This is a genomic window from Streptomyces flaveolus, assembly GCF_044765825.1.
Lineage (GTDB): Bacteria > Actinomycetota > Actinomycetes > Streptomycetales > Streptomycetaceae > Streptomyces > Streptomyces flaveolus.
The window spans coordinates 511713-568206 of the sequence record NZ_JBIWKU010000003.1 but is presented as its reverse complement, the minus strand read 5'-3'; the positions used below and the strand labels follow the sequence as shown (position 1 = coordinate 568206).

At 72.5% G+C, this 56494-nt stretch carries 56 protein-coding genes (1 of these 56 running past the window's edge); 31 read left to right on the top strand and 25 right to left on the bottom strand.

Annotated features, from left to right (window positions below):
• The 4 genes from sdhA to ACIRG6_RS12110 all read right to left on the bottom strand — a co-directional run.
• On the bottom strand, positions 1-263 hold the start of the coding sequence (gene sdhA / locus ACIRG6_RS12125; protein ID WP_364818760.1) for a succinate dehydrogenase flavoprotein subunit. It extends 1492 nt beyond the left edge of the window; the window shows 263 of its 1755 coding nt (coding positions 1-263); the start codon lies at positions 261-263; its stop codon lies off the left edge, out of view.
• A 19-nt stretch (positions 264-282) separates the two neighbouring features.
• A complete protein-coding gene (locus ACIRG6_RS12120; RefSeq protein ID WP_189229021.1) occupies positions 283-765 on the bottom strand; it encodes a succinate dehydrogenase hydrophobic membrane anchor subunit in 483 nt (160 codons plus the stop codon).
• A 5-nt stretch (positions 766-770) separates the two neighbouring features.
• A complete protein-coding gene (sdhC, locus tag ACIRG6_RS12115) occupies positions 771-1151 on the bottom strand; it encodes a succinate dehydrogenase, cytochrome b556 subunit (RefSeq protein WP_189229020.1) in 381 nt (126 codons plus the stop codon).
• Positions 1152-1373: 222 nt separating this feature from the next.
• Positions 1374-1913, bottom strand: coding sequence for a 2-oxo-4-hydroxy-4-carboxy-5-ureidoimidazoline decarboxylase (locus tag ACIRG6_RS12110; protein ID WP_403322303.1), 540 nt, complete (start codon positions 1911-1913; stop codon positions 1374-1376).
• A gap of 224 nt (positions 1914-2137) precedes the next feature.
• Here ACIRG6_RS12110 and ACIRG6_RS12105 point away from each other — a divergent pair, with 224 nt between their 5' ends.
• From ACIRG6_RS12105 to ACIRG6_RS12070, 8 genes are all read left to right on the top strand, one after another.
• Positions 2138-3766, top strand: a complete 1629-nt coding sequence (locus tag ACIRG6_RS12105; RefSeq protein WP_403322302.1) for a beta-N-acetylhexosaminidase — start codon at positions 2138-2140, stop codon at positions 3764-3766.
• A gap of 119 nt (positions 3767-3885) precedes the next feature.
• Positions 3886-4431, top strand: coding sequence for a hypothetical protein (locus ACIRG6_RS12100; protein ID WP_350714111.1), 546 nt, complete (start codon positions 3886-3888; stop codon positions 4429-4431).
• Between the two features lie 87 nt (positions 4432-4518).
• Positions 4519-5088: a hypothetical protein gene (locus ACIRG6_RS12095; RefSeq protein ID WP_350714113.1), complete on the top strand. Its 570-nt coding sequence runs from the start codon at positions 4519-4521 to the stop codon at positions 5086-5088.
• Between the two features lie 152 nt (positions 5089-5240).
• Positions 5241-5696, top strand: a complete 456-nt coding sequence (locus tag ACIRG6_RS12090) for a hypothetical protein (protein WP_403322300.1) — start codon at positions 5241-5243, stop codon at positions 5694-5696.
• A 103-nt stretch (positions 5697-5799) separates the two neighbouring features.
• Positions 5800-6417, top strand: coding sequence for an RNA polymerase sigma factor (locus ACIRG6_RS12085; protein ID WP_364676608.1), 618 nt, complete (start codon positions 5800-5802; stop codon positions 6415-6417).
• Positions 6418-6719: 302 nt separating this feature from the next.
• Positions 6720-7559, top strand: a complete 840-nt coding sequence (locus ACIRG6_RS12080) for a hypothetical protein (RefSeq protein ID WP_364676610.1) — start codon at positions 6720-6722, stop codon at positions 7557-7559.
• Positions 7560-7922: 363 nt separating this feature from the next.
• Positions 7923-8585, top strand: a complete 663-nt coding sequence (locus ACIRG6_RS12075; protein WP_364676612.1) for an RNA polymerase sigma factor — start codon at positions 7923-7925, stop codon at positions 8583-8585.
• The gene (locus ACIRG6_RS12070) at positions 8585-9793 is read left to right on the top strand and encodes a hypothetical protein (protein WP_403322296.1); all 1209 of its coding nucleotides are present in this window, start codon (positions 8585-8587) and stop codon (positions 9791-9793) included. Before ACIRG6_RS12075 ends, ACIRG6_RS12070 begins: the two co-directional genes overlap by 1 nt.
• Positions 9794-9997: 204 nt before the next feature.
• Here the strand turns inward: ACIRG6_RS12070 and ACIRG6_RS12065 are convergent, their stop codons facing one another.
• Entirely contained in the window at positions 9998-10942 is a 945-nt protein-coding gene (locus ACIRG6_RS12065) for a L,D-transpeptidase family protein (RefSeq protein WP_403322294.1), read from the bottom strand.
• Between the two features lie 252 nt (positions 10943-11194).
• Here ACIRG6_RS12065 and ACIRG6_RS12060 point away from each other — a divergent pair, with 252 nt between their 5' ends.
• Both ACIRG6_RS12060 and leuE read left to right on the top strand, forming a co-directional pair.
• Positions 11195-12775, top strand: a complete 1581-nt coding sequence (locus ACIRG6_RS12060; protein WP_318214155.1) for an acyl-CoA mutase large subunit family protein — start codon at positions 11195-11197, stop codon at positions 12773-12775.
• A gap of 99 nt (positions 12776-12874) precedes the next feature.
• Positions 12875-13525 carry a leucine efflux protein LeuE gene (leuE, locus tag ACIRG6_RS12055; RefSeq protein ID WP_350714127.1) on the top strand — a complete coding sequence of 217 codons (651 nt, stop codon included), beginning with the start codon at positions 12875-12877 and terminating at the stop codon, positions 13523-13525.
• Between the two features lie 10 nt (positions 13526-13535).
• Here the strand turns inward: leuE and ACIRG6_RS12050 are convergent, their stop codons facing one another.
• Positions 13536-14936, bottom strand: a complete 1401-nt coding sequence (locus ACIRG6_RS12050; RefSeq protein WP_403322290.1) for an FAD-dependent oxidoreductase — start codon at positions 14934-14936, stop codon at positions 13536-13538.
• 79 nt (positions 14937-15015) lie between these two features.
• Between ACIRG6_RS12050 and ACIRG6_RS12045 the strand changes: the two genes are divergently transcribed.
• Positions 15016-15666, top strand: coding sequence for a TetR/AcrR family transcriptional regulator (locus ACIRG6_RS12045; RefSeq protein WP_364676623.1), 651 nt, complete (start codon positions 15016-15018; stop codon positions 15664-15666).
• Here ACIRG6_RS12045 and ACIRG6_RS12040 read toward each other — a convergent pair.
• From ACIRG6_RS12040 to ACIRG6_RS12025, 4 genes are all read right to left on the bottom strand, one after another.
• On the bottom strand, positions 15651-16646 hold the full coding sequence (locus ACIRG6_RS12040) for a class I SAM-dependent methyltransferase (protein ID WP_403322288.1): 996 nt from the start codon (positions 16644-16646) through the stop codon (positions 15651-15653). The genes ACIRG6_RS12045 and ACIRG6_RS12040 overlap by 16 nt on opposite strands.
• A gap of 77 nt (positions 16647-16723) precedes the next feature.
• Positions 16724-17878, bottom strand: a complete 1155-nt coding sequence (locus ACIRG6_RS12035; protein WP_403322286.1) for an acyltransferase family protein — start codon at positions 17876-17878, stop codon at positions 16724-16726.
• A 244-nt stretch (positions 17879-18122) separates the two neighbouring features.
• Positions 18123-19457 (bottom strand): polysialyltransferase family glycosyltransferase, encoded by a 1335-nt coding sequence (locus ACIRG6_RS12030; RefSeq protein ID WP_403322283.1) that lies wholly within the window; start codon positions 19455-19457, stop codon positions 18123-18125.
• Complete coding sequence (locus ACIRG6_RS12025; RefSeq protein WP_350714137.1) at positions 19454-20434, bottom strand: glycosyltransferase family 2 protein; 981 nt, start codon at positions 20432-20434, stop codon at positions 19454-19456. The genes ACIRG6_RS12030 and ACIRG6_RS12025 overlap by 4 nt, the downstream gene beginning before the upstream one ends.
• Positions 20435-20632: 198 nt before the next feature.
• On the opposite strand from ACIRG6_RS12025, the gene ACIRG6_RS12020 reads away from it, so the two are divergent.
• The 13 genes from ACIRG6_RS12020 to ACIRG6_RS11960 all read left to right on the top strand — a co-directional run bounded on the left by ACIRG6_RS12020 (position 20633) and on the right by ACIRG6_RS11960 (position 36092).
• Positions 20633-21949, top strand: coding sequence for a DUF6716 putative glycosyltransferase (locus tag ACIRG6_RS12020; RefSeq protein ID WP_364676630.1), 1317 nt, complete (start codon positions 20633-20635; stop codon positions 21947-21949).
• 65 nt (positions 21950-22014) lie between these two features.
• On the top strand, positions 22015-23277 hold the full coding sequence (locus tag ACIRG6_RS12015; RefSeq protein ID WP_403322279.1) for a cytidylyltransferase domain-containing protein: 1263 nt from the start codon (positions 22015-22017) through the stop codon (positions 23275-23277).
• Between the two features lie 14 nt (positions 23278-23291).
• The gene (locus ACIRG6_RS12010) at positions 23292-24230 is read left to right on the top strand and encodes an N-acetylneuraminate synthase family protein (protein ID WP_403322278.1); all 939 of its coding nucleotides are present in this window, start codon (positions 23292-23294) and stop codon (positions 24228-24230) included.
• A 47-nt stretch (positions 24231-24277) separates the two neighbouring features.
• Entirely contained in the window at positions 24278-25345 is a 1068-nt protein-coding gene (locus ACIRG6_RS12005) for a hypothetical protein (RefSeq protein WP_403322276.1), read from the top strand.
• Between the two features lie 242 nt (positions 25346-25587).
• Complete coding sequence (locus ACIRG6_RS12000) at positions 25588-26820, top strand: M20 family metallopeptidase (protein WP_239765696.1); 1233 nt, start codon at positions 25588-25590, stop codon at positions 26818-26820.
• 174 nt (positions 26821-26994) lie between these two features.
• Positions 26995-28047 (top strand): BMP family lipoprotein, encoded by a 1053-nt coding sequence (locus tag ACIRG6_RS11995; protein WP_364676637.1) that lies wholly within the window; start codon positions 26995-26997, stop codon positions 28045-28047.
• A gap of 451 nt (positions 28048-28498) precedes the next feature.
• On the top strand, positions 28499-29548 hold the full coding sequence (locus tag ACIRG6_RS11990; protein ID WP_189229000.1) for a BMP family lipoprotein: 1050 nt from the start codon (positions 28499-28501) through the stop codon (positions 29546-29548).
• A gap of 226 nt (positions 29549-29774) precedes the next feature.
• Positions 29775-31340 carry an ABC transporter ATP-binding protein gene (locus ACIRG6_RS11985; RefSeq protein ID WP_239765592.1) on the top strand — a complete coding sequence of 522 codons (1566 nt, stop codon included), beginning with the start codon at positions 29775-29777 and terminating at the stop codon, positions 31338-31340.
• A complete protein-coding gene (locus ACIRG6_RS11980) occupies positions 31340-32464 on the top strand; it encodes an ABC transporter permease (RefSeq protein ID WP_364676639.1) in 1125 nt (374 codons plus the stop codon). Before ACIRG6_RS11985 ends, ACIRG6_RS11980 begins: the two co-directional genes overlap by 1 nt.
• Entirely contained in the window at positions 32461-33726 is a 1266-nt protein-coding gene (locus ACIRG6_RS11975) for an ABC transporter permease (protein WP_364676641.1), read from the top strand. Before ACIRG6_RS11980 ends, ACIRG6_RS11975 begins: the two co-directional genes overlap by 4 nt.
• Positions 33723-34115 carry a cytidine deaminase gene (locus ACIRG6_RS11970; RefSeq protein WP_350714163.1) on the top strand — a complete coding sequence of 131 codons (393 nt, stop codon included), beginning with the start codon at positions 33723-33725 and terminating at the stop codon, positions 34113-34115. The genes ACIRG6_RS11975 and ACIRG6_RS11970 overlap by 4 nt, the downstream gene beginning before the upstream one ends.
• A gap of 18 nt (positions 34116-34133) precedes the next feature.
• A complete protein-coding gene (locus ACIRG6_RS11965; RefSeq protein WP_403322498.1) occupies positions 34134-35411 on the top strand; it encodes a thymidine phosphorylase in 1278 nt (425 codons plus the stop codon).
• Between the two features lie 96 nt (positions 35412-35507).
• Complete coding sequence (locus ACIRG6_RS11960) at positions 35508-36092, top strand: Uma2 family endonuclease (protein WP_403322272.1); 585 nt, start codon at positions 35508-35510, stop codon at positions 36090-36092.
• A 1-nt stretch (position 36093) separates the two neighbouring features.
• Here ACIRG6_RS11960 and ACIRG6_RS11955 read toward each other — a convergent pair whose 3' ends face one another.
• Positions 36094-37014 (bottom strand): AEC family transporter, encoded by a 921-nt coding sequence (locus tag ACIRG6_RS11955; protein ID WP_403322269.1) that lies wholly within the window; start codon positions 37012-37014, stop codon positions 36094-36096.
• A gap of 132 nt (positions 37015-37146) precedes the next feature.
• Here ACIRG6_RS11955 and ACIRG6_RS11950 point away from each other — a divergent pair, with 132 nt between their 5' ends.
• The gene (locus ACIRG6_RS11950) at positions 37147-37533 is read left to right on the top strand and encodes an STAS domain-containing protein (protein WP_318216333.1); all 387 of its coding nucleotides are present in this window, start codon (positions 37147-37149) and stop codon (positions 37531-37533) included.
• Here the strand turns inward: ACIRG6_RS11950 and ACIRG6_RS11945 are convergent.
• Positions 37426-38430 (bottom strand): sigma-70 family RNA polymerase sigma factor, encoded by a 1005-nt coding sequence (locus ACIRG6_RS11945; RefSeq protein ID WP_350714170.1) that lies wholly within the window; start codon positions 38428-38430, stop codon positions 37426-37428. The two genes, ACIRG6_RS11950 and ACIRG6_RS11945, sit on opposite strands and share 108 nt — an antisense overlap.
• 111 nt (positions 38431-38541) lie before the next feature.
• Positions 38542-39849: an MFS transporter gene (locus ACIRG6_RS11940; protein ID WP_403322267.1), complete on the bottom strand. Its 1308-nt coding sequence runs from the start codon at positions 39847-39849 to the stop codon at positions 38542-38544.
• 63 nt (positions 39850-39912) lie between these two features.
• Here ACIRG6_RS11940 and ACIRG6_RS11935 point away from each other — a divergent pair, with 63 nt between their 5' ends.
• On the top strand, positions 39913-40866 hold the full coding sequence (locus ACIRG6_RS11935; protein WP_403322265.1) for a LysR family transcriptional regulator: 954 nt from the start codon (positions 39913-39915) through the stop codon (positions 40864-40866).
• 16 nt (positions 40867-40882) lie between these two features.
• On the opposite strand, the gene ACIRG6_RS11930 is transcribed toward ACIRG6_RS11935, so the two are convergent.
• Complete coding sequence (locus ACIRG6_RS11930; protein ID WP_364676648.1) at positions 40883-41644, bottom strand: alpha/beta hydrolase; 762 nt, start codon at positions 41642-41644, stop codon at positions 40883-40885.
• Positions 41645-41813: 169 nt separating this feature from the next.
• Here ACIRG6_RS11930 and ACIRG6_RS11925 point away from each other — a divergent pair, with 169 nt between their 5' ends.
• On the top strand, positions 41814-42989 hold the full coding sequence (locus ACIRG6_RS11925; RefSeq protein WP_364676650.1) for an adenosine deaminase: 1176 nt from the start codon (positions 41814-41816) through the stop codon (positions 42987-42989).
• A gap of 144 nt (positions 42990-43133) precedes the next feature.
• Positions 43134-43421 (top strand): ATP-binding protein, encoded by a 288-nt coding sequence (locus tag ACIRG6_RS11920; protein ID WP_364676652.1) that lies wholly within the window; start codon positions 43134-43136, stop codon positions 43419-43421.
• A 67-nt stretch (positions 43422-43488) separates the two neighbouring features.
• Here the strand turns inward: ACIRG6_RS11920 and ACIRG6_RS11915 are convergent, their stop codons facing one another.
• The 5 genes from ACIRG6_RS11915 to afsQ1 form a co-directional block, all read right to left on the bottom strand.
• Positions 43489-43692: a PspC domain-containing protein gene (locus ACIRG6_RS11915; protein WP_189228987.1), complete on the bottom strand. Its 204-nt coding sequence runs from the start codon at positions 43690-43692 to the stop codon at positions 43489-43491.
• 94 nt (positions 43693-43786) lie between these two features.
• On the bottom strand, positions 43787-44338 hold the full coding sequence (locus ACIRG6_RS11910) for a VanZ family protein (RefSeq protein ID WP_364676653.1): 552 nt from the start codon (positions 44336-44338) through the stop codon (positions 43787-43789).
• Positions 44339-44427: 89 nt separating this feature from the next.
• Complete coding sequence (locus tag ACIRG6_RS11905; protein WP_403322260.1) at positions 44428-45036, bottom strand: hypothetical protein; 609 nt, start codon at positions 45034-45036, stop codon at positions 44428-44430.
• Positions 45036-46646 carry a HAMP domain-containing sensor histidine kinase gene (locus ACIRG6_RS11900; RefSeq protein WP_364676656.1) on the bottom strand — a complete coding sequence of 537 codons (1611 nt, stop codon included), beginning with the start codon at positions 46644-46646 and terminating at the stop codon, positions 45036-45038. The genes ACIRG6_RS11905 and ACIRG6_RS11900 overlap by 1 nt, the downstream gene beginning before the upstream one ends.
• Entirely contained in the window at positions 46643-47320 is a 678-nt protein-coding gene (afsQ1, locus tag ACIRG6_RS11895) for a two-component system response regulator AfsQ1 (RefSeq protein ID WP_029394402.1), read from the bottom strand. The genes ACIRG6_RS11900 and afsQ1 overlap by 4 nt, the downstream gene beginning before the upstream one ends.
• A gap of 224 nt (positions 47321-47544) precedes the next feature.
• On the opposite strand from afsQ1, the gene ACIRG6_RS11890 reads away from it, so the two are divergent.
• A complete protein-coding gene (locus ACIRG6_RS11890) occupies positions 47545-48288 on the top strand; it encodes a SigE family RNA polymerase sigma factor (RefSeq protein WP_239765604.1) in 744 nt (247 codons plus the stop codon).
• A gap of 227 nt (positions 48289-48515) precedes the next feature.
• On the opposite strand, the gene ACIRG6_RS11885 is transcribed toward ACIRG6_RS11890, so the two are convergent.
• A complete protein-coding gene (locus ACIRG6_RS11885; RefSeq protein ID WP_364676658.1) occupies positions 48516-49229 on the bottom strand; it encodes a uridine kinase in 714 nt (237 codons plus the stop codon).
• Between the two features lie 103 nt (positions 49230-49332).
• Between ACIRG6_RS11885 and ACIRG6_RS11880 the strand changes: the two genes are divergently transcribed.
• Complete coding sequence (locus ACIRG6_RS11880) at positions 49333-49737, top strand: hypothetical protein (RefSeq protein WP_364676660.1); 405 nt, start codon at positions 49333-49335, stop codon at positions 49735-49737.
• A gap of 88 nt (positions 49738-49825) precedes the next feature.
• On the opposite strand, the gene ACIRG6_RS11875 is transcribed toward ACIRG6_RS11880, so the two are convergent.
• The 3 genes from ACIRG6_RS11875 to deoC are packed head-to-tail and all read right to left on the bottom strand — an operon-like array spanning position 49826 to position 53153.
• Entirely contained in the window at positions 49826-50719 is an 894-nt protein-coding gene (locus ACIRG6_RS11875) for an aldehyde dehydrogenase family protein (RefSeq protein WP_364818790.1), read from the bottom strand.
• On the bottom strand, positions 50712-52157 hold the full coding sequence (locus ACIRG6_RS11870) for an aldehyde dehydrogenase family protein (protein WP_351142165.1): 1446 nt from the start codon (positions 52155-52157) through the stop codon (positions 50712-50714). Before ACIRG6_RS11870 ends, ACIRG6_RS11875 begins: the two co-directional genes overlap by 8 nt.
• A 12-nt stretch (positions 52158-52169) precedes the next feature.
• A complete protein-coding gene (deoC, locus tag ACIRG6_RS11865; protein WP_239765607.1) occupies positions 52170-53153 on the bottom strand; it encodes a deoxyribose-phosphate aldolase in 984 nt (327 codons plus the stop codon).
• A gap of 113 nt (positions 53154-53266) precedes the next feature.
• Here deoC and ACIRG6_RS11860 point away from each other — a divergent pair, with 113 nt between their 5' ends.
• Positions 53267-53956, top strand: a complete 690-nt coding sequence (locus tag ACIRG6_RS11860) for a PH domain-containing protein (RefSeq protein WP_403322258.1) — start codon at positions 53267-53269, stop codon at positions 53954-53956.
• On the opposite strand, the gene ACIRG6_RS11855 is transcribed toward ACIRG6_RS11860, so the two are convergent.
• Together ACIRG6_RS11855 and ACIRG6_RS11850 are read right to left on the bottom strand one after the other, a co-directional pair.
• Positions 53874-54572, bottom strand: coding sequence for a hypothetical protein (locus ACIRG6_RS11855; RefSeq protein ID WP_403322256.1), 699 nt, complete (start codon positions 54570-54572; stop codon positions 53874-53876). The two genes, ACIRG6_RS11860 and ACIRG6_RS11855, sit on opposite strands and share 83 nt — an antisense overlap.
• A gap of 61 nt (positions 54573-54633) precedes the next feature.
• A complete protein-coding gene (locus ACIRG6_RS11850; protein WP_403322254.1) occupies positions 54634-56280 on the bottom strand; it encodes a phospho-sugar mutase in 1647 nt (548 codons plus the stop codon).
• Between the last annotated feature and the right edge of the window lie 214 nt (positions 56281-56494).

Genomic DNA, 56494 nt, shown 5'->3' with positions numbered 1-56494 from the left:
TCCTTCGCCAGGATCTCGGCGGCGTCCTGGTCGACCAGGTAGTCACCGCCCTTGACCGTGTCGAAGGTGTGCCACTCCCAGTTGTCCTCCTCCACGTTGGCCAGCGCGGCGGCCATGCCGCCCTGCGCGGCGCCCGTGTGGGAGCGGGTGGGGTAGAGCTTCGTCAGGACGGCGGTGCGGCTGCGCTTGGTCGACTCGATGGCCGCGCGCATGCCGGCGCCACCGGCGCCGACGATGACGGTGTCGTACTTGTGGATCTTCATGATTCTCGCAGCCCCGTGCCTAGCGGATGTTCGGGTCGAAGGTGAAGATCACCAGCGTGCCCAGCAGGATGGTGAACACCGTGGCGGTGTAGAGCAGGCCCTTGAGCCACAGTCGGGTGTTCGCGCGCTCCGCGTAGTCGTTGATGACCGTGCGCAGGCCGTTCGCGCCGTGCAGCATGGCGAGCCAGAGCATCAGCAGGTCCCAGACCTGCCAGAACGGCGAGGCCCAGCGGCCGGCCACGAAGGCGAAGCCGATCTTCGAGACGCCGCCGTCCAGCACCAGCTGGATGAGCAGGTGCCCGATGACCAGGACGACCAGCACCACGCCGGACAGGCGCATGAACAGCCAGCCGTACAGCTCGAAGTTGCCGCGCGTGGACTTCGGGGTCTTCTTGGTGCGCTGACGAGGGGCTTCGATCAGCGGCGCCGGGTTGTCGACCGTGTAGACGGAGGCACCCTCGACGGGGCCGATGCCGGAAGCGGACTTCTCAGTAGTAGACATGCGCGTCAGCTCCCGAACAGTTCACGAGCGGCGTGGCCGAGGACGGGGTAGATCGCCCCGAGCATCAGCAGGACCCAGACGGCGACGACGGTCCAGAGCATCTGCTTCTGGTAGCGGGCGCCCTTGATCCAGAAGTCGACGGCGATGACACGCAGGCCGTTGAGCGCGTGGAAGAGGATGGCGGCGACGAGGCCGTACTCCAGCAGCGCGACGATCGGCGTCTTGTACGTGGCCACGACGGTGTCGTAGGCCTCGGGGGACACGCGGACGAGAGCGGTGTCCAGCACGTGAACGAACAGGAAGAAGAAAATGAGGACGCCGGTGACTCGGTGAGCCACCCAGGACCACATTCCTTCCCGGCCGCGGTACAGCGTTCCAGCCGGCACGGAAGTTTCCTCCGGGAGCGGGGATTGGGGCCGCGCCGGCTTTCCTTGTCGGTCGGGCCCGGCCGGGTACGGTCCACCGGCCCCCAGCATCGTAGCGACGGTTGCCTGTGGTGCTTACGGGGGGCCTGCCTATGTGATCAAAGTTGCACTCAAAGGAGCAGTCCGTCGGCGGCGGGGCGGGCTGCTGGGGTGGGGTTTGTCCTGAATGCCGGGTGCGGGCCCTCAGTGGCCGGTCGCGCCCCGCGGCGGAGCCGCTGATGTGACGGCCCCGCGCCCCTGGAAGGCGTCGGTCAGTCTGCCTCTCGCGAGGCGCCGGAGCTCTTCCGCTGCCACCAGGCGTTCCTCGTCGGGATCGTTCGTCAATCGTGACCGGATGGCCGCCAGGACGTGGTCCAGTGCCTCGTCGGCGCTCAGGCCGTCCACGCAGATGACGAACACGTGTCCGAAGCGGGCCTCGTACGCCGCGGTCGCCGCGCTCAGGGCCGTGTGGGCCGCCGCGTACGTGTCCTCCGGCAGGGCGGGCAGGGTCTCCGCCGCCAGGGCCTCCGCCAGGTCCTGCGCGGTCAGGTCGTACGCCGCCTCGTCGGCCGCCGCCAGCAGGGACGGGAGGTCCGGGTAGGGGCGGTGGGCGGTCAGGCGGTGGGCCCAGTCACGGCTGTTCAGGCAGGCGAGGAGGGTCCGGGCGGCCTCGTCGGTGGGGGCCGCGTTGAAGCGCTCCAGCGAGGAATGCGTGACCTGTGGGGCGCGTGTTTGCACCGGCACGGGTATGGCGACTCGGCCGGAGAGGTCTGGGAGACGGTGCGCAGGCAGCGTGGGTCCTTGTGGGCGTCACGTGTGTGTCGGCAGGGGATTGTGCGAAATATGTGGCGACACGTTATCGAGAGAGGGCATCACATGTCCGTACGCTGCCCGAATTTCACCCGAACGGGAGAGTTTCAGAACATGTGGTGGACGCATGGTGGAGCCGGCGGCCTTAGGTTGGCGATGTGAGCCAGCACGGACGCCGGACACCGGCGCACAAGGTGAGGCAGCGGGCAGTGATCGCCGGCGCGGCGGTCGCGGCGCTCGGCGTGGGAGTCGGCCTGTGGGCCACCGACGGCGACGGGAACGACGGGCCCGCGGGCTCCACGGCGCGGTCCTCCGGCGAGGCGGCCGCCCCCTCCGTCCCGCCCAGTCCCAGTCGCTCCTACGCCCTGTCGAAGGAGCCGCGGACCGTACCGGCCGTACGGCAGCACACCCCGGCCCGCGGCCCCGGCTGGCAGCCCGGCCCCGGTCACCGGGTCCTCGTCACCGACCCGTCCCTCGCCGACGAGGGGCGCCTGGTGGCCGGCGAGCTGGGGATGACGTACGCCGGTGAGCAGGGCGACGCGCGCGCCGGGGACCTGCGGCTGGAGGTCAAGGCCGACAAGGGCGCGAACCCCGAGTCGTACTCCATGACCGTGCGCGACGGCCGCGTCACCGTCAGCGGGCCGGCCGAGGCGGGCGTCTTCTACGGCACCCGCACCCTGAAGCAGGCGGTGGACGGCGGCGGCACCGCGCCGGAAGGCGTCGTGAAGGACGAGCCGGCCAAGCCCAAGCGCGGCTTCATGCTGGACATCGCCCGCAAGCACTACGACGCCGACTGGATCAAGGACCGGGTCCGCGAGCTGGGCGATCTGAAGTACAACGAGCTGGGCCTGCACTTCTCCGACGACCAGGCCTTCCGCATCGAGTCCGACTCGCACCCGGAGATCGTCTCCCAGGACCACCTGAGCAAGGCCGAGGTCAAGGAGATCACCGACCTCGCCGCCTCCCGGCACATCACCGTCGTCCCCGAGATCGACTCGCCGGGCCACCTCGGCGCGGTGATCGCCGCGCACCCCGACCTCCAGCTGCGCAACGCCGCGGGCAGGGCCACGCGCGGCGCGATCGACATCTCCAAGCCGGAGGCCGCCGAGATCGTCGACGACCTGCTGAACGAGTACGCCGATCTCTTCCCCGGCTCCCAGTTCCATCTCGGCGCCGACGAGTACCAGGCGCTCGTGGTGCCGGACCCCGAGGCGTCCTACCCGACGCTGGCCGCCGCCGCCCGCAAGGCCTACGGCTCCGGCGGCACCGTCGCCGACCTGACCACCGGCTGGCTGAACGGCCGCGCCAAGACCGTCCTGGCCCACGACCGCACCCCGCGCGCCTGGAACGACGGCTTCTTCAAGGACACGTCCGTCACGCCCCTGAAGGACCTCAAGGTCGCCTACTGGACCGGCAAGGAGATCGGCGCCCGCCCGCCGGCGGAGTACCTGAGCGCGGGCCGCGACGTCCTCAACTACAACGACGAGTTCCTCTATTACGTGCTCGGCGAGCCGCAGACCTTCGTCTACCCGACCGGTGAGCGCATCTACGAGCAGTGGACCCCGCGCGTCCTGCGGGGCACCACGGCCGTCGACGCGAAGTACGACGACCAGATCCTCGGCGGCAGCTTCGCGGTCTGGGGCGACATCCCGAACGCCCAGACGCAGGCACAGGTCGCCGCCGGCATCCGGCTGCCGCTGGCGGCGACGGTCCAGAAGCTGTGGGACCCGGGCAAGCCCGAGCTGTCCTGGGCGGAGTTCAAAGCGCTGGCCGACCGGCTCGACTGACCACCGCCTGAGCGCCGCCCGACCGGGCGGCGCCGGATTGTCCGATACGGCTGCGAACTCCCGTACGGCTGTGGTGATGTTTGGGCGAGCCGAACCGACACGCCGGGGGGAGCCGGGACATGGGCTACTGGGGGTATTTCGTCGTGGGCCGCGCCGAGCGGCCGCTCGCGGAGCTGGACGCGCTGTCGGGCGCCGCGGACATGACCCTGCGGCTGTCCGCGCCGGACGGCTGGCAGGTGTGGGAGTACCCGGGCGGCGACGGAGACGTCGGGAACATGAACGACCTGGCCGCGCAGACCGGCGCACCCGCGCTGTTCGGGTACGTCATGGACAGCGACTGCGTGGTCGTCGAGGCGGCGGCGCCCGGGAGCGGGGCGTGGACCACCTGTCTGGTGCGGGCCGCGATGGCCGGGTACCTCGGCGCCGAGAACGAGGGGCTCACGCTGGAGGACTACTTCCTCGAGCCGCGCGACGCCGCCGAGCGCGCCGTGGCCTGGGCCGCCGAGGCCGGGCGCACCGCGGACGCCGGGGAACTGGCCGACGTGCTGACGGCCGATCCGGGGGACGACGCCGCTCCCGGCCCGGGCTCCGCGTCCGGGGCGGCCCCGACGGCCGAGGACCTCTTCTTCCGCTTCCTCGACCGGCTCGGCGTGGTGCCGCTGTGACACTCGCGGGCCGTCGCACGCAGTAGGGGGAAGTGCGGGTTCCGTGGCGGAGCGCGGGCCGGGGCGGTAGGGACGAGGAGGCACCGGATGAGTCTGGTGGAACTGATCGCGCAGGCCGACGCACGCGGGCTCGCCGCGAGCGGACTGGCCTGCCTGGACCGCTGCCTGCCTCTGCTGGACGGCGACGACGACGTGCTGCGGCCGTTGTGGGCGACCCTCGCCGACGGGGACGTGAGCGGCGACGGGCCCGCCTGGGCGCCGGCGTGGGAGCAGGTTCGCGGCAAGCTCACCGGGCCCGACGCGGCCGACGAGGACGAGGCCGTGCTGCTGGCCAGGCGGATGCTGGCCGCCGCCCCGGCCGGGTGCTCGGCCGCCGAGGTGCGGGTCTGGGCCGACGCCTGCTCCGTGGCCTCGCTGCGGATCCACCGGCTCCTCGACCCCGCGACGCAGACCACCGGTGGTGCCGGCGCCGGCCGCGAGGAGCCCGCACGGGGCACGTCGCCGCTGGTCGCCGCTGAACTGCGCCGCCAGGTCACCGTCCTGGAACTGCTCGCGGGCCACGGTCCGGCCGGGCTGCGGGGTGCCCTGGACGTGTCCACGGAGGGGCGCCGGGTGCTGCGCGCGGTGGTCTCCCGCAGGGCGCGCGGGCGGGGCTGACGCCGGCCGGGCTGTGACCGTCCTGCGGGGACGGCGCGGCGGTGGTGCGGTGGACGTGGGGGAGGTGGGGCGGTCCTGCGCCGGTTGCGGAACCACGGGCGAAACGGTGTGACGAAACGCCGCCGGGCGACGCTCTTGCGGATGTGACGACTGTGACCAGCGAAGCGACGGTGACCAGCGGAACCACTACCCCGACCGCCCCGGCGGCCGGGACCACGAGTGCCGGTCCGACGGTGGCGGAGCGGCCCCGGGCCGCCACCAGGCCGGTGCGATGGGCGGCCGACACGGTGGCCGTGATGCGCGAGGGCGCGCGGCTGCGCCTGGACTACTCACCCCAGAGCCTGTGGCGCGTCGACCGCATGATCGACGGCATCCGGGGCGAGGGAGCGCCCTACGCCGCGGTGGAGACCGTCCTGCGCGGGCTCGGCGCCTACGCCGGTGAGGTGATCGCGCGGGAGAGCGACGCCGAGTGGTGGGCGACCGGCGGCGACCACTGGATCCGCACCCGCGACGGCCGCCTCTGGGACCCGATCGACGAGGCCCGCCGCTGCTTCGCCGGCGACGGGTCGCTGCGCCTGCTGTGCCGGGAGGCGACGGCGGGCCGGTGACGCCCGGGCGCTCGCTGTGACACTTCCGTGCGGCCCGACGCTGATGACCTTGGGGGCGGGCTCGACGAGCGCGCCGGCAATCCGGTACGGACGAGGACGCTTCTTGGGCCGAGGAGGGGAACCCCGCCGCGTACAGGCGTACGACGGGGAACTGGGCGCGGCCGTCGCGCTGGCCCAGGAGGGTGACGAGGCCGCCTTCGCGGTCGCCTACCGGCTCGTGCAGCCCGGCCTGCTCGGCTATCTGCGCGGGCTGGTCGGGGATGACGCCGAGGACGTGGCGTCCGACGCCTGGCTGGAGATCGCCCGCGACCTGGGGCGCTTCCGCGGCGACGGGGCCGGTTTCCGGGGCTGGACGGCGACCATCGCCCGGCACCGGGCGCTGGACCACCTGCGCCGCCAGAAGGTGCGGCCCCGGGCGTCGGCGCTGGAGCAGGACGTGCTGGACCTGCCCGGCCCGCACTCCACCCACGACCAGGCGCTGGAGACGCTGTCCACCCGGGCCGCCTTGGACCTGGTGCGGGGGCTGCCGCGCGATCAGGCGGAGGCCGTGCTGCTGCGCGTCGTCGTCGGTCTCGACGGCCCCGCCGCCGCGCGCGTCCTCGGCAAGCGGCCGGGCGCGGTGCGCACGGCGACGTACCGGGGACTGAAGCGGCTCGCCCGGCACCTGGGTACCGACGGTGTGACGGATGAGGGGCCCAGGACGCTGGGGGAGTCGACATGAGGGACGCCGACGGCGGCGGCCCGGCGGACCGAGCGGGGACGGAAGCGGACATGGGTGCACAGCGGAGCGACGGCGGCCACGGCCACCGGCCTGCCCACCCAGACGCCCGGGACGCCCGGGACGCTTCCGGGGTCTCGCGGGCCGGCGGCGGCCGTTCCGGGGGCCACCGGTCTGCCGAGCCTGATGCCGGGGACGCCCGGGACGCTTCTGGGGTCTCGCGGGCCGGCGGCGGTGGTTTCCGGGCCCACCGGTCTGCTCGGCCCGATACCCAAGACGCCCGGCGTGCCGGGGGCGCCCGTGATGTGGCGGCGGTCGAGGGGCTGCTCGTCGCCGCCCTGCGCGGTGGCGGTGCCGAGGGTGAGCGCCGGGCGGTGGATGCCTTCCGGGCCGCCCGGGACGCGGGGGTCCACCGCGCGGCACGCACCGCGCGGGTCCGCCGCCGCGACGACTGGCGGCCCCGGGAACGGCGGCGCGCTCGGCGCTCGCTGAGGACCACCCTCTCCGTCGTGCTGGCGAGCCTCACGCTCGGCGGCGTCGCGTACGCGGCGATCGGGGCGGGTGACGCGGGCGGTTCCCCGGCCGAGGGCACCCCCTCCACCGGGAACCGCGGCCCGGCATCCGTCGCCGCCCCCGCCGCCCCCGCCGGCACGGACAGCACCGGCCGCCCCGCCGGGCCGGGATCCTCCGCCCCGTCCTCCGGCGCCACCGCCGTGTCCGGCGTCCCGGCCGCCGCAGGCCGGGACGTCGAGGCCCACTGCCGTGCCTACGAGCGGGTCGAGGGGCGCGGCCGCGCGTTGGACGCCACGGCCTGGCAGCGGCTCGTCGCGGCGGCGGGCGGTGAGCGCCACGTCGCGGCGTACTGCGCCCGGCAGCACACACGGCAGACGGAACCCGTCATCGGGAACGAGGGGACCACCGGGAACACCGGGACTTCCGGGAGCAACGGGACTTCCGGGAGCGGGGCGACCGGGAACAACGGGACCTCAGGGACGGCCGGGAACGCCGGAACCACCGGGAGTCGGCCGGGCGGGCAGGCCCAGGCGACCGGTAACCCCGGCAACGGCACCGAGGGCGGCGACACCGCCGACGGGAACGCCGAGGGCGGCCGGAAGACGGGCCAGGGCCGCGGCGAGGGCGAGTAGACCCGCGCCGGAGGAAAAGGCGGTGGCCAAGGCAACGGCCGGGGCCGCCACCCCCCACAGGAGAGGCCCCGGCCGTCGCGCGGCACGGGCCGCGCGGCGACCCGTACTCCCTACAGCGCCGCCGATGCGTTTTCTGTCACACCTCACTGCGTCACGGGTTAGTTGCGTCTTGTACGGCAATGCGATGAGGTCATGGACGAGCGACGGTTTCAAGACGTAACGTGCCTTTCGCGCCGACCAGCGGGGCCCTTTCCCGCATCGCAGCAGCGGTGGACCACCGCACCCACTCATTGAGGAACCACGACGGCGAGCACCCGGTCCGCGAGAGCGGCGCCGGCTTAGGCGCAAAGAGAGGCGCGTTCGGTGCTGGGGGACGACGCGGAGCTGACCGCCGCGGTGCGTGCGGCACAGGACGGGGACGAGACCGCGTTCCGGACTGTGTACCGCACTGTGCACCCGCGCTTGCTCACCTACGTGCGGACGCTGGTCGGTGACCCGGACGCCGAGGACGTGGCGTCCGAGGCGTGGCTGCAGATCGCCCGTGACCTGGAACGTTTCGACGGTGACGCGGACCGGTTCCGCGGCTGGGCCGCCCGGATCGCCCGCAACCGCGCGCTGGACCACATCCGCATGCGCGGACGCCGGCCGGCGATCGGCGGCGACGAGACCGAGCTGACCGGCAAGCCCGCCGAGTCCGACACCGCCGGCGAGGCCATCGAGGCCCTGGCCACCGACAGCACCCTCTCCCTCATCGCGCGACTGCCCCAGGACCAGGCCGAGGCGGTCGTCCTGCGCGTGGTCGTCGGCCTCGACGCCAAGAGCGCGGCCGAGACGCTGGGCAAGCGCCCCGGCGCCGTCCGCACGGCGGCGCACCGGGGTCTGAAGCGCCTGGCCGAACTGCTCGGCGGCGATGCGGAATCCACCGGCGTGCTCGACGCCCTGCCGCCCCAGCGAGAACCGCGCCGCCGTGCGGTGACGTCCGCGACTGTGACGCATACGCGTGCGCGGACGCAGAAGGACATGTGATGGCCGACGAGCAGGACGGGTGGCTGGACCGCGAAACGGCGGAGATCTTGCTGCGCGGAGAGTCGCTGAAAGCTGTCGACCCCGCGGTCCGGGACCGGGCCGAACGGCTCGCCGAAACCCTGGACGCGCTGGCGGCGTACCCCGCGCCGACCAGCGGAGAACTGCCCGGTGAGGCCGCCGCGCTGGCCGCCTTCCGCAAGGCGCGCGCCGACGACGCGGCGGAGTGGGCCGGCGCGCCGGCCGCCCTCGGTCACGGCACCGCGGCGCAGCCGTCCGATGCCGGGCTGGTCCGCATCGGCCCGCACCGCGACGGTGCCGGGCGCTCCCGCTGGAGCCGTCCCCTGCGCCTCGGACTGGCCGCCGCGCTGACCGCCGGCATGGTCGGCGGGGTCGCGGTCGCGGCCGGAACCGGAGTCCTGCCGACCCCGTTCGGCGGTACCGGTCCGGACCCCGCCGCCACCGTCTCGTCGGTGGCGACCCCCGGCCGCCCGCTCGGCTCACCCACCCCACTGGACGGCCTGCGGGGCGGGTCCACGCCCGACGGCGCCACGCCCGGCCCCTCCGGCAGCGGGACCACGCGCGACGAGGCGGGCGGCACGGCCGGCGACCGCGCCCCGGACGCCGACGACCGGGCGTCGGACGGCGCGGACGGCCATCGGCGGGACCTCGCCACGTCCTGCCGTGACGTGAGCGCCGGCAAGGCGCTCGACGGCGCCCGCAGGCGCGCGCTGACGGAGGCGGCCGGCGGCACCGCACGGGTGGGCACGTACTGCCGGAGCGTCCTCGCCGGCACCGGTGCCACGACCCGGGACCGGACCGGGGGCAGCGCCGGGGAGGCCGCGGAGGGCGCCCCGGGCGGGACGGCCGGCGACGTCGAGCCCCGCAAGGACACCGGCGGCACGAGCGGCAGCGACGACAAGAACGGCCAGGGCGGCAAGAGCGACAAGGGCGACAAGAACGGCCAGGGTGAGAACGGCCAGGGTGAGAACGGCGGCAACGGCAAGCAGAGTGGGGGAAAGCAGGGCGATGAGGGCGGCGACGGCGGCGACGAAGGCGACGAAGGCGCCCACATAGCCCCCCGCGTCCACGGGGCCCCGGCACTGCGGCCCGCCCACGCCACAGGTGCGCCCGCGGCCCTGCTGCCCCTGCCGGACCTGCGGCCGAAGGACGCTCCGCGGGAGCTGCCGTTCCTTGGCAAGACCTCCTGACCTGCGCTTTTGTGAGCGGACGGAATTTTTTCCGCCGTAGGTGTGACACTTTTGGCCACCGGGGCGCAGTACTGAGTGAGCCGACTGGTCATCGGCTTCCTGCACTGAGCCGGGGTTCCCCCCGTACCTGCGGCTCGTGCACCTCGGCGCGGGCGGGACACGTTCCCCCGGTCCCGCCCGCGCCCCATCCGCCACCGCGCCGTCTCACCGGTACACGACGACCTTGTCGCCGTTGCGCACCCGGGCGTACAGGGCCGCGATCGCCCCCTCGTCCCGCACGTTGACGCACCCGTGCGAGGCCCCCGCGTAACCGCGGGCGGCGAAGTCGTAGGAGTAGTGCACGGCCTGGCCGCCGCTGAAGAACATCGCGTACGGCATCGGTGCGCGGTAGAGCGTCGACCAGTGGTGGCGGGACTTCCAGTAGACGTGGAAGACACCCTCCCGGGTCGGCGTGTACTGGGAGCCGAACCGCACCGCCATCGTCGACACCGTCCGCCCGTCGACCATCCAGCGCAGTGTCCGGCTCGACTTGCTGATGCACAGCACCCGCCCGGTCAGGCAGCGCGGGTCGGGTGCGGCGGCCGGCTGGCCGCCCATCGCGTAGAGCTGCCACGTGCCCGGTTCGCGCGTCATCGCCACCAGCCGCTGCCAGGTGACGGTGTCCGTCCGGCCCGTCCGGGGCAGCCCGCGCTTGCGCTGGAAGCCGCTCACCGCGCGCTCGGTCCGGTCGTCGTACGTCCCCGTCGGCCCGCCGGCGAGCCAGCCGATCTGGCGCAGCCGCGCCTGGAGTTCGCGGACGTCGCGGCCCGTGTCGCCCCGCTTCCACAGCACCCGTGGCGCGGGGCGGGCGGGCGGAGCGGCGGCCGGCCGGCGGGCCGACGGGGCGCGCTCGGGCGGCACGGCGGGGGCGGCCCCGGGCGCGGCCGGGCGCCCCCCTGCGCCGTTGGCCCCGGCCGCCGGAGAGCGCGCCGTGCCGCTGACGCCGGGCGCCGGGCTGCCTCCAGGACCGTTGACGCCGGGCGCCGGCCGGCCCGTGCCGTCGATGCCGGGGCCCGTCACCGTGCAGCCGCCCGCCGCCAGCACCGCGCCCAGGGCGCACGCGACCGCGCCCGACCTGTACCGCGCACTCCTCGTGCCCCTCATACGCATCACTGTCCCCGTCGTCTCAGGGTTCCGCACGGATGTCCCCCAGAGATGCTCCCCGCGGATGACGCGCGGCGAACGGCGCGGCATCGTTGTGACCGGGACCGCAACACGCCTGTGAGCAAGGTCCCAGCGTGTGCCTCTCCACCCGGGCGCACGCCCGCCGATACAGTCCGTCGGAGGGTCGGTCTGTACTGGCGAGTAACTGACGGGTAGTTCGAGCAGCTCGAACACATGCTCAGCGGGAGGCAACACACCATGACGCGCGAGTCGGAGTCCGGACTGCCCATCGAACCGGTCTACGGGCCCGACACCCAGGCGGGCTGGGACCCGGCCGAGAAGCTGGGCGAACCGGGGCAGTACCCCTTCACCCGCGGCGTGTACCCGACGATGTACACCGGCCGCCCCTGGACGATGCGCCAGTACGCCGGCTTCGGCACGGCGACGGAGTCCAACGCCCGCTACAAGCAGCTGATCGCCAACGGCACGATGGGCCTGTCCGTCGCCTTCGACCTGCCCACCCAGATGGGCCACGACTCCGACGCCCCGATCGCCTCGGGCGAGGTCGGCAAGGTCGGCGTGGCGATCGACTCGATCGACGACATGCGGGTGCTGTTCGGCGGGATCCCGCTGGACAAGGTCTCCACGTCCATGACGATCAACGCGCCCGCCTCGCTGCTGCTCCTGCTCTACCAACTCGTCGCGGAGGAGCAGGGCGTCGGCGCGGACCAGCTGACCGGCACGATCCAGAACGACGTGCTGAAGGAGTACATCGCGCGCGGGACGTACATCTTCCCGCCCAAGCCCTCGCTCCGGCTGATCGCGGACATCTTCAAGTACTGCAGGGCCGAGATCCCGAAGTGGAACACCATCTCGATCTCCGGCTACCACATGGCCGAGGCGGGCGCGTCCCCCGCGCAGGAGATCGCGTTCACCCTCGCGGACGGCATCGAGTACGTGCGCACGGCCGTCGCGGCCGGCATGGACGTCGACGACTTCGCGCCCCGCCTCTCCTTCTTCTTCGTGGCCCGCACGACGATCCTGGAGGAGGTCGCCAAGTTCCGCGCGGCCCGCCGGATCTGGGCGCGGGTGATGAAGGAGGAGTTCGGCGCGAAGAACCCCAAGTCGCTGATGCTCCGCTTCCACACCCAGACGGCCGGCGTCCAGCTGACGGCCCAGCAGCCCGAGGTGAACCTGGTCCGCGTCGCCGTCCAGGGCCTGGCGGCCGTCCTCGGCGGCACCCAGTCGCTGCACACCAACTCCTTCGACGAGGCCATCGCGCTGCCGACCGACAAGTCCGCCCGCCTCGCGCTGCGTACGCAGCAGGTCCTCGCCTACGAGACGGACGTGACGGCGACGGTCGACCCGTTCGCCGGGTCCTACGTCATCGAGAAGATGACCGACGACGTCGAGGCCGCCGCCCTGGAGCTGATGCGGAAGGTCGAGGACCTCGGCGGCGCGGTCAGCGCCATCGAGCACGGCTTCCAGAAGAACGAGATCGAGCGCAGCGCCTACCGCATCGCCCAGGAGACCGACTCGGGCGAGCGGGTCGTCGTCGGCGTCAACCGCTACCAGCTCGACGAGGAGGAGCCGTACGAGCCCCTCCGCGTCGACCCGGCCATCGAGGCCCAGCAGGCCGAACGCCTCGCCAGGCTGCGCGCCGAGCGCGACCAGCCGGCGGTGGACACGGCCCTGGCCGCCCTGAAGAAGGCCGCCGAGGGCGAGGACAACGTCCTGTACCCGATGAAGGACGCGCTGCGGGCCCGGGCGACGGTGGGCGAGGTGTGCAACGCGCTGCGCGAGGTGTGGGGGACGTACGTGCCCTCGGACGCCTTCTGAGCGCGTTTCTGATCACCCGTCGGACGCGCTGCGTGCGCGTGCGTACCGACGGCTGAAACACCGGGGCGGAGTGTCGCACCCCCGTGCGACACTCCCTCCATGTTCGGCGTCATCGACCTCCCCACCTACCTGGCAGGCCTCGTCCTCATCGTCCTCCTGCCCGGCCCCAACTCCCTTTACGTCCTCTCCGTGGCCGCCCGCCGTGGCGTGCGCGCCGGGTACACGGCCGCCGCCGGGGTCTGGTGCGGGGACACGGTGCTGATGACGCTGTCGGCCGCCGGAGTGGCCTCGCTGCTCCAGGCCAACGCCCTGCTGTTCGGGATCGTGAAGTACGCCGGCGCCGGCTACCTCACCTGGCTCGCGATCGGGATGATGCGGGCCGCGTGGGGGATGTGGCGGACCCGCCGGGAGGAGGCGGCGCCGGACGCCGCCGCGCCCGTGGCCGGGGACGAACGGCCCTTCCGCCGGGCCCTGGTCGTCAGCCTCTTCAACCCGAAGGCGATCCTCTTCTTCGTCGCCTTCTTCGTGCAGTTCGTCGACCCCGGCTACGCCTACCCGGCCCTGTCCTTCGTGGTCCTCGGCGCCTTCGCCCAGTTCTTCAGCTTCCTGTACCTCAGCGCGCTGATCTTCAGCGGCACCAAGCTGGCCGCCGCCTTCCGCCGCCGCAAGCGGCTGTCGGCGGGGGCCACCTCGGCGGCGGGTGCGCTGTTCCTGGGCTTCGCGGTGAAGCTGTCGGTGGCCAGCGCCTAGGCGCGGGCCGTCAGACCAGGCCGAAGCGGGCCAGGTAGCCGCCGAGGCCGGCCGTGTCCTCGCCCGCCCAGCCGACGTAGCCGTCCGGCCGGACCAGGAACAGCCCCGTCCCGTACGCCCCGTGTCCGGGCCCCCGGACGACGGGCACCGACTCCGGCATCGGCGGCGCTTCGCGGCCCAGCGCGAGCAGCGTCCAGTGCGGTCCGCGGAAGGCGTCGAAGAGCCGGACGCCGTCCACCGTGCCGTCGGGCGCGCGGTCGCCGGCCCGCAGGGCACCGTCCGGGACGGTGCGCGTCTCCGCCGTCAGGGACGACTCCCGGTAGCCGAGCCCCAGTTGCCGGGTCGTGTCCCCGCGCCGCACCTCGCCGCGGTGGACGCCCGTCGACAGGCCGAGCACCCCGGCGGCGACCGGGCGACGCTCCTCCTCGTAGCTGTCCAGGAGGCCGTCCGGCGCTTCGCCCGCGAGTACCGCGCCGAGTTTCCAGCCCAGGTTGTAGGCGTCCTGCACGCTGGTGTTCAGGCCCTGCCCGCCGGCCGGCGAGTGCACGTGGGCGGCGTCCCCGGCGAGGAGGACGCGGCCCGCGCGGAAGCGGTCGGCCAGCGCGGCCCGGGGCCGGAAGTCGGAGGCCCAGCGGACCTCGGTGACGTCCTCGGGCGCCAGGTGGGAGCGGTCGGCGACGACCTTGCGCACGCCGTCCGCGGTGAGGTCCACGCCGGTGCCCTCCGGGAACTGCGCGGTCACCTGGAAGTCCTCGGTGCCGGCCAGCGGGCACACCGCGAGGAAGCCGGTGTCCCCGCGGGGCGGGAAGAGGTGCCAGTTGTCGCGGTCCAGCCCGCTGATCCGCACGTCCGCCACGAGCACCGGACTCGGGTCGACCGTCTCGCCCGTCATGCCGATGCCGAGCGCGCGCCGCACGGCCGACCGGCCGCCGTCGGCGGCGACGAGGTACCGGGCGCGGACGGGCTCCCCGGAGGCGAAGCGCGCGGTCACGCCGTCCGCGTCCTGTATGAGGCCGACGACCTCCCGGCCGAAGGCCACCGCGCCGCCCAGCTCCTGAAGACGGGCCAGCAGGATCTCCTGGGTCCGCCACTGCGGCACCATCCACGGCTCGTTGTACGGCGCGTCCTCGCTCGGCTCGGCCGGGTCGAACATGGAGTGCTCGCCGAGCCGCTCGCCCTCCTGCCAGACCATGCCGACCGGGTAGCCCCCGCCGGCCGCGTGGATCGCGCCGAGGACGCCGAGGTCGTCGAAGACCTCCATGGTGCGGGGCTGGAGGCCCTTGCCGCGCGAGCCGGGGAACAGCGTCCCGTCCCGCTCCACCACCAGCGCGTCCACACCGCGCCGGGCCAGGTCGATGCCGAGCGCGAGTCCGGTGGGGCCCGCGCCGACGATCAGAACGTCCGTGTTCATCCCACTTCTCCTTAACGCTGTTAAGTTGCGCTGGATCCCGAGCATCTCCTTAACGCTGTTAAGCTGTCAAGCTGTGGGCGTGGGAACGGAACGACGCGCCCCCCTCGACCGCCGACGGGTCGCGGACACGGCGCTGAAGCTGCTGAACGAGGTGGGCCTCGACGGCCTGACCCTGCGCACCATCGCCCGGGAACTGGACGTCAAGGCGCCCGCCCTGTACTGGCACTTCAAGGACAAGCAGGCCCTGCTCGACGAGATGGCCACCGAGATGTACCGGCGGATGGTCGCCGAGGGCTCGCTCGACCCGGGCGACACCTGGCGCGAACGGCTGCTCAAGTCCAACCGGGGCCTGCGCGCGTCGCTGCTCGGCTACCGCGACGGCGCCAAGGTCTTCAGCGGCTCACGCTTCACCGGCATGGAGCACGCCGAACAGATGGAGGACAGCCTGCGCCTGTTCACCGCCGCCGGCTTCACCCTCCCCCAGGCGGTGCGGGCGACCTCGACGACGTACGTCTACACGCTCGGCTTCGTCACCGAGGAGCAGGGCGTCGCACCCCTGCCCGACCAGCGGCGCGAGGGCTACGACATGGACGAACGCGCCCGCCGGTTGGCCGACTTCCCCCTGTCGGCCGCGGCGGGCGCGGAGATCTTCGCGGACTACGACCGGCACTTCGAAGAAGGGCTGGCGCTGGTGATCGACGGAATCGCGGCGCGCTACGGCCTCGACTGAGACCCGGCCCGTGCCCGCCGCCGTGCCGCCAGCCGGCGCCGTACGACCCGGGTGACGACCGGCGGCAGCAGGTCCAGGGCGAGGCGACGGGCCCGGCCCCGGGGGGACGGCGCCGACGCCGGGCGCGCCGCGCCTGCCTGCCGCACCGCCTGCGTCTGCTGCCCCGGTACTGACGCGGTCCCCGGCTGCCGGCCCTCCGGGCCCGGCACGGGCGCCCGGTGCCGGGAGACCGGAAGCGAGGGCAGCCGCATCGTCTTTCCCTTGGCGCGGAACCGGACCAGCCGGTGGCCGGCGGCCCACTCCACTGTCACCGTGCAGTCGTCGCGCTCACGCAGCGCGGCGAGCAGCCGCTCCTGGACGGGCTCGGGGTCGCCCCAGGTGGCGTACAGCTTCTGGGTGCTCAGGCAGACCGGACGCAGCCCCCGGTTGAGCACGGCCTCCCAGGCGGCGACGGCCACACCCGGGGTGTGCTCGGTGCGGTAGTCGTCGAGGGCGACGATGCCCTCGGGCAGCAGCAGGTCGCGGACCGCTCCGATGTCCCCCTGGACGTGCTCGTACAGGTGCGAGGCGTCGATGTGGGCGAAACGGCAGGTGCCGGGCGCGACCTCTCCCGTGATCGCGGAGCTCGGGGCCTGCACGATCGTCGGCAGGCCGTCGTGGAAGGACAGGTAGTTCCGCTCGAAGGCCTGCCGGGTGAGCGTGGAGTACGACTTCGCCGACTCGGCCCGGTTCGCCTCGTCCGGGGCGTCCGCCTCGAACAGGTCGCAGACGGTGAGCTTCTCGCCGTCCTGGAGACGGTGGCCCAGCAGGATCGCGCTCTTGCCCATGTAGGCGCCCAGTTCGAGCAGGTCGCCGCGGGTCCCCGCGGCCTCCTGCCGTTCCAGGAACCAGGAGAACAGCACCTGGTCGAGCGGCCAGAACCAGCCGGGGACGTCGTTCAGCTCAGCGGGATACGTGTGCGTAGCTTGCGCGGTCGCCATGAAGGGAGGATGCCTCCTCGGCATCGGAAAGGCAGCAGGTGCGCGCGGCCCGGTGGACGGAAAATCGCACGAATCGCTCAATGTGATCGGCTGAGTACGTTCCGCAGCCGTGGTGTCAGCGGCTTTTCTACGAACCGGTGCAGCAGCCAGGCCAGCCCCAGCATCCCGGCCACCGTCAGCACGAAGGTCGCCGCCGACGGGACGTGCAGCCCGCGGTGCAGGAAACGGATCGCCACCCAGCCCAGGTGCTCGTGGACCAGGTAGAACGGGTACGTCAGCGCACCGGCCACCGTCAGCCAGCGCCAGTTCGCCCGGTTCAGCCACCCCAGCGCGACCGCCGCGACCGCCAGGAAGCCGAAGGTGACGACCAGGACGATGCCGAACGTGGTGCGGTGCGCGAAGGCGTTCGGGTCGGTGGCGTTCCACAGGTCGCGCACCGCGTAGTGCTGGCCGATCAGGAAACCGGCGGCCACCAGGCCCCACGCGTGCGCGTCCCGCCGGTCGCGGTGGACGAGGTACAGGCCCACGCCGCCCACGAAGAACGGGGCGTACTCCGGCATCAGCACCAGCTCGAGCAGCGGCTCGTGCGCGGCCTGCGCGAGGGCCGCGGCCAGCAGCCAGCCGGCGCAGAACATCAGGACGCGCCGGCGGTTCGCGCCGGGCAGGACGACACACAGCGCGAACAGCGCGTAGAAGCGGATCTCCACCCACAGCGTCCAGCACACGCCCAGCACCCGGTCGGCGCCCAGCGGCTGCTGAAGCATCGTCAGGTTGACCAGTGCGTCGCTCGGCGACACCGCCTCGTAGACGACCACCGGCAGCGCGAACACCGCCGTCACAAGGATCACCGCCGCCCAGTAGGCGGGCAGCAGCCGGGAGGCGCGGGAGGCGACGAACGACGTCAGGGACCGGCCCCAGCCGCTCATGCAGATCACGAAACCGCTGATCACGAAGAAGACCTGGACGCCGAGACAGCCGTAGGCGAAGAAGGTGTGCAGCGTCGGGAACTGCAACTGGGCCGAGCTGCCCCACGCGTCGGTGACGGAGCCGCCGCGCCCGCCGTAGTGGTACGCCGCCACCATCAGCGCGGCCACCAGCCGCAGCCCGTCCAGGGCCCGCAACCGGGCCGGCGCCGCCTTCGCCCGCGGCACCCCCGGTATCGGTGCGCCGGGCGCCGGTGCGGTGGCCGCGCCGGGCCCCGCTGCCGTCGTGCTCACGACCGTCTCGGTCACTGCTGGTCTCCTTCGGCCGTTCCCTCACTCGTCGTCGGTCAGGACGCCCGCGGACAGGCCGAGTTGCGAACGGCAGTGCGGGGAACGCGTGTGTGGTGGGTGGGGCAAGGCTAGGCATGCCCCCGGCCGGGAACGGCGCCGCCGGGCGGACCACTGGGGGAATTTCCGCGGAACGCCGGATGACGGAACGGCGACGGCGGCCGGTCCTTCCGCGCGGTTCACCGTCCCGTCACCCGACATCACCTCAGCGTTTGATCGAGCGCCGAATGGCCCGCGCCCGCCGCACCACCTTCCGCGCGGTGGAATTCTGCGGCAGAAAGGCCAGCCGCTCCGGAATTCCGCCGGGCAGCCCCAGCGAGGTGAGCCGCCGCTTCTTGAAATACCGCCGGGTGCGCGTGTTCGGATTCCCGCGCAGGAATTCCTCCGCGTCCGGCCGCAGCTCGGTCAGGATCTTCGGCTGCATCGCGAAACCCACCGCCCGCACCAGCGCGCCGAGGGCCTCCGTGTCCAGCCCCCGGCGCCCCTCCGTGACGGCCGCCGCGTCGCCCGGCTCGGGCAGCAGAGCGTCGACGATCGTGACGGGCACCCGGTTGCTGTTCTCGTACGGCGTCAGCCGGTCCAGCAGCGTCTCGGTGCCGACCCGGGCGACCGGCAGGCCGTACAGCGCGGACGCGGTGAGCAGCGCCGTGGAGAAGCAGCCGACCACCAGCGCCGGGCGCATCCGCTGGTACAGCACCTCGGCGAGCACCGGCGTGTCCACCACCGTGAGGGCGACGCCGAGCCGCTCCGCCTCCTCCTCCAGGGTGCGGGCGAAGCGGGCCGGGGCCGTGGGGTGCGGCTTGAACACCACCCGGGTGTGCCCGAGGCCGACGGCGCCGGTGAGCATCCGCACGTGCAGGGCCTCCTCCTCCTCGGCGGAGAGGATGCCCAGCGCCGACAGGTACTGCCCGAGCAGCAGCGCGGGCCCCTCGACGTCCGGCAGACCGGCGCCGGTGTCCGCCAGCTCGGCCAGCACCTTGGTGAACGCCGGGGTCGGCACGAGCTCCGGGCCCACCCCGAACTCGGTCAGCAGCAGCGGGGTGAGCCCCGGTACCAGGTCCAGGTGGAGCAGGCGCTCCACGCGGGTGCCGACCAGCGGGTCGAGCTTGTTGCGGGTCGGCCCGTAGCTCATCAGGCCGTCCGCGTACACGGTCAGGGGCGCGTCCGGGAAGAGCTGCGCCACCCCCAGCGCCGGCTGCACCTGGAGGGACTCCACGACCAGCGCCACGTCGTCGTCCCCGAGGCCCCAGGCCAGCCGCAGATAGCGCTCCCATATCGGGGCGTCGTCCACGCGCGGCGCCCAGCCGCCCGGGTGGAACGGGAAAATGGTCTCGTTCCACGACACCACGTCGTCGAACCGGTCCCGCAGCCGCTCGAACCCCGGCATCGCGTCCGGGGCCGGCGTCGTCTCGGGCGTCGCCGCGTTGTTGGACACCAGCAGGATCCGCCGGTCGGCCGCCTCGAAGCAGCCGGCGTCCAGGGCGGCGGCGAGCGTGGCCGTGCCGTACAGCGTCGACGCCAGGAAGATCTGCGTGCTCACGCCGCCACCTCCGCGGCCGGCACCGGACGGCGGCGCAGCCGGCGCAGCCGCGTCGCGCGCTCGGTGTCCATCGAGGCGAGCACCTCGTCGAGCGCGTCCTGCGGCATCCGCCGCAGCGCGGCGGCGCTCATCGCCTTCAGTTTGCGTGCCACGGCAGGCTCGAACCTCTCGATGGAACCCAGATGGTGGGAGATGATCGCGCAGTACGTGCGCACCGCCTTCGGCAGCAGCCGCGCGGCGTCGGCGTCCGCGGCCGTCTCCGCGACGACCTGGTCGAAGGCGCGGATGAAGTCCAGCTGGCGGACGTCCCCGATCTGGGTGAGCGAGGACGCCACCCCGCGCCGGTAGAAGACGCCGAGCAGCCCGGTCACCGCGAAGGACTCCGCCTCCCGGTGCAGCTTCCAGATCCACGGCCGGTCCTCGGCCGTGCGCAGCCCGTCGGTGAAGTGCAGCAGGCCCCGGTCGGCCAGCCGGCGGTGATAGATCCCCGCCCAGGCGTACGCGTAGTCGACCGAGGTGGAGCGGTGGGCGGGCAGGATCGCGTCGCGCGGGCGCAGGGAGACGTTCCTGCGCCCGTGCGGCACCCGGAACACGGCCCGGGACCTGGCCGTGCACTGCACGTGGTCGGTGCGCACGAAGTCGCAGCCCAGGTCCTCGATCGCGGCGACCAGGCGGTCGTAGTGGCCGGGGGCCAGCCAGTCGTCGCCGTCCAGGAAGGTCAGGTACTCGCCGCGCGCCCGGTCGATGCCGGTGTTGCGGGCGGTCGCCAGGCCGCCGTTCTGTTCGTGGCGGACCAGCACCGCCCCCGGCAGTTCGTCCTCCGCGCGCGCGAGAAGGTCCGCGGTGCCGTCGGACGAACAGTCGTCGACGAGAATGAATTCGAAGTCGTCCCGCGCGTTCGCGCGCAGACTCCGCAGGGTGTCGGGTGCGTATTGCCGCACGTTGTAGAACGGCACGATGACGGAGAGCTTGGGCACGTCCGCGACGTTAGGCGGCGGCCCGGCATGCGGCTTTACCTGTGCCTTGATGCGAGGTGAACGAGGCGTGGCGAAGCCGTGAAGTGGATGGGATTTCCGGCGCCCGGCGGCCCGATTCGCCATTCGGCGATGTGCTGTTCACCGTTTGTTGCTTTCCGGTTGGGCGGTTACTAGAAATGGCTTCCTAGCGTCCTCGGTGTGCCAGCAAGTGCAACGAAGGCCCGGCGGATCGCCGTCCTCGCGGATTCCGACACCCGGTGGAAATGGGGCGCGCTCACCGCGTCCCGCATCTCCCCCGACGGTGCGGACCTCCACCTGGACGGCTACCTCCTGCGGGGCCGAGCCACCCCCACCGCCCGCCAGTTGGCGGAAGTCGGCGCCGACGCGGACTCGCTCCGCGAGGTGACCGCCGCCGAGTTCCTGCGCGCCATGGCCGAGGAGCCGTACGACGTGGTCGTCCTCGCCCTGGTCGGCGGCGGCGTCCAGGCCGTGCTGCACGGCCTGCGGCACGTGTGGGACGGCCGCACCGACCGGCCCGTCGTCGTCACCGGCTACGTCGGCGTCGTCTACGAGAAGCTCACCGACGGCCTGCTGCTGCGCCACGGCGCCGACCTCGTTCTCGCCAACTCCCGCCAGGACGCGGACCGTTTCCGTGCCGTGTACGAGGGGGTCGGCGCCGACGCCTCGGCGGTGACCGAGGTCGCACTGCCCTTCCTGGGCGGGGCGGAGCACACCGGCGAGCACGGCCACCCGTACACGGTGGTCTTCGCCGCCCAGCCCTCCGTCCCGGACAGCCGCCGGGACCGTACGTACCTGCTCGACCGGCTCGTCCGGCACGCCCGCCGGCACCCCGAGCGGGAGGTGCTGCTCAAGCTGCGCTCCAAGCCCGGCGAACACACCACGCACATCGAGGAGCTGCCCTACCAGAAGCTGGTGCAGAAGACCGACCCGCCGCCCAACTTCCGCCTGGTCTACGGGCACATGGGCGACGTCCTCGACCGCACCGACCTGCTGGTCACCGTCAGCTCCACGGCCGCCCTGGAGGCCCTGCACCGCCGCATCCCGACGGCCGTGCTGACCGACCTCGGGGTGCGCGAGGCCCTCGGCAACCACCACTTCACCGGCTCCGGCTGCCTCGCCTCCTGGGACCAGCTCGACGACGGCCACCTGCCCGTGCCCGACCCGGCGTGGGTCGCCCGGCAGGGCGTCGCGGCCGACGGCACGTACACCACCGCCTTCGACAGCGCCCGCGCCCGCATCACCGCGCTGCTCGGCCGGCCCGGCGGGCTGCCCCCGCTCCGCCCCTACTACACACCCGTCACCGCCCCCGGCTACCTGCCCGGCATCCTCGCCCGCCACCACCTCGCCCCGGACGGCAGCCCGCTGCCCGGCGCGCCCGCCGCCGACAAGGAGCCCGGCCCGGTCCGCCAGATCGTGCGCCGCGCCGCACGCGGCGCCTACCGGCACGGCGTCCAGCGCGTCGCCCCGGTGATCCGCCGGATGGGGGAGCTGTGACCGGCCCGCACCCCACCCGCCCCCAGACCCGCGTACCCGCCCAAGGAGACCGAGGAGCCCCTGCCATGACCCAGCCGGACGACCCGGAAGCGGGCCGAGGCGCCTCGGTGCGCCGCGTGCTCGCCGTCATCCCCGCGCGCGGCGGCTCCAAGGGCGTGCCCGCGAAGAACCTCGCGCCCGTCGGCGGCGTCCCCCTCGTCACCCGCGCCGTCCGCGAATGCCGGGCCACCCGCCTGGTGACGGACGTCGTGGTCTCCACCGACGACCGCGCCATCGCCGCGGCCGCCCGGGAGGCCGGCGCCGAGGTCGTGCTGCGCCCCGCCGCCATCGCCGGGGACACGGCCACCTCCGAGGCCGCGGTGCTGCACGCCATGGACACCCACGAGGCCCTGCACGGAGCCGCCGTCGACGTGGTGCTGCTCGTGCAGTGCACCAGCCCCTTCCTCGTCCGCGAGGACGTCGACGCGGTGGCCGCCGCGGTCGCCGAGGACGGCGCCGACACCGCGGTGACCGTCGCCCCCTTCCACGGCTTCGTCTGGCGGGACGGCACCGGCGAGGACGCCGGCGGCCACGGCGTCAACCACGACAAGTCCTACCGCCCCCGCCGCCAGGACCGCCCCCAGGACCTGCTGGAGACCGGCGCCGCCTACGCCATGGACGCGGCGGGCTTCCGCGAGCACGGTCACCGCTTCTTCGGCCGCACCGAACTGGTCCGCACCGACCCGGCCCGCGTCCTGGAGATCGACGACCCGCACGACCTGGCCCGCGCCCGCGCGCTCGCGCCCCTCTTCGACGGCGCCCGGCCCGGCGCCCTCCCGACCGCCGAGGACATCGACGCGGTCGTCCTCGACTTCGACGGCACCCAGACCGACGACCGGGTGCTGATCGACTCCGACGGACGGGAGTTCGTCTCCGTGCACCGCGGCGACGGACTCGGCATCGCCGCCCTGCGCCGCAGCGGCCTGACGATGCTGATCCTGTCCACGGAGGTGAACCCGGTCGTCGCCGCCCGCGCCCGCAAGCTCAAGCTGCCCGTGCTGCACGGCATCGACCGCAAGGACCTCGCGCTCAAGCAGTGGTGCGAGGACCAGGGCATCGCGCCCGAGCGCGTGCTCTACGTCGGCAACGACGTCAACGACCTGCCCTGCTTCGCCCTCGTCGGCTGGCCCGTGGCCGTCGCCGGCGCCCACGACGTCGTGCGCGGCGCCGCCCGCGCCGTCACCACCGTCCCCGGCGGAGAAGGCGCGATCCGCGAGATCGCCGGCTGGCTCCTCGGCCCTTCCCTCGACCCTTCCGCGACCCCCACTCCGCTCACCCAGTCCACGTAAGGAAACCCCCGGTCATGAGCATCAACTCCCGCATCCGCACCTTCGGTACCCGCGAGGCCGGCCCCGGCCGCCCCGTCTACATCACCGGCGAGATCGGCATCAACCACAACGGCGACATCGAGAACGCCTTCAAGCTGATCGACGCCGCCGCCGAGGCCGGCTGCGACGCCGTCAAGTTCCAGAAGCGCACCCCCGAGATCTGCACCCCGCGCGACCAGTGGGACATCGAGCGCGACACCCCCTGGGGCCGGATGACGTACATCGACTACCGCCACCGCGTCGAGTTCGGCGAGGACGAGTACCGCCGGATCGACGACTACTGCAAGAGCAAGAACATCGACTGGTTCGCCTCCCCGTGGGACACCGAGGCCGTCGCCTTCCTGGAGAAGTTCGACGTCCCCGCCCACAAGGTCGCCTCCGCCTCCCTGACCGACGACGAGCTGCTGCGCGCCCTGCGCTCCACGGGCCGCACGGTCATCCTCTCCACGGGCATGTCCACCCCCAAGCAGATCCGCCACGCGGTCGAGGTCCTGGGCAGCGACAACATCCTGCTCTGCCACGCGACGTCCACCTACCCGGCGAAGGCCGAGGAGCTGAACCTCCGCGTGATCAACACCCTCCAGCAGGAGTACCCGAACGTCCCGATCGGCTACTCCGGCCACGAGACGGGCCTGCAGACCACCCTCGCCGCGGTCGCCCTCGGCGCCACCTTCGTCGAGCGCCACATCACCCTCGACCGCGCCATGTGGGGCTCCGACCAGGCCGCCTCGGTCGAGCCGCAGGGCCTGACCCGCCTCGTCCGCGACATCCGCACCATCGAGGCCTCCCTCGGCGACGGCGTCAAGAAGGTCTACGACTCCGAGCTCGCCCCCATGAAGAAGCTGCGCCGCGTCACCGGCGTCGTCGCCGAGGCGGAGATCGCCACGGCGGCCGGCGAGCCGGTCACGGTCTGACCCACTCCCACCCCCACCACGCCCTACGACGGGACGGTCGCACGCCGATGAGCCCCCGCGCCGGGAACGCCGGCCCCCGCACTCTCGCCTTCGTCGAGAGCCCGGTGCAACTGCTGAACGTGCTGGAGTGGGCGCACACCCGTGCGCCCGGCGCGGAGCTCACCCTCGTCGTCCTGTCCCCGGTGGACCCGATGACCCGCGGCCAGCTGCGCCGCATGGCGGAACTGGCCCGCCGCGAGGGCCACGAGGTGCGCTGGGAGGAGGCGCGGGGCGGCGCCACGGCGCCCTTCCGCACGGTGGGGAGCCTGACGACCCCCCTGCGCCGCGCGGAGCGGGTCGTCATGGGCGACCCCTTCTCCCGCTACGTCCAACTGCTCCTGACCATCACCCGGGCCCGCGACCTGGTCGTCGTCGACGACGGCACGGCCACCATGGAGTTCGTCACCCAGCTCGCCCGCGGCGAACGCCTGGTCCGCTGGCACCGCAAGGGCAGCCGCCCCGGCCCCCGCGACCTGCTGTTCGCCCCGGTGTCGCGGTCCGCCCGGCGCCGCCTGACCCCGGCCGGGGGCCGCGCCGTGGAGGTCTTCTCCGCCATGCCGGTGGAGGAGGTCCCGGACGGCGTCACCGTCACCGCCAACGCCTTCGCCTGGACCCGCGCCCGCTTCGGCCCGCCCCGCATCACCAAGGGCGCCGACATGGTCGGCACCTCGCTGGTGGAGACGGGCGTCGTGGACGCCGACCGCTACCTGGACGCCGTCCGCTCCCTGGCGAAGACCCACGGAGCGGCCCGCTACTTCGCGCACCGGCGCGAGAGCACCGAGAAGCTCCACCGCCTGGCCGTGGAGACGGGCCTGGAGATCGTCCGCCCCGACCTCCCCCTGGAACTGATAGCCCGGCGTGGCCCGATCGGCCGTACCGTCCTCAGTTTTCCGTCCACGGTCGTCCACACCCTCCCGCTCGCGCTCGCCGGCACCGAGGTCCGCGTCGCCGTCTGCGACATCGACCCCGCCTGGCTCACCCGCTCCGCCTCCCCCCGGGCGACCGGCTTCCTGTCGGGCGTCACGGGCTCGGCCCGGGACGCACACCGGCTGTCGGCGGTGGCGGGGGCCGGTTAGCGGACACCCGGCCGGGCCACCACATGGACAGCCCGGCGTGGCACACCCGTACCGTGGTATGCGTGGAGGGAGCAAGGAAAGCGGAGACGGGTACGACGGCCAAAAGCGGGTGAGTTTACCCACCTCCGTCGGCACCCATGCGCCGTACGGCCAACTTTTCTTCCCCTAACGGGCTGAACTTTTGTTGATCGCAGGACAGTTGACCGCCTCGGCGTCCTACCCTTCAGAGGGTGAAGCAATTGATGTCCCGAGAGTCCGAGGCCGATCCGTCAGGGGAAGCGCTGCTTCCCGGCACCCTGCCCGAGGCGCTGCGCGCTGAGCTCGTGGCCTTCCGCCGCGACCTGCACATGCACCCCGAGCTGGGCAATCAGGAGTTCCGCACCACCGCCGCGATCAAGGAGCGGCTCGAGCGGGCCGGCCTCAAGCCGCGGGTGCTCCCCATCGGCACGGGACTCGTCTGCGACATCGGCACCGACTCGGGACAGTGGGCCGGCGGGCCGCGCATGCTCGCGCTGCGGGCCGACATCGACGCGCTGCCCATCCCGGACACCAAGAGCGAGTGCGCGTATCGCTCGATCGTCCCGGACCGCGCCCACGCGTGCGGGCACGACGTGCACACCACCGTCGTCCTCGGGACCGGCCTCGTGCTCGCCGCCCTGCACGAGCAGGGCCTGCTGCCCCGGCCCGTGCGGCTGATCTTCCAGCCCGCGGAAGAGGTGCTGCCCGGCGGCGCCGCCGACGCCATCGAGGGCGGCGCGCTCGACGGGGTGCGCCGCATCCTCGCCGTGCACTGCGATCCCCGGGTGGACGCCGGGAAGGTCGGGCTGCGGGTGGGCCCCATCACCTCCGCCTGCGACCGGCTGGAGATCTCCCTGAACGGACCCGGCGGGCACACCGCCCGGCCGCACCTGACGACCGACCTGGTCACCGCCGCCGCGCGGGTCGTCGTCGACGTGCCCGCGATCGTCGCCCGGCGGGTGGACAGCCGCAGCGGCCTCGCCATGACCTGGGGCCGGATCGACTGCGGCCACGCCCCGAACGTCATCCCGCAGCACGCCGAGCTCGCGGGCACCGTGCGCTGCCTCGACCTCGACGCCTGGCGGCAGGCGCCCGACCTCGTGGTCGGCGCCATCGACGAGGTCGCCAACCTGCACCGGGCCAAGTCCGAGATCACCTACGTCCGGGGCGTGCCCCCCGTCGTCAACGAGGTGACGAGCACCGAGCTGCTCCAGGCCGCCATGGCCGCCCGGCGCGGCACGGACTCCGTCGAGACCACCGAGCAGAGCCTCGGCGGCGAGGACTTCTCCTGGTACCTGGAGCACGTGCCCGGCGCGATGGCCCGGCTCGGCGTCCGTCCGCCGGGCGAGCGCACGGTGCGCGACCTGCACCAGGGGGACTTCGACGTGGACGAGCACGCCATCACCGTCGGCGTGGAGATGTTCACCGCGGCCACCCTCATCGACGCCGTGCAGTAGCCCGCTTCGGTACCGTTCGGCCGCGTTCGGCCCGGTGGTTCACCGGGCCGTAACCGGCCAGCGGCACGAATGGGTAACGGCACCGCGGAACCCCGTTCCCAGGAGTTTCTACGCGCGTTAATGTGCGCCGAACCGAGCGCCCGCTGCGGGGCTTTGGAGAATGGGGAGCTTCAGATGCGTCGGATATCGAGACTGACCCGCGTCGCGGTGGGGGTCGCGTCGCTCGCACTCGCCGCCACGGCCTGCGGAGGCACCAGCAGCGAGAGCGACAGCGGCGACGACGGCAACAAGGACGCCAAGGGCCTCGCCATCGCGTACGACATCGGCGGCAAGGGCGACCAGTCCTTCAACGACGCCGCGTACGCCGGTCTGCAGAGGGCCCAGAAGGAGTTCGGGTACAAGACCGCCGACATCGAGCCCACCGAGGGCGAGACGGACGCGGACAAGGAGCAGCGCCTGGCCTCGCTGGCCAAGCAGGGCTACAACCCGGTCATCGGCGTCGGTTTCGCCTACGGCCCGGCGATGAAGGCCGTCGCCGAGAAGTACCCCGACACCACCTTCGGCATCGTGGACTCCGTGGTCGAGGGCAAGAACGTGGCGTCCCTCGTCTTCGCCGAGAACGAGGCCTCCTACCTCGCCGGCGTCGCCGCGGCCAAGGCCACCAAGACCAACACGGTCGGCTTCGTGGGCGGTGTGGACGTCCCGCTGATCCACAAGTTCGAGGCGGGCTACAAGCAGGGCGTCACCGACACCAACCCGAAGGTCAAGGTGCTGTCGCAGTACCTGACGCAGACCGCGGAGGAGGGCGGCTTCTCCAGCCCCGACAAGGGCCGGGCCGCCGCCGAGGGCCAGATCGAGAAGAAGGCCGACGTCGTCTACCAGGCGGCCGGTCTGTCCGGCCAGGGCGTGATCGAGGCCGCCGCGAAGGCGAAGGTCTGGGCGATCGGCGTCGACTCCGACCAGTACAAGCAGGAAGCCCTCGCCGCGTACAAGGACTACATCCTCACCTCCGCCCTCAAGGACATCAACGGCGCGGTGTTCGCCCTGGCCAAGTCGGTGAAGGACGGCAAGCCGTTGACCGGCACCCAGACCTTCGACCTGAAGTCCGACGGCGTGGGCCTGTCCGACAGCAACCCGAAGTTCGCCGAGGTCCCGGGCGCCAAGGACGCCGTGGCCAAGGCCAAGGAAGGCATCGTCAGCGGTTCGATCAAGGTCAAGACCGAGTAGCGGGCCGTACGGAACCTCACGAAGCGGGCGGGCGCCCCCGGCACCCGCCCGCTTCGGCGTTCCCACCGGCCTGCCCCAGGCTCGTCACGTCACCCTCCGCCGGCGTCTGCGCGCGGCAAGCCCCGGACGCCTCTCCGCGTCACCGAGGGCCTGCCGTTCGGATCACGCCGGCGTCGCGGGTGTGGCACGCGTGTCTGCCGCGTTGTCGTCGGTTGCCAGGGCTCCGCCCCGGCGCCCTCCTCCGCCTCGCAGCCGCACGCACCACACCAGCCCGGTCAGGCCGGGACGCGCCGTCGCGCTCAGCCGGCCTGATCCAAACGGCAGGCCCTTGCTCACGGGCGGATAACAAGGTGGACAGAAGGGGTTTTCAGGCAGGTCTACGCGCGTTAATCTGCGGCGAAGCCAGCGCCGAAGCCGAACCGTACGGCGCTTGTACGACAGGAGCTCCACAATGCGCCGGATTACCCGGATCACGGTCGCAGGCGCAGCGACCGCCTCCCTGGCCCTCGCCCTCGCCGCCTGCGGCGGTACCTCGACCTCCTCCGGGTCGTCGGAGTCGAAGGGGGACAAGGGTCTCGCCATCGCCTACGACGTCGGCGGCAAGGGCGACCAGTCCTTCAACGACGCCGCCTTCTCGGGTCTCGAGCAGGCGAAGAAGGAGTTCGGCTACGAGACGGCCGACATCGAGCCCACCGAGGGCGAGACCGACGCCGACAAGGAGCAGCGCCTCGCGTCGCTGGCGAAGCAGGGCTACAACCCGGTCATCGGCGTCGGCTACGCGTACGCCACCGCCATGAAGAGCGCCGCGGAGAAGTACCCGGACACCACCTTCGGCATCGTGGACGACGCCACGATCAACGCGAAGAACGTGGCGGACCTGGTCTTCAACGAGGAGGAGGCCTCCTACCTCGCCGGTGTCGCCGCCGCCAAGAGCACCAAGACCAACACGGTCGGCTTCGTCGGCGGTGTGGACGTCCCGCTGATCCACAAGTTCCAGGCCGGCTTCGAGCAGGGCGTCACCGACACCAACCCGAAGGTCAAGGTGCTGTCGCAGTACCTGACGCAGACGGCGGAGGAGGGCGGCTTCTCCAGCCCCGACAAGGGCAAGACCGCCGCCGAGGGCCAGATAGAGAAGAAGGCCGACGTCGTCTACGCCGCCGCCGGCCTGTCCGGCCAGGGCGTGATCGAGGCCGCCGCCGCCCACAAGATCTGGGCGATCGGCGTCGACTCCGACCAGTACAAGCAGGAAGCCCTCGCCAAGTACAAGGATTCCATCCTGACCTCGGCCACCAAGGACGTCGCCAAGGCCGTGTACAACCTTGCGAAGTCGGTCAAGGACGGCAAGCCCGCGACCGGTATCGTCAAGGGCGATCTGAAGTCCGGCGAGGTCGGCCTGGCGGTCTCCAACCCGAAGTTCGCGGACAACGCCGAGCTCCAGGCAGCCATCAAGACGGCCAAGGAGAAGATCGTCAGCGGCGAGATCAAGGTCAAGAGCAGCTGAACTGAGCTGAGCACCACCTCGAACAGCGTGTAACCGCGGGGTTGCGCCGCTCGGCGGGGTACGAGGAGGGCACCTCCAGGCCCTCCTCGTACCCCGTCGTGTCGATGTGCCGCCGCCGCTTCAGATGCCGTAGGGGCGCTACGCGCGTAGACGACCCCCGTCCCCAGGAGAGTGCGCCATCAACGCGTCCAGCAGCCCTCCGGCCGGAGCGGCGGTCAACGAATCGGTGACCGCCGTCGAACTCGCCGGGATCACCAAGCGTTTCCCCGGTGTCGTGGCCAACCACGACATCCACCTCACCGTCCGCAAGGGCACCGTCCACGCCCTGGTGGGCGAGAACGGCGCCGGCAAGTCGACGCTGATGAAGATCCTCTACGGCATGCAGAAGCCGGACGAGGGCACCATCGCGATCGACGGCGAGCAGGTCTCCTTCTCGTCGCCCGCCGACGCCATCGTCCGCGGCATCGGCATGGTCCACCAGCACTTCATGCTCGCCGACAACCTGACGGTCCTCGAGAACGTGGTCCTCGGCAGCGAGAAGCTCTACGGCATCGGCGGCAAGGCCCGCCGCAAGATCAAGGAGATCTCCGAGCGCTACGGCCTCGGCGTGCGCCCCGACGTCCTGGTCGAGGAACTCGGCGTCGCCGCCCGCCAGCGCGTGGAGATCCTCAAGGTCCTCTACCGCGGCGCCCGCACGCTGATCCTGGACGAGCCGACGGCCGTCCTGGTGCCACAGGAGGTGGACGCCCTCTTCGACAACCTGCGCGAGCTGAAGGCCGAGGGACTGTCCGTCATCTTCATCTCCCACAAGCTGGGCGAGGTCCTCTCCGTCGCCGACGACATCACCGTCATCCGGCGCGGCACCACGGTCGGCACCGCCGTCCCGTCCGAGACCTCCCCGCGCCAGCTCGCCGAGCTGATGGTCGGCAGCGAACTGCCGACGCCGGAGACGGCGGAGTCGACGGTCACCGACCGCCCGGTCCTCACCGTCGACACACTGCGCCTGGTGGCGCCGGGCGGCAAGGCCCTGCTCGACGACATCTCCTTCACCATCCACGCCGGCGAGGTCCTGGGCATAGCCGGTGTCGAGGGCAACGGTCAGACGGAGCTGGTCGACGCGCTGATCGGCCTCAGGCACGCCGACTCCGGCACCATCCGCTTCCTCGATCAGGACATCACCTCGCTGCCCACCCGCAAGCGCCGCGAGCAGGGCGTCGGCTACATCCCCGAGGACCGCCACCGGCACGGCCTGCTCCTGGAGTCCCCCCTCTGGGAGAACCGCATCCTCGGCCACGTCACCGAGAAGCCCAACAGCAAGGGCTTCTGGCTGGACCCGAAGGGCTCCCAGGAGGACACCCGCCGCATCGTCGAGGCGTACGACGTCCGCACCCCCGGCATCGACGTCACCGCAGCCTCGCTGTCCGGCGGCAACCAGCAGAAGCTGATCGTCGGCCGCGAGATGAGCCACAAGCCGCGCTTCCTGATCGCCGCCCACCCCACCCGCGGTGTGGACGTCGGCGCACAGGCCGCGATCTGGGACCACATCCGCGAGGCCCGCCGCGAGGGCCTGGCGGTGCTGCTGATCTCCGCCGACCTGGACGAGCTGATCGGTCTGTCCGACACCCTCCGGGTGATCTACGACGGCAAGCTGGTCGCGGACGCCGACCCGGCCACCATCACCCCCGAGGAGCTCGGCTCGGCGATGACCGGTGCCGCCTCCGGCCACCTGGAACACGACGAGACCCCCGAGATCCGCAAGTCTCCCGAGTCTCCGGAAGACGAGGCCCGCTGATGAAGAAGTTCGACAAGGAGCGCGTGCTCCTCGCGGTGGCCGGCCCGGTCATCGCGCTCGCCGTGGCCTTCGTGCTCAGTGCGATCGTGCTGATCGCCTCGGGCAAGAACCCCGTCGAACCGTTCGCCCTGATGTTCGAGCAGGCCGGGTTCTCCGACATCCAGGTCCTGATCGTCAACCAGGCGTCGATGTACTACATCGCGGCCCTCGCGGTCGCCATCGGCTTCCGGATGAACCTGTTCAACATCGGCGTCGACGGCCAGTACCAGCTCGCCGCGATGATGGCCGCGATCGTCGGCGCCCACGCGAACCTGCCGGCGTTCCTCCAGGTGCCGCTGCTGCTGCTGACCGCCGTGTGCACCGGTGCCTTCTGGTCCGGCATCGCCGGCGTCCTCAAGATCACCCGCGGCGTCAGCGAGGTCGTCGCGACGATCATGCTCAACGCCATCGCCACCGCCGTCATCGGCTACCTCTGGCTGCCGGACGTCTTCGGCGTCAAGATCGGCAACAACAACACCACCGGCGAGATGCACGAGTCCGGCTGGATCCCCGGCATCGACATGGGCGCGGCCGGCGAGGTCTACGGCCTGGTGATCCTCGCCGTCCTGCTCGGCATCGGCTACTGGGTCGTCCTCAACCGCACCCGCTTCGGCTTCGACCTGCGCGCCTCGGGCGCCTCCGAGTCCGCCGCCGCGGCCAGCGGTGTCGACCCCAAGCGCATGGTGCTCACCGCGATGCTCATCTCCGGCGGTCTCGCCGGACTCGCGGGCCTGCCGATCCTGCTCGGCGACACCCACACCTACAGCCTCAACTTCCCCACCGGCATCGGCTTCCTCGGCATCGGCATCGCCCTGCTGGGCCGCAACAGCCCGGTCGGCATCGCCTTCGCCGCCCTGCTGTGGGCCTGGCTCGACAAGGCCTCGCCCGAGCTGGACTTCCACGGCTACGACAAGGAGATCGCGGTCATCATGCAGGGCCTGATCGTCCTCTCCGTCGTCGTCTCCTACGAGGCCGTCCGCGAGTGGGGCCTGCGCCGCCAGCAGCGCCGCGTCGGCGCGGAGCTGGCCGCCGGTCACGTCCTCGGCGCCACCGACAACACCAAGAAGGAGGTGGCTGGCCGATGACCACCGCGACCGACCTCAACCAGCCCACGCTGCAGCCCGCGGCGCCGACCGGCCGCCGCATGTCGTGGCCCGTACTGCTCCTGGTCATCGTCGGCGCCCTGGCGCTGACCTCGATCGTCCGCCTGATCACCGGCGCCGACGGCATCACCAACGTCAGCCAGATGTCCACCGCGCTCCAGCTCGCCGTGCCCATCGGGCTCGCCGGCCTCGGCGGTCTGTGGGCCGAGCGCGCGGGCGTCGTCAACATCGGCCTCGAGGGCATGATGATCCTCGGCACCTGGTTCGGCGCCTGGGCCGGCTTCCAGTGGGGCCCGTGGACCGGTGTCCTCGTCGGCATCGTCGGCGGCGCGATCGGCGGTCTGCTGCACGCGATCGTCACCGTCACCTTCAACGTCAACCACATCGTCTCCGGTGTGGCCATCAACATCCTCGCGCTGGGCGCCACCCGCTACCTGGCCCCGCTCGCCTTCGAGGGCCACCAGGGCGGCTCGGCCAAGCAGTCCCCGCCGGTCGACTCCCTCGGCCACTTCACGGTGCCGGGCCTGTCCGACGGCCTCCAGACCCTCAACGACAAGGGCTGGTTCCTGATCTCGGACGTCGCCGGCCTGCTCGGCGGCCTGGTCACCGACGTGTCCTGGCTGACCCTGATCGCCGTCGCGCTGATCCCCGCCACCTGGTGGATCCTGTGGCGCACCCCGTTCGGCCTGCGCCTGCGCTCCTGCGGCGAGAACCCGATCGCCGCCGAGTCGCTCGGCGTCAACGTCTACAAGTACAAGTACCTCGCCGTGATCATCTCCGGCGGTCTGGCCGGCCTCGGCGGTGTCTTCCTCTCCATCGTGGCCAACCCCTTCTACCTGGAGGGCCAGACCAGCGGCCGCGGCTACATCGGCCTCGCCGCGATGATCTTCGGCAACTGGATGCCGGGCGGCCTCGCCATCGGCGCCGGTCTGTTCGGCTACACCGACAGCCTCAACCTGCGCGGCGGCTCCGCCAATGTGCACGCCCTGCTGCTGCTCGGCGCGCTGCTGCTGGTCGCCGGCGCCATCTGGCTCGTGGTCCGCAGGAAGTACGTCAAGGCCGCGATCACCTTCGTCGTCGGCGCGCTGGTCTTCGCCTGGTACGCGGGCACCAACGAGGTCCCGAACCAGGTCGTCTCCGCCACCCCGTACGTCGTCACCCTCGTCGTCCTCGCCCTGTCCGCGCAGCGGCTGCGGATGCCGAAGGCGGACGGCATGCAGTACCGGAAGGGGCAGGGCAAGTGACCGGCGTCGACTGGGAGGCCCTGCGCACGGCGGCCCGGGACGCGATGTCCCGGGCGTACGCCCCGTACTCCGGGTACGCCGTCGGCGCCGCCGCCCTGGTCGACGACGGCCGCACCGTCACCGGCTGCAACGTGGAGAACGCCAGCTACGGCATCGGCCTGTGCGCCGAGTGCGGCCTGGTCTCCCAGCTCCAGCTGACCGGCGGCGGCCGGCTGACGCACTTCGTCTGCGTCGACGGCCACGGCGAGATCCTGGTGCCGTGCGGGCGCTGCCGTCAGCTGCTGTTCGAGTTCGGCGGCCCGGAGATGCTGCTGGAGACGCCCGCCGGGGTGCTCACGCTCGCCCAGATGCTCCCGCAGGCCTTCGGCCCCGACCACCTCACGAAGTAAGGAAAGCCAGACATGGCCATGGACGTCATCTCCGTCATCCGCACCAAGCGGGACCGCGGCGAACTCAGCGGTGAGCAGATCGACTGGGTCATCGACGCGTACACCCGCGGCGAGGTGGCCGACGAGCAGATGTCGGCCCTCGCGATGGCGATCCTGCTCAACGGCATGAACCGCGGCGAGATCGCCCGCTGGACGGCCGCGATGATCGCCTCGGGCGAGCGCATGGACTTCTCGTCCCTGTCCCGCCCGACCGCCGACAAGCACTCCACGGGAGGCGTCGGCGACAAGATCACCCTCCCGCTGGCGCCCCTGGTGGCGGCCTGCGGCGCGGCCGTCCCGCAGCTGTCCGGGCGTGGCCTCGGCCACACCGGCGGCACCCTGGACAAGCTGGAGTCGATCCCCGGCTGGCGCGCGCTGCTGTCCAACGAGGAGATGCTGAACGTCCTGGACGGCGTCGGCGCGGTGATCTGCGCGGCGGGTGACGGTCTGGCGCCCGCCGACAAGAAGCTGTACGCCCTGCGCGACGTGACCGGCACGGTCGAGGCGATCCCGCTGATCGCGTCCTCCATCATGTCGAAGAAGATCGCCGAGGGCACCGGCTCCCTGGTCCTGGACGTGAAGGTGGGCAGCGGCGCCTTCATGAAGACCATCGAGGACGCCCGCGAGCTGGCCTCCACGATGGTCGGCCTCGGCACCGACCACGGCGTGAAGACGGTCGCGCTGCTCACCGACATGGCCACCCCGCTCGGCCTCACCGCGGGCAACGCCCTGGAGGTCCGCGAGTCGGTCGAGGTCCTGGCCGGCGGCGGCCCGTCCGACGTCGTCGAGCTGACCCTCGCCCTGGCCCGCGAGATGCTCGACGCCGCCGGCATCAAGGACGCCGACCCGGCGAAGGCCCTCGCCGACGGCTCCGCGATGGACGTCTGGCGCCGCATGATCGCGGCCCAGGGCGGCAACCCGGACGCGGCCCTGCCCACGTCGAAGGAACAGCACGTGGTGAAGGCCGCCTCCTCGGGCGTCCTGACCCGCCTCGACGCCTACGACATCGGCGTCGCCGCCTGGCGCCTCGGCGCGGGCCGCGCCCGCAAGGAGGACCCGGTGCAGGCCGCCGCGGGCGTCGAACTCCACGCCAAGCCCGGCGACACGGTCACCGAGGGCCAGCCCCTCCTGACCCTCCACACGGACACCCCCGACCGGTTCGCGTACGCGCTCGCGGCAGTGGAGGGCTCGTACGACATCGCCCCGGCGGGCACGGGCTTCACGGCGTCGCCGGTGGTGCTGGAACGTATTGCCTGACCAGGCATTTCCCCATTCGGGTGAACGGGATCGGTAGACCACTGCCGGTCCCGTTCGGCATGCTGGGATCGGTGACGCACCGATAGGAGAACCGCCATGAGCGCACTCACCGTGAGCCAGGAGCCCGACCAGAACTGGGACGACCTCGTCCGGTTCTGGGAGGAGATGGAGTGGCCCGAGGGCAGCAAGGTGGAGATCATCGAGGGGATCATCACCGTGTCACCAGCTCCGGGACTGCCGCACAACGTGATCGCTGCGCGTATCCAGCGTCGTTTGTATCCGACGATTCCGGAGGACTGGGAGATCTTCCAGACGCTGGCGATCGCCGTTCCCTCCCGTCTCGGCATGCTCATCCCGGACCTCGTGGTCGCGCCGTTGCCCGATCACGGGGATTCCGGCACCCACATCCCTGCCGCCCTCGCGGAACTCGTCGTCGAGGTCACCTCCAAATCGAACGCCCGCCACGACCGCATCAGCAAGCCTGCTGCCTACGCCACCGCGGGAATCCCCCTGTACCTCCTCGTAGACCGCTGGGCCCCCGGTGGCCCCACAGCGACGCTGTACGGCGAACCGAAGGGTGACGTCTACCGGGTGTTGAGTGCCGCGAAGTTCGGCGACCCCCTCACGCTCCCCGCCCCCTTCGGCCTGACCCTCGACACCGGCGAGTTCCCCGAGGCCTGACTCACCCCAGCACCGCGGCCACCCCCACCAGAACCGGCACCGACACCACCGTCGACACCAGGATCGCGTCCCGCGCCAGCCGCTCGCCCACCCGGTACGTCGACGCGTACGTGTACAGGTTCTGCGCGGCCGGCAGTGCCGACGTCACCACCACGTCCAGCAGCTGGGCGCCCCGCAGCCCGAACACTCCCGACGCCAGCGCCCAGGCCACCGCCGGCTGACCCACCGTCTTCAGCGCGACCGCGAGCAGCACGGGCCGCCGGTCCGCGCCCCGCAACGGCATCGTGGAGCCGCACAGGCCGATGCCGAAGGCCATCAGCACCGCGGGGACCGACATGTTGCCGATCAGCGTCACCGGGTCCATGACCGCGTCCGGCACCCGCAGCCCGCTCGCGGCGACCGCCACCCCGGCGAGCGAGCCCAGCGCTATCGGATTGCGCAGCGGCGTCAGCAGCCTCCGCCACAACGAGCCCTTCGCGCTCTTGCCCGACAGGTCCAGGACCGTCACCGCCACCGGCGTCACCAGCACCAGCTGGAACAGCAGCACCGGCGCCACCAGCGAGGCGTCGCCCAGCACGTACACGGCGATCGGGATGCCGAGGTTGCCGGAGTTGACGTAGCCGGAGCACAGCGCGCCGATCGTCGTGCGGCCCACGCCCCAGCCCCGGGCGGCACCCACCGCGACGAAGACCCCGGCCACCGCGACCGTGGACAGCGCGGTGACCAGGAGGCGGCCGGAGAAGACCACCGACAGGTCGGCCCCCGCGAGCGTGGTGAACAGCAGCGCCGGGGACGCCACATGGAAGGCGAGCTTGGTCAGCACCTCGCGCCCCTGATCGCCGAGGTGCCCGCGCAGCCCCAGCACATAGCCGACGCCGATCACCACCGCGATCACCGCGAAGCCGGTCAGCACCCCCTGCACGGCGACGCCTCCCCGGGGACGAGGAGGCGAAGGGCGTCGGGCAGCGCGGCACGCGGAGGTATGTGGGGCACATGCCAACCCTCCGGGGCGGGCCGTACCGAGGTCAACGTGATCTTCGACGTGCCCGCACCGATGAGTTCCACCGGTCCGCCCGGTCTACCGCACGTGGACGCCGTGACACCCGCCGTACTCGTGCTGCCGGGGCCTGTCTCCCGAGGGGAGACGCCCCGGCTCTGCGACGAGGTGCGCGCGCTGCTGGAAACCACCCGGGCCGGCGTGGTCGTCTGCGACGTCGGCGGGCTGGGACCGCCCGGCCTCGCCGTCGTCGACCTGCTGGCCCGGCTGGAACTCACCGCCCGGCGGGCCGGGGGCCGGATACGGCTGCGCGACCCCGACCCCGCCCTGGGCGCCCTACTCGACCTCGTCGGTCTCCGCTTCGAGGCGGAGCGGCAGGTCGAACAGCGGGAACCACCGCTTGGTGTCCAGGAAGCAGTGGAACCCGGTGATGCGGCCGTCTGAGATCTCCAGCACCTGGACCGCCCACGGCGCGAAGCCGCCCGCCTCCGGGTCGGGCTTGTAGTGCGCGAAGGCCGGCAGTCCGTTGGCCTCGACCGGCAGCAGCCGCGAACCCGCGCACGCGGCGCCGAGCGTCGCCATGAAACCGGTGATGTCCGCCGGACCGGCCAGCCACAGGTCGAACGGCGGCATGGTCATGACCGCGTCCTCGTGCAGCAGCGCCGTCAGCGCCGTCATGTCGTAGCCCTCGAAGGCCGCGACATAGCGCTCCAGAAGCTTCTGCTGCTCCTCGTCCAGCGGGTCGGACACCGCCGCGCCCGCCCCCCGCTCCTCCCGCTCGGCGAGCGTCGCCCGGGCCCGCTGGAGGGCGCTGTTGACGGACGCGACCGTCGTGCCCAGCAGCTCGGCGACCTCGCTCGCCTTCCACGCCAGCACCTCGCGCAGGATCAGCACCGCCCGCTGCTTGGGCGGCAGCTGCTGGAGCGCCGCCATGAAGGCGAGCCGCACCGACTCCTTGGCGACCGCGGCCTCCGCCGGGTCGGCCGTCGACGGCAGCACGCGCGCGTCCGGCATCGGCTCCAGCCAGGTGCTGTCCGGGCGGGGCGACAGGGCGGCCTGGGCGAGCGGCGTCGAGTCCGTCAGGTCCATCGGACGGGCCCGCTTGTTGCCCGCGGTCAGCATGTCCAGGCAGACGTTGGTCGCGATGCGGTACAGCCAGGAGCGGAGACTGGAGCGGCCCTCGAACTTGTCGTAGCTCCGCCAGGCGCGGACCAGGGTGTCCTGCACCGCGTCCTCGGCCTCGAAGGAGGAACCGAGCATCCGGTAGCAGTACCCCGTCAGCTCGACCCGGTGCTTCTCCAGCGCGGAGTCCAGCTCCGGCGTCATGGTGCCGTTGGTCATCGTCCACCCACCCACCCCTGGGCCGTCCCGTCGTGCGCGTTGTCGCGCCTCGCACTTCGGAAGCTACCGCAGGGGACTGACAATGGCCCGCGGAGTCAGGAAAGGCGCACGTCAACGCGTGGCGGGCAGACCTCGCACCGGGGCGCACACGCCCTGGCGGCGCGCCGCCAGCGACCCGAGGGCCGTGATCGCCACGACGCCCAGCACCGCCAGCAGCCCGACCCCGACCGTCCCGGCCCAGCCACCGGAGTGGAAGGCCACCGCGCCCACCGTGCTGCCCGCGCTGGAGCCGATGTAATAGGCGGACTGGTACAGCGCCGACGCCTGGGCGCGGCCGTGCGTGGCGGTCTTGCCGACCGCCGACGAGGCCACCGCGTGCCCGGCGAAGAAGCCCGCCGTGATCAGCACCAGCCCCAGCAGGACCAGCGGCAGCCAGGGCGCGAGGGACAGCAGCAGGCCCGCCGCCGTCGTGCCGCCGCCCAGGTACAGCGCCCCGCGGCGCCCGAGCCGGCCCACCAGCCGGCCCGCCGTGGACGCCGAGACCGTACCGACCAGGTACACCAGGAAGATCGAGCCGATGACACCCTGCGGCAGGGAGAACGGCGCCTCGGTCAGGCGGTAGCCGATCACCGTGTAGACGCCGCCGAACACCGTCATGAACAGCGCGCCGATCGCGTACAGGCGGCGCAGCAGCGGGTCGGCGAGGTGGTCGCGGACCGTGCGGACCAGGACCCGCGGGCGCAGCGAGCCCGCCGTGAAGTGCCGGGGCGCCGGCAGCAGCAGCCGGAAGGCCACCGCGCACGCCACCGCGACCAGGCCGATCACCCCGACGGCGACCCGCCAGCCCCACTCCTGCGCGACCCAGCCGGTGATGATCCGGCCGCTCATGCCGCCGACGCTGTTGCCCGCCACGAACAGGCCGATCGCGGTGACCAGCGCCCGCGGCCGCACCTCCTCCGCGAGGTACGCCGTCGCCGAGGCCGGCAGCCCGGCGAGCGCAGCGCCCTGCACCGCGCGCAGCGCGACCAGCGCCGGCAGCGACGGGGCGAAGGGCACCAGCAGCCCGACGGTCACCGCGACCGCCAGCGACGCCGTCATGACCGTGCGCCGTCCGAAGCGCTCCGACAGGGCGCTCATCGGCAGCACGAACACCGCGAGGCCCCCCGTCGCGGCGGCCACCGTCCAGCTCGCGTCGCTCGCCGTCACCCCGAGGTCGCCGGAGATCAGCGGCAGCAGGGCCTGGGTGGAGTAGAGGAGCGCGAAGGTCGCGACGCCCGCCAGGAAGAGAGCGAGACTCATCCGGCGGTAACCGGGACCGCCCGGGGTCATGCGCGAGTCGGAGGCGTCGGGGGCGGAGGGGAGGGAGACGGCAGACGCGGCGCCCACGGTGGTGGACGCCCCGGTATCGGCGGGAGTCATGCTGCGAAGGTAAGGACCACGGGACTCATCCGTCCAATGCATGGAATCGTCATAATCGTTCCCATGGTGCATCAGCAAAGCTCAGGGGCCCGCCTGTCACCGTCCGGTGACACAGAAGACATCGTCACGCTGCTCGCGCCGCGCCTCGCGCACTTCGCCGGCGTCGCCCGCACCGAGCACGTCACCCGGGCCGCGCAGGCGATGAACGTCCCGCAGTCCACCCTCTCCCGCGCCCTCGTCCGCCTGGAGGCGGACCTCGGGGTGGACCTGTTCGTCCGCCGGGGCCGCACCCTGGCCCTGACCCCCGCCGGGCACAGCTTCCTCGGCTCCGTCGAACGCGCCCTCGCCGAGATCGAGCGCGCCGCCGAGGAGGTGCGCGCGGACGTCGACCCGGCCACCGGCAAGGTCGCCTTCGGCTTCCTGCACACCATGGGCGCCGAGACCGTCCCCGGGCTGCTGCACGCCTTCCGCGCCGACCACCCCCGCGTCCGCTTCAGCCTCGTACAGAACTACGGCGAGGCCATGCTGGAGCGGCTGCGCGCCGGCGAGCTCGACCTCTGCCTGACCTCCCCGGTCCCGGACGCCCCCGACCTGGTCGCCCGCCGCCTGGACGAGCAGAAGCTGCGCCTCGTCGTCCCCGCCGACCATCCGCTGGCCGCCCGCCGGCGCATCCGGCTCGCCGAGGCGGCCGAGGAGAACTTCGTGACCCTGGAGCCCGGCTACGGACTGCGCCGCATCACCGACGACCTCTGCGGGGAGGCCGGCTTCCGGCCCCGCGTGGCCTTCGAGGGCGAGGAGGCGGAGACGCTGCGCGGCCTGGTCGCCGCGGGCCTCGGCGTCGCCCTCCTGCCACCGCCCACCGTGCCCCGCCCCGGCGTGGTCGAACTGACGGTCACGGCACCGCGCGCGGCCCGTGAGATCGGCGTCGCCTGGCTGGCGGGCCGCACGGACACGCCCCCGGTGGCGGCCTTCAAGAAGTTCCTGCTGTCCAGGAGGGGCCACCTCCTGCCGGACTGACCCCGGTCCCTCGCCCCTACCGGCGCAGCGACTTCCCGAACCCCACCGCCAGCGGCATCCGCAGCCCCAGCGGCGGTGGCGCGGCCAGCGCGTCCTCCACCGGCCGCGAGAAGGACTGCCCGAACAGCGCGCCCATCACGAAGTCCGCGGCCAGCGCGGAGACTTCGTCCCGGTACTGCCGCAACCCGTGTCCGTCGGAGTGCACTTCGAACCGGCACACGTCACGGTTGGCCTTCTTCGCCCGGGACGCCAGCCGGAACGACAGCTCGGGGTCGCTGCGTTCGTCGTTCGTGCCGTGCACGATCAGCACCTGGCGCCCGGCGAGCTGCTTCACCGGTTCGGGTGCCGCCGCCACGTCCTCGTCCGGCAGCCAAGGGGCGATCGCCAGCACGGAGTTGACGGCTTCGTGCCCGCCGGCGCGCAGCGCGGCCCGTCCGCCCATGCCGACGCCGACGAGGCAGACCGGGACGTCGCCGTAGCGCCGCACGGCCTCGGCGGCGGCCCAGTCGGCGTCGCGCGCCAGATGCGCCTCGGCGCCGTTCCAGCCCCGGTAGCGGTAGTGCACGACATGCGTGGCCAGGCCCTCGTCACGGCCCGCGCGTGCCAGCCGGCGCCCCAGCGCGCGCACCGACGCGCTCGCCAGCAGCGGAGACGGCCTGCGGCTGGAGACCTCGTCGCCACCGGGGAGCAGCAGCACCACGCCGCTGACCGCCGTCCCCTCCGGACCGAGCGTTCGCCCCAGCCGGGCCTGACGGACCGGCGTCGCTTGCTGTGCCATGACAGAACATTCTCAGAAGACGAGGTGGACGCGACCTGTCCTCGCAGTCACCGTTACATATCGGCGGTTCCGTACACCGATTCGTCGGGAAGTTCCCTACTCGCGGGTACTTCTGTCCCTGCTCGCCCGTACTCCTGCCGTTCTACGCGCGTGGAGCTAGAGTGCGGAAATGACGAGCCAGAACACCGCGAAGGCCGGCGCGAAGACCGCCGGGGGGACTCCGACGCCGGACCAGATCCGCCGGGCGCCGAAGGTTCTGCTGCACGACCATCTCGACGGCGGGCTGCGCCCCGGCACCGTCGTCGAACTCGCCCGCGCCGCCGGGTACGAGCATCTCCCCGAGACCGATCCCGACCGGCTCGGCGCCTGGTTCCGGGAGGCCGCCGACTCCGGGTCCCTGGAGCGATACCTGGAGACCTTCTCCCACACCGTCGGCGTCATGCAGACCCGCGACGCCCTCGTCCGGGTCGCCGCCGAGTGCGCCGAGGACCTCGCCGAGGACGGGGTCGTCTACGCCGAGGTGCGCTACGCCCCCGAGCAGCACCTGGAGGCCGGGCTGAGCCTCGAAGAGGTCGTCGAGGCCGTCAACGAGGGCTTCCGCGAGGGCGAGCGGCGGGCCCGGGAGAACGGCCACCGCATCCGGGTCGGCGCCCTGCTCACCGCCATGCGGCACGCCGCCCGCTCGCTGGAGATCGCCGAACTCGCCAACCGCTACCGCGACCTCGGCGTCGTCGGCTTCGACATCGCGGGTGCCGAGGCCGGCCACCCGCCCACCCGGCACCTCGACGCCTTCGAGTACCTCAAGCGGGAGAACAACCACTTCACCATCCACGCCGGCGAGGCCTTCGGGCTGCCGTCCATCTGGCAGGCCCTGCAGTGGTGCGGCGCCGACCGCCTCGGACACGGGGTGCGGATCATCGACGACATCCAGGTCCACGGGGACGGCACGGTCAAGCTCGGCCGGCTCGCCTCCTACGTACGCGACAAGCGCATCCCGTTGGAGCTGTGCCCCAGCTCCAACCTCCAGACCGGGGCGGCGGACTCGTACGCCGAGCACCCCATCGGCCTGCTGCGCCGGCTGCACTTCCGCGTCACCGTCAACACGGACAACAGGCTGATGTCCCACACGGGAATGAGCCGCGAATTCGAGCACCTTGTCGGCGCATTCGACTACACGCTCGACGACATGCAGTGGTTCTCCGTCAATGCCATGAAGTCGGCGTTCATTCCTTTCGATGAACGACTGGCCATGATCAATGACGTGATCAAGCCGGGATATGCAGAACTGAAGTCCGAATGGCTGTTCCGGCAGACGGCCTCCACCAGCGGTTCTTCCGAAGAATAGAGGCCGGGCGACGCCGGGAGAAAAGCGGGATGCGGACGGGCGTTCACGATCCGTCCGCATCTCGATGTTTGCGGCGGGCAGTGCCACGTGTTTACGGTCGAGAACCGCTCAGATCCCCCGTCATCCATTGCGAGGACGCATTTCATGAAGCAGTCTGCTGCCAAGACCCTCGGCGTCGCCGCCCTCGGTGCCGCCTTCGCCGCCGTCGGCGCCGGCGCCGCCAACGCCGCCCCGGTCGCCCAGGGCTCCGCACAGAACCTGAACCAGATCGCCCGGACGCTCCCTGCCGAGCACGTCGCGAGCGTGCTGCCGGCCGCGAGCAACACGCTGGACAAGGGCCCGGCCGACCAGGTCACCGGTCTGCTCGGCGGAGTGCCGGCGAAGGGCCTGCCCACGAAGGGCGTGACGCTGAACAGCGTGCCGCTCGGCTGAGCCGCACCCGCCACGACGCGCCGACGGGGCGCACCCGCTCACCGGGTGCGCCCCGCCGGCGTACGCGCTACCAGGCGGTGCGGGCCGCCTTCTCCTCCGACGGCAGGAGGATCCACAGGGCGAGGTAGAGCAGGAACTGCGGGCCGGGCAGCAGGCAGGAGACCACGAAGATCACCCGCATCGTGGTGTGGGAGGTGCCGAAGCGCCGTGCCAGCGCGGCGCACACTCCGCCGATCATGCGGCCGTGGGTGGGGCGGGCGAGGCGGGACATCGCGGCTCCTTCGTGAGCGTGTGGCGGAGGCGGCCGGTCGACTGCCTCTCATCTGCCCTCAACGCTACGGAGACGAACGGAACAAAGCGTCGCTCTACGGTGCGATACCGACCCTGGGAATCGTCGGGGTCCGACCCTGAGCGGGCTCCTCCTGGGGAACGTCCTCCCGATGACCCCGACCGGACCTGCGGCGCAGCCGCGCCCGGCCCGCGGGGACGACGGCGAGGTGGGCGAGGGCCACGCCCAGGGTGTTCAGCAGCAGCGAATCGACGTCCACGACCTGACCGGGCACCCCGGTCTGCAGCAGCTCGATGCCCAGCGACAGCAGGGCGCCCGCGGCCGTCGTGCGCAGCAGGGACGCCGTCGGCGAGACGGCCAGCCGTCCGTTCACCATCGGCAGCAGCACACCCAGCGGTGCCAGCAGGGCGAGCGCCCCGCCGAGGGAGCGGGCCGCGGCCGGCCAGCCCAGCGCCAGGTCGGCGCGGATACCGGCGAGCGGGTGCACGTTGGGCGGCAGCACCCAGGGCACGTCCAGGGGCCGCAGGGTGTACCAGGCGACGAACGCGAGGTGTGCGACGAGGAGGACACCCCCTGTCACACGGATGCGGTGCGCGGCGCTGCCGCCGATGAACCCTTGACGCTGCACGCCCCCCTAGACGCGGCGCCCGGCTCGGTCGGTTCCGGCCCCTCCCACGCAAGGGTGAGGCTTGCGCCACACGGGCCCCGGGCGCGGTGTCACCCGCCGGCGACCGCCCGCGACGGCGGCTCGTTGCTGCCGGGCCGGGCGCGGACCTCGTCCGTGCAGGTGTAGCGGCGCGGGGCCCGGTCGTCGGGCCCGGCCAGGATCACGGAACCGTCGCCCTCGGCCGCGGCCGAGTCGGCGAAGGTGCAGACCACCTGGGCGCGCGCGTAGGACGTGAGGTCGCCGGGCGCGGTGCCGAGCCGGAGGGTGTCCTCCGGGTCGCCGTGGCGGGGCCCCTTCACGGTGATGCCGGCGCGCACGTCCGTGGTGTACCCGGCCTGCTTCTCCGCGGCCGACGGCTGCGCGGCGAGCTGGTCCAGCAGCCCCTGGGCGACCAGCACCCGCCGCGCGGTGTCCGCGGCGCCGTCCGGCACCCGTACCGCCCGGTCCACGCTCACCAGCGACGAGCCGCACAGCAGGAACACCCGCACCGGCAGGCCGGGCGTGGCGTCCGACCCGTCCGGCTCGGCGAGCGAGCAGCGCATCCGCGAGGGCGCGGGGCCGTAGTCCGTGGGCACCTCCGTGGAGCGGATCCCGCACCCGGCGAGCAGCACGGCCAGCACCGGGAGCACGGCGAGTGCCGGCAGGCGGCGTACGGTCATCAGGCCTGTCCCTTCGCGTCCTTGCCCTGGTCCTGACCCGCGTCCCCGCCGTCCTCGCCGGCCACCGCGTCACCGGCGTCCTCCTCCGCGGGCACCGACGCGTCCTGCGGCAGCCGCAGCGTGAACACCGCACCGCCCTCCGGGGAGTTCTCGGCGGTGATCTCACCGCCGTGGATGTGGGCGTTCTCCAGGGCGATGGACAGGCCGAGCCCGCTGCCCTCGGAGCGGGGCCGGGAGGCACTCGCCTTGTAGAAGCGGTCGAAGACGTGCGGCAGGACGTCCTCGGGGATGCCGGGACCGTGGTCCCGCACCCGGATGACGACCTCGTCGTCCGCCCGCGTCACCGACACCCTGACCGGCGACCCGCCGTGCTTGAGCGCGTTGCCGACGAGGTTGGCCAGGATGACGTCCAGGCGGCGCGGGTCGAGGCGGGCGTGGATGCCGCGCTCGGCGTCCAGGTCGACCGCGTCCAGCCAGGCGCGGGCGTCGATGCAGGCGGTGATCTGGTCGGCGACGTCGACGTCGTCCAGGACCAGCCGGGCGGTGCCCGCGTCGAAGCGGGTGACCTCCATCAGGTTCTCCACGAGGTCGTTCAGCCGCCGCGTCTCGCTCACCACCAGCCGCACGGCCGGTTCGATCATCGGGTCGATGCCGCCGCCCTCGAACTCCAGCTCGTCCTCCAGCACCTCCGTGACCGCGGTGATGGCCGTCAGCGGCGTACGCAGCTCATGGCTCATGTCCGCCACGAAGCGCCGCGAGGCCTGCTCCCGGTCGGCCATGTCCGCGACCCGCTTCTCCAGCGCCTCCGCCGCGCTGTTGAACGTCCGGGACAGATCGGCCAGTTCGTCGGTGCCGGACACGCGCAGCCGGGTGTCCAGCTTGCCTTCGCCGAGCCGTCGCGCCGCGACCCCGAGCCGGTGCACCGGCTTCAGCACGGTCGTCGCCAGGGCCTGGGCGAGCAGCGCGGAGCCGAGCAGCGCGAGGGCGGACGCGATGCCCAGCGACCAGGCCAGCGAGTTCAGGTCCTTGGCCTCGGGCTCCAGCGACTTGAACATGTAACCGGTCGGCCCGCCGCCGATCACCTTCGAACCGGCCACGAGATACGGGGTGCCGTCCTCGACGACCCGCTGCCAGTACAGGTGGTAGGGGTACTTGTTGGCCGAGGAGACCTTCTGCTCCTTGTTCACCGCGGTACGCAGCGACTCGGGCACGTCGGCCAGCGAGAAGCCACCGAGTCCGCCGGAACTGCCGTACACGGCCTCGCCGTCGGCGTTCTCGGCGACGAGCAGCACGCCGAAGCGCTGGCTGCTGCTGGCCATCTGCCCCGCGGTGTGCTGCAACTCGTCCTGCGTGGGGCGCGCGGGCAGCGCGCCCGCCCGGTTCTGCATCTCCTGCTCGAAGTCGCGCAGCACGGCGTCCTGGGTACGGGTGAGCACCGCCTCGCGGTTCAGCCAGTACGCGATGCCCGACGCCGTCACGGCGGCGGTGAGCGCGACCAGTCCGAAGACGACGACCAGCCGAAGGCGCAGGCTGGTGAGGCGCAGCCGGGACCGGACTCCCTTGCGAGTCGCGGCCCAGCCGCGCGAACCCCCCTGGTGTTCCTGTGTCACTGAGGCGGATCCAGCCGGTAGCCGACGCCCCGCACGGTACGGATCAGGGTCGGCGACGACGGAACGTCCTCGACCTTGGCGCGCAGCCGCTGCACACAGGCGTCCACGAGCCGCGAGTCGCCCAGGTAGTCGTGCTCCCACACCAGGCGCAGCAACTGCTGGCGCGACAGGGCCTGCCCCGGACGCCGGCTCAGTTCGAGGAGGAGTCGCAGCTCGGTCGGCGTGAGCTGGAGGTCCTCGCCGTTCTTGGTCACGGTCATCGCGGAGCGGTCGATGACCAGGCTGCCGAAGCTCGCCGAGTCGCTCGACTCCCGCTCGCCGCGGCGCAGCACGGCCCGGATACGGGCGTCCAGCACCCGGCCCTGTACGGGTTTGACGACATAGTCGTCGGCGCCCGACTCCAGGCCGACGACCACGTCGATGTCGTCGTTGCGCGCGGTCAGCAGGATGATCGGCAGCTGGTCGGTGCGCCGGATGCGCCGGCACACCTCGAAACCGTCGATGCCGGGCAGCATCACGTCCAGCACGATCAGATCCGGCCGCTGCTCGCGCAGCAGCTTCAGACCGTCCTCACCACTGGCAGCGGTCGCCACGCGGTGACCCTGGCGCGTCAGAGAGAGCTCCAGGGCCGTCCGGATGGCGTCGTCGTCCTCGATCAGCAACAGGGAAGGCACGGGCTCATTCTGGCCCATGGAGGGGCCGGGGTTCGACCCGCGGGCCCGGATCAGCCCCCCACCTGCCGACGGGCCCTGTGAAGGATGTGTGGCGCAACCGTGGCCGACCCCTGTGACAGGTCTGTGACAGTCGGCGGACACGGCCATGAAGTCACCGCGGCAAGCTTTTCGGCACAGGCACCACAGCAAGCCGAACACCGGAAGTCCACGACGGGGGGCGCGAGATGAACACGCTGAAGGGCACCAGCACCAGCGCAGTGGTCACGCGTCTGCACGACGTGCACACTCACCGGTCTTCCGAGAAGTCCGGTGCCGTGAGCGGGCGGGGGTGCGCTCGCGGCACCGGGCGGCAGCACACCACCTACATGACGGTGGTGGACGCCGCCAAGGGGGGAACGAACGGGGGAACGGCGTACGGGGAGGTCCCGGGGGAGCGGAGCTCGCTGTCGGAGGCGGAGTTCACCGCCTACGTCCAGGAGCGCCGCGCCTCCCTGTATGCCACCGCCTACCACCTGACCGGCGACCGCTTCGAGGCCGAGGACCTGCTGCAGAGCGCGCTGTTCTCGACCTACCGGGCGTGGGACCGGATCAGTGACAAGGCGGCCGTCGGCGGATACCTCCGCCGCACCATGACCAACCTGCACATCAGCGCCTGGCGGCGCCGCAAGCTCAACGAGTACCCGACCGAGGAACTGCCGGAGACGCCCGGCGACACGGACGCCATGCGCGGCACCGAACTGCGCACGGTCCTGTGGCAGGCGCTGGCCCGGCTCCCCGAACTCCAGCGCACCATGCTGGTCCTTCGCTACTACGAGGGCCGCACGGACCCGGAGATCGCGGACATCCTCGACATCAGTGTCGGCACGGTGAAGTCCAGCATCTGGCGCTCGCTGCGCCGGCTGCGTGAGGACGAGGTCCTCAGCTTCGGCCGTGACCGGGAGGACGCCTTCGGCGAACTGGTCGCCTGAAGGTCTGGGGGGACCTGGGGGGGACCCCGAAAAAAAGTTGGAGCCCGGGTGTATCACGGGGGGAATCCCGGGCTCTTACTCACGGGGAAGCACCACGGGGGAACAACGGGGGACGGGGGAACACGGGGGAACGGGGAACACGGGGGAGCACAAAGAAGCGGGACTGGAGGGCCGGGGGGTCCGTCCAGTCCCGCTTCTCTTCGCTTACGCGCCTCCGCGTACGTCCGTCACACCGCCGTACGCGTCGTACGGGCCGTGGGGCGCCGGCCCGCCGCCGCGGCGGCCAGGCGGCCCATCGCCTCGTCCCGGTCGCAGGCGTGGGCGCCCAGGGCCGTCTGCCGGGAGATGATCGACCGTTCCTGACGCATCAGCCGCCAGCCGCGGCGCAGCAGGAACGGCACGGACTTGCGGCCCTCCCGCAGATCCCGCAGGAAGCGCCGGCGGAAGGTCGTCAGCGGCCCCCGGCTCAGACACAGCGCGTCGGCCAGCAGGCCCAGTTCACGGCAGCGCGAGACGATCTCGGCGGCGAAGATGCCCTCCGCGAGGAACAGCGGGGTGCGTCCGATGTCGACCGCGTCCTCGCCGGTGCGCGCGCTGAGCGAGATGTCGTAGACGGGCACGTGCGTACGGCCCGCCCGGCACAGCTCCGTGATCGCGGCGACGGCCGCGTCCGCGTCCCACGAGCCGGGGTGGTCCCAGTCGATGTCGGAACTCCCCGCCACCAGCGGCAGCGTCGGGTCGGAGCCCTCCTTGTAGAAGTCGTCGAGCCGCAGCACCGGGAGACCGGAGCGGGCGGCGAGGAGGGACTTGCCGGAGCCGGAGGGGCCGCAGAGCAGCACGACTCGCGTCGGTATGGGCGGATGGGAGGTCACGGGACACCAGTGTGAGGCATCGGCCGGCCGTCGTACGAGCCCGCGGACCGGCTTTGCAGCGTGCGTCACACTCCGGCCACGCCGCGCGGTGACCTGATCACCCTCCGCAGTGTTGTCCCGGTAGTCCGAAGCACCCCGTGGCAGACCGCAACAACAAGAGGTGGCACCAGCGATGGCCCGACACGTCTCCCCCCGCATCCCCAACGCCCAGCGTGCCCTGGTCGCCCTCGCGACCGCCGGAGCGGCCCTGGCGACAGGCGCGGCGACGGCCTGCGCGGCCGGCGGCGAGTCGGCCGCCGGCCCGGCGCACACCCGCGTCACCTCGTCGGGCCCCGTCGACCCGCAGGCGGGCGCACGCGCCCTGACCGGCAGCGTCGGCCACGTCACCGGCCCGGTCGCCGGCCTCAGGCCCAACCCGCTGGCCGGCACCGGCGTCGACCCCCTCGACAACGGCGTCGGCACGCAGGTGGTCGACTTCCGGCCGGTGTCCTCGACGGCGCTGACCCGGCCGGTGGCCCAGGCCAAGTCGCTCGGCGCCGTACCGGTGGCGGGGCGGGCGACCGAAGCGGTGCGCTGACGCCCGCCGCCCCATGCGTGCGCAGAGCCGCGCCCTCCCCGGACGGGGGGAGGGCGCGGCTCGCTCGGGCCTCGGTGCCGCGGGTGCCTCAGTACGCGGAGCCGGACGCGCCCAGCGAACCGGTCGGGTGCCAGACCGTCTTGGTCTCCAGGAACGCCGTCAGGCGGTCGGTGCCGGGCATCGCCGACCAGTCGTCCACAGGCTGTGGACGAAGAACGCGCTTGAGGTTGTCCGCCGCCGCGATCTCCAGCTCCTTCGCCAGCGCCTCGTCGGCGCCCGCGAGGTCGATCGCGTTGACGTCCTGGTGGGCGGCCAGCGGCGCGGCGATCTCCGCCGTACGGCCGGACAGGACGTTGACCACGCCGCCGGGGAGGTCGGAGGTGGCCAGGACCTCGCCGAGGGAGAGGGCCGGGAGCGGGGACTTCTCGCTCGCGATCACGACCGCCGTGTTGCCGGTGGCGATGACCGGGGCGACGACCGAGACCAGACCCAGGAAGGACGACTCCTGCGGGGCGAGGACGGTGACCACGCCCGTCGGCTCCGGGGAGGAGAGGTTGAAGAACGGGCCCGCGACCGGGTTGCCGCCGCCGACCACCTGGGCGATCTTGTCCGTCCAGCCCGCGTACCAGACCCAGCGGTCGATCGTCGCGTCCACGACCGCGGCCGCCTTCGACTTCGACAGGCCCTCGGCGTCGGCGACCTCCGCGACGAACTGGTCACGGCGGCCCTCCAGCATCTCGGCGATGCGGTAGAGGATCTGACCGCGGTTGTACGCCGTCGCCCCGGACCAGCCGCCGAACGCCTTGCGCGCGGCGACCACCGCGTCACGGGCGTCCTTGCGGGAGGAGAGCGGGGCGTTCGCCAGCCACTTGCCCTTTGCGTCGGTCACCTCGTACACCCGGCCGCTCTCGGAACGCGGGAACTTCCCGCCCACGTACAGCTTGTAGGTCTTGAAGACGCTCAGTCGGTTCTGGTCAGACATCGAGGTACGCCTCCAGGCCGTGGCGGCCGCCCTCGCGGCCGAAGCCCGACTCCTTGTAACCGCCGAACGGCGAGGTCGGGTCGAACTTGTTGAACGTGTTGGACCAGATGACGCCCGCGCGGAGCTTGTTCGCGACCGCGAGGATGCGCGAGCCCTTCTCCGTCCAGATGCCCGCCGAGAGGCCGTACGGGGTGTTGTTGGCCTTGGCCACGGCCTCGTCCGGGGTGCGGAAGGTGAGCACCGACAGCACCGGGCCGAAGATCTCGTCGCGGGCCACGGTGTGCGCCTGGGTGACGTTGGTGAACAGCGTCGGGGCGAACCAGTAGCCGGACGAGGGCAGTTCGCAGGACGGCGACCAGCGCTCGGCGCCCTCCGCCTCGCCCTGGTCGGCCAGCGCGGTGATCCGGGCCAGCTGCTCGGCGGAGTTGATCGCGCCGATGTCGGTGTTCTTGTCCAGCGGGTCGCCCAGGCGCAGCGTGGACAGGCGGCGCTTGAGGGAGTCGAGCAGCTCGTCGTGGAGCGACTCCTGGACGAGGAGGCGCGAGCCCGCGCAGCAGACCTGGCCCTGGTTGAAGAAGATGCCGTTGACGATGCCCTCGACGGCCTGGTCGACCGGGGCGTCGTCGAAGACGATGTTGGCGCCCTTGCCGCCCAGCTCCAGGGTGAGCTTCTTGCGGGTGCCCGCGACCGTGCGGGCGATCTCCTTGCCGACGGCCGTGGAGCCGGTGAAGGCGACCTTGTTCACGTCGGGGTGCGCGATCAGCGCGGCGCCGGCGCGGCCGTCGCCGGTGACGATGTTGACGACGCCCCTGGGCAGCCCGGCCTGGCGGCAGATGTCCGCGAAGAACAGGGCGGAGAGCGGGGTCGTCTCGGCGGGCTTCAGGACCACCGTGTTGCCGGTCGCCAGCGCCGGGGCGATCTTCCACGCCAGCATCAGGAGCGGGAAGTTCCACGGGATGACCTGGCCGGCCACGCCCAGCGGACGCGGGTTCGCGCCGAAGCCGGCGTGACCGAGCTTGTCGGCCCAGCCCGCGTAGTAGAAGAAGTGCGCGGCGACCAGCGGGAGGTCCGCGTCGCGGGTCTCCTTGATCGGCTTGCCGTTGTCCAGGGTCTCCAGGACGGCCAGTTCGCGGCTGCGCTCCTGGATGATCCGGGCGATGCGGAACAGGTACTTCGCGCGCTCGGAGCCGGGCAGCGCCGACCACTTCTCGAAGGCCTTGCGGGCGGCCTTCACCGCGCGGTCGACGTCCGCCTCACCGGCCTCGGCGACCTCGGAGAGGACCTCCTCGGTGGACGGCGAGACGGTCTTGAAGACCTTGCCGTCGGCCGCCTCGGTGAACTCGCCGTCGATGAACAGGCCGTACGACGGGGCGATGTCGACGACGGCGCGGGACTCGGGCGCCGGTGCGTACTCGAAAACAGGTGTCTGCTTGTCCATGGTCATGAGGTCTCAGTCCACCGTCACGTAGTCGGGGCCGGAGTAGCGGCCGGTGGCCAGCTTCTGGCGCTGCATCAGCAGGTCGTTCAGGAGCGAGGAGGCGCCGAAGCGGAACCAGTGGTTGTCCAGCCAGTCTTCGCCCGCCGTCTCGTTGACCAGGACCAGGAACTTGATCGCGTCCTTCGCGGTGCGGATGCCGCCGGCCGGCTTCACGCCGACCTGGACGCCCGTCTGCGCGCGGAAGTCGCGGACCGCCTCCAGCATCAGGAGGGTGTTGGACGGGGTCGCGTTGACGGCGACCTTGCCGGTGGACGTCTTGATGAAGTCGGCGCCCGCCAGCATGCCGAGCCAGCTCGCGCGGCGGATGTTGTCGTACGTCGACAGCTCGCCGGTCTCGAAGATGACCTTCAGACGGGCGGACGTCCCGCAGGCCTCCTTCACGGCGACGATCTCGTCGTACACCTTCAGGTAGTTCCCCGCGAGGAAGGCCCCGCGGTCGATGACCATGTCGACCTCGTCGGCGCCCGCCGCGACGGCCTCGCGCACGTCGGCCAGCTTGACGGCCAGCGAGGCGCGGCCCGCCGGGAACGCCGTGGCGACCGAGGCGACCTTGACGCCGGACCCGGCGACGGCCTCCTTGGCCACGGGCACCATGTCGGGATAGACGCAGACGGCCGCCGTGGCGGGGCTCGTCCGGTCCGTCGGATCGGGTCGGACCGCCTTGGCGCCGAGCGCCCGGACCTTGCCCGGGGTGTCCGCGCCTTCCAGCGTCGTCAGATCGACCATGGAGATGGCCAGGTCGAGCGCGTACGCCTTCGCGGTGGTCTTGATGGAACGGGTGCCGAGCGAGGCGGCGCGCGCCTCCAGGCCGACCGCGTCGACGCCGGGCAGCCCGTGGAGGAAGCGGCGCAGCGTGCTGTCGGACGCGGTGACGTCCGTGAGTCCGTGGGCGGACGCAGCGGATGCAACGGGTGCAGCGGATGCAGTGGTGGGCATGGTCACCAGACGAGCATATCTACGCGCGTAGCGGCTGTACAGTCCCCGGCGCTCGTCCCCCCGACCGGCACCGCGGCCGAGGGGCGCCCGGCCCGTCGGGCACAATCGGCAGCATGACGACCCCGGAGCCCCAGTCACCCGCGCCCCAGCCCTCGGAACCCGCCTCCAAGGACAGGGTCTACCGCTCGCTCGCGGGCATCGTCGGCGGCGTCCTGCTGCTCGCCCTCGTCGCCTGGCTCGGCATCGACGCGGTGGTCTCGGGCGAGGGGAGCACCCCGTGGAAGGCGCTCGCCACGATGCTGTTCCTCGTGCCGCTCGCCGCCGCCTACACCCTGCGGCCCGCCGTCTTCGCGAACGAGGAGCGGCTGCGCGTCCGCAACCCCCTCCGCGTCCTCGTGCTGCCCTGGGACCAGGTCGCCTCGCTGCGGGCCGGTTACTCCAACGAGGTCTTCGACAAGTCCGGCACCAAGTACCAGCTGTGGGCCATCCCCGTCTCGCTGCGGGCCCGCAAGAAGGCGGCGCAGCGGGAGGACCGGCGCCTCGCCGGGGACACCCGCGGACGCGGCGGCCTCGGGGGGATGACCGGCGGCGCCCGGCCCGGGGCCATCGAGGACGGGCCCGTGCGGGCGGAGGGCGACCGGGCCATGGACGAGTTGCGCGCACTGCTGGCAGCGCATGAGCAGCGGGCCTCGGAGAGGACCGACACCGCGCAGGGCGAGGTCACCGTCCGCTGGGCCTACGAGATCGTCGCACCGGCGGTGGCCGGGGCCGTGCTGCTGGCGGTGCTGCTGGCCGTGGGGTGACGCGGCCCGGAGACCGGCGGCCCGGAGACCGGGCGTCGCGGTCCGTTTCGAACAGCGACCAGGCCGCGCACGCCGTGAACAGGGACTCCGTGTACCCCATCCACTGCACCGCGCCGACCGGGAACGCGGCCCACAGCGTGGTGAGCAGTACGCCGACGCGCCGGCCGTACAGACGGTCGCCCACCGCGAAGATCCCCCGGGCGGCGACCAGCGAGGCGACGACCGCGAGGCCGAGGCCCGTGGAGGCGCGGGTGCCCGGGGTGAGGACGGCGACGGCCTTCACCAGCACCGGATGGAGCGGGAAGAAGGCCAGGTCGTTGGCGTTCAGGGCGGTGCCGAGCTCGCGGGCGTAGCCGTGGTCGGCGCCGCCGAGATACCGGTCGGAGTCCCACTGCGCGGCCAGGACCACCCAAAGGTCCTGGTGCCGGCGGTGGGCCCAGACGGCGAGCAGCAGCAGGCCCGTGCCGCGTACGGCGAGACAGGCGCCGAGGGCCGGGGCGGCGTGGCGCGCGGTGCGGTGCGCGGCGCGCAGCAGCCGCCGGACGCGGGGGCGGGTGCCGCGCTGCGGGGGTGCGGGTGTGAAATCACCCGATGGGGTGCCGCCGGGCGGGGGCACCCCATCGTCGGGGCCTGTGCGGTGCCGGAGTCGGGCCTCCGTGGGGCCTGGGCGGCCTCCGTCAGATGCCCGCCGCTGCCGAGAGGTCCCGCTTCAGTGCCGTCAACAGCTCCGTCGCCTTCGTGCGGGCCTCGGGGAGGCCGGCGTGCGCGGCGACCGGGACGACGACCTCCAGGTAGCACTTCAGCTTGGGCTCCGTGCCGCTCGGGCGGACGATCACCCGGGCACCGTCGAGCGTGTAGCGCAGGCCGTCCGTGGGCGGGAGCGTGTCCGTGCCCCGGGTGAGGTCCTCGGCCTTCGTGACCGGCAGACCGGCGAGCCGGGTGGGGGGCTGCTCGCGCAGGCGGTGCATCGCGGCGGCGATCAGGGAGAGGTCCTCGACGCGGACCGAGAGCTGGTCGGTGGCGTGCAGGCCGTGCTCGACGGCGAGGTCGTCGAGGAGGTCGAGGAGGGTGCGATTCTCCGCCTTGAGGACGGAGGCCAGCTCCGTGATCAGCAGCGCCGCGGTGATGCCGTCCTTGTCGCGGACGCCCTCCGGGTCGACGCAGTAGCCGAGGGCCTCCTCGTAGCCGTAGCGGATGTTCTCCACGCGGGCGATCCACTTGAAGCCGGTGAGGGTCTCCTCGTAGGGCAGGCCGGCCTTCTCGGCGATGCGGCCGAGGAGGGAGGAGGAGACGATCGACTCGGCGAACGTGCCGTGCGCTCCGCGGGTGACCAGGTGGGCGGCGAGGAGCGCGCCGACCTCGTCGCCGCGGAGCATGCGCCAGTCGGTGCCGTCGTGGACCGCGACGGCGCAGCGGTCGGCGTCCGGGTCGTTGGCGATGACCAGGTCGGGGGCGGTCTCGCGGGCCTTCGCGAAGGCCAGGTCCATCGCCCCGGGCTCTTCCGGGTTGGGGAAGGCGACGGTGGGGAAGTCCGGGTCGGGCTCGGCCTGCTCGGCGACGAGGGCGGGCTCCGGGAAGCCGGCGCGGGCGAAGGCGGCGAGGAGGGTGTCCTTGCCGACGCCGTGCATCGCCGTGTAGACGGTGCGGGCGGTGCGGGGGGAGTCGGGGGCGAGGACGGCGTCCGTGCGGGCGAGGTAGGCGTCCAGGACGTCGTCGTCCAGGGTCTGCCAGCCGGTGGCGGGGCGCGGGACGTCGTTCAGGGAGCGTACGGCGTCGATCTCCGCGGCGATGTCGGCGTCGGCGGGGGGCACGATCTGGGAGCCGTCGCCGAGGTAGACCTTGTAGCCGTTGTCGCGGGGCGGGTTGTGGCTGGCGGTGACCTCGACTCCGGCGACCGCGCCGAGGTGCCGGATGGCGAACGCCAGGACGGGGGTGGGGAGGGGGCGGGGGAGGACGGCGGCCTTCAGTCCGGCGCCGGTCATGACCGCGGCGGTGTCGCGGGCGAAGTCCGCGGACTTGTGGCGGGCGTCGTAGCCGATGACGACGAGGCCGGCAGTGTCGTCCCCGTGGGGGGTCCCCTGCTTCTTGAGGTACGCGGCGAGGCCGGCGGCGGCCCGGATGACGACGGAGCGGTTCATGCGCATCGGGCCGGCGCCCAGTTCGCCGCGCAGGCCCGCGGTGCCGAACTGGAGGGTGCCGGCGAAGCGTGCGGTGAGCTCGGCGTGGTCCTCGGTCTCGATGAGCTTGGCGAGCTCCGCGCGGGTGTCCGCGTCGGGGTCCTCGGCCAGCCATGCCCTGGCCCGTGCGAGCAGGTCGTCGTGCACGTCGGTCAGCCTCTCGTGTGGTCGGTGGGTCTGGGTCGGTCGTACGTCATGCCTGCGGCGGCCTGTGGGGGTTCGGTGGGGGTGCGGGCAGCGCCTTCGGTGGTGGGTGGGTCGGGGGGGGGGGGGGGGGGGGGGGGGGGGGGGGGGGGGGGGGGGGGGGGGCGGCCGGGGCGCGGGGGGCGGGGGGCGGGGCCCGCGCCGCGCGCCCCGCCCC

Excerpts from the sequence above, each read along its gene's own strand:
- ACIRG6_RS11890 (WP_239765604.1), top strand. The coding sequence starts at position 47,545 with ATGAACACGCTGAAGGGCACCAGCACCAGCGCAGTGGTCACGCGTCTG.
- ACIRG6_RS11940 (WP_403322267.1), bottom strand. The coding sequence starts at position 39,849 with ATGACTCCCGCCGATACCGGGGCGTCCACCACCGTGGGCGCCGCGTCT.
- ACIRG6_RS12100 (WP_350714111.1), top strand. The coding sequence starts at position 3,886 with ATGGGCTACTGGGGGTATTTCGTCGTGGGCCGCGCCGAGCGGCCGCTC.
- deoC (WP_239765607.1), bottom strand. The coding sequence starts at position 53,153 with ATGCCCACCACTGCATCCGCTGCACCCGTTGCATCCGCTGCGTCCGCC.
- ACIRG6_RS11905 (WP_403322260.1), bottom strand. The coding sequence starts at position 45,036 with ATGACCGTACGCCGCCTGCCGGCACTCGCCGTGCTCCCGGTGCTGGCC.
- ACIRG6_RS12065 (WP_403322294.1), bottom strand. The coding sequence starts at position 10,942 with ATGCGTATGAGGGGCACGAGGAGTGCGCGGTACAGGTCGGGCGCGGTC.
- ACIRG6_RS12015 (WP_403322279.1), top strand. The coding sequence starts at position 22,015 with ATGACCCAGCCGGACGACCCGGAAGCGGGCCGAGGCGCCTCGGTGCGC.
- ACIRG6_RS11870 (WP_351142165.1), bottom strand. The coding sequence starts at position 52,157 with ATGGACAAGCAGACACCTGTTTTCGAGTACGCACCGGCGCCCGAGTCC.
- ACIRG6_RS11915 (WP_189228987.1), bottom strand. The coding sequence starts at position 43,692 with ATGTCCCGCCTCGCCCGCCCCACCCACGGCCGCATGATCGGCGGAGTG.
- leuE (WP_350714127.1), top strand. The coding sequence starts at position 12,875 with ATGTTCGGCGTCATCGACCTCCCCACCTACCTGGCAGGCCTCGTCCTC.
- ACIRG6_RS11860 (WP_403322258.1), top strand. The coding sequence starts at position 53,267 with ATGACGACCCCGGAGCCCCAGTCACCCGCGCCCCAGCCCTCGGAACCC.
- ACIRG6_RS11995 (WP_364676637.1), top strand. The coding sequence starts at position 26,995 with ATGCGTCGGATATCGAGACTGACCCGCGTCGCGGTGGGGGTCGCGTCG.
- ACIRG6_RS12005 (WP_403322276.1), top strand. The coding sequence starts at position 24,278 with ATGAGCCCCCGCGCCGGGAACGCCGGCCCCCGCACTCTCGCCTTCGTC.
- ACIRG6_RS11990 (WP_189229000.1), top strand. The coding sequence starts at position 28,499 with ATGCGCCGGATTACCCGGATCACGGTCGCAGGCGCAGCGACCGCCTCC.
- ACIRG6_RS11930 (WP_364676648.1), bottom strand. The coding sequence starts at position 41,644 with ATGGCACAGCAAGCGACGCCGGTCCGTCAGGCCCGGCTGGGGCGAACG.
- ACIRG6_RS11875 (WP_364818790.1), bottom strand. The coding sequence starts at position 50,719 with ATGTCTGACCAGAACCGACTGAGCGTCTTCAAGACCTACAAGCTGTAC.
- ACIRG6_RS11975 (WP_364676641.1), top strand. The coding sequence starts at position 32,461 with ATGACCACCGCGACCGACCTCAACCAGCCCACGCTGCAGCCCGCGGCG.
- ACIRG6_RS11965 (WP_403322498.1), top strand. The coding sequence starts at position 34,134 with ATGGACGTCATCTCCGTCATCCGCACCAAGCGGGACCGCGGCGAACTC.
- ACIRG6_RS12095 (WP_350714113.1), top strand. The coding sequence starts at position 4,519 with ATGAGTCTGGTGGAACTGATCGCGCAGGCCGACGCACGCGGGCTCGCC.
- ACIRG6_RS11920 (WP_364676652.1), top strand. The coding sequence starts at position 43,134 with ATGAAGCAGTCTGCTGCCAAGACCCTCGGCGTCGCCGCCCTCGGTGCC.
- ACIRG6_RS11925 (WP_364676650.1), top strand. The coding sequence starts at position 41,814 with ATGACGAGCCAGAACACCGCGAAGGCCGGCGCGAAGACCGCCGGGGGG.
- ACIRG6_RS12010 (WP_403322278.1), top strand. The coding sequence starts at position 23,292 with ATGAGCATCAACTCCCGCATCCGCACCTTCGGTACCCGCGAGGCCGGC.
- ACIRG6_RS12040 (WP_403322288.1), bottom strand. The coding sequence starts at position 16,646 with ATGGCGACCGCGCAAGCTACGCACACGTATCCCGCTGAGCTGAACGAC.
- ACIRG6_RS12120 (WP_189229021.1), bottom strand. The coding sequence starts at position 765 with ATGTCTACTACTGAGAAGTCCGCTTCCGGCATCGGCCCCGTCGAGGGT.
- ACIRG6_RS11945 (WP_350714170.1), bottom strand. The coding sequence starts at position 38,430 with ATGACCAACGGCACCATGACGCCGGAGCTGGACTCCGCGCTGGAGAAG.
- ACIRG6_RS11980 (WP_364676639.1), top strand. The coding sequence starts at position 31,340 with ATGAAGAAGTTCGACAAGGAGCGCGTGCTCCTCGCGGTGGCCGGCCCG.
- ACIRG6_RS11880 (WP_364676660.1), top strand. The coding sequence starts at position 49,333 with ATGGCCCGACACGTCTCCCCCCGCATCCCCAACGCCCAGCGTGCCCTG.
- ACIRG6_RS11935 (WP_403322265.1), top strand. The coding sequence starts at position 39,913 with ATGGTGCATCAGCAAAGCTCAGGGGCCCGCCTGTCACCGTCCGGTGAC.
- ACIRG6_RS12050 (WP_403322290.1), bottom strand. The coding sequence starts at position 14,936 with ATGAACACGGACGTTCTGATCGTCGGCGCGGGCCCCACCGGACTCGCG.
- ACIRG6_RS11950 (WP_318216333.1), top strand. The coding sequence starts at position 37,147 with ATGAGTTCCACCGGTCCGCCCGGTCTACCGCACGTGGACGCCGTGACA.
- ACIRG6_RS11960 (WP_403322272.1), top strand. The coding sequence starts at position 35,508 with ATGAGCGCACTCACCGTGAGCCAGGAGCCCGACCAGAACTGGGACGAC.
- ACIRG6_RS12070 (WP_403322296.1), top strand. The coding sequence starts at position 8,585 with ATGGCCGACGAGCAGGACGGGTGGCTGGACCGCGAAACGGCGGAGATC.
- ACIRG6_RS12060 (WP_318214155.1), top strand. The coding sequence starts at position 11,195 with ATGACGCGCGAGTCGGAGTCCGGACTGCCCATCGAACCGGTCTACGGG.
- ACIRG6_RS12000 (WP_239765696.1), top strand. The coding sequence starts at position 25,588 with ATGTCCCGAGAGTCCGAGGCCGATCCGTCAGGGGAAGCGCTGCTTCCC.